General features: G+C 61.6%; 48 protein-coding genes (1 of these 48 running past the window's edge). 38 read left to right on the top strand and 10 right to left on the bottom strand.

What is annotated here, in order from left to right:
• Window positions 1-567: 567 nt before the first annotated feature.
• From AC5XE7_RS02700 to AC5XE7_RS02765, 14 genes are all read left to right on the top strand, one after another.
• Complete coding sequence (locus tag AC5XE7_RS02700) at window positions 568-1,776, top strand: acetyl-CoA C-acetyltransferase (protein ID WP_495364671.1); 1,209 nt, start codon at window positions 568-570, stop codon at window positions 1,774-1,776.
• 2 nt (window positions 1,777-1,778) lie between these two features.
• Entirely contained in the window at window positions 1,779-3,923 is a 2,145-nt protein-coding gene (locus AC5XE7_RS02705) for a 3-hydroxyacyl-CoA dehydrogenase NAD-binding domain-containing protein (RefSeq protein WP_495364672.1), read from the top strand.
• 94 nt (window positions 3,924-4,017) lie between these two features.
• Window positions 4,018-5,232: an ABC transporter substrate-binding protein gene (locus AC5XE7_RS02710; RefSeq protein ID WP_495364673.1), complete on the top strand. Its 1,215-nt coding sequence runs from the start codon at window positions 4,018-4,020 to the stop codon at window positions 5,230-5,232.
• 4 nt (window positions 5,233-5,236) lie between these two features.
• Window positions 5,237-6,136, top strand: coding sequence for a branched-chain amino acid ABC transporter permease (locus AC5XE7_RS02715; RefSeq protein WP_495917626.1), 900 nt, complete (start codon window positions 5,237-5,239; stop codon window positions 6,134-6,136).
• A complete protein-coding gene (locus tag AC5XE7_RS02720) occupies window positions 6,129-7,961 on the top strand; it encodes a branched-chain amino acid ABC transporter ATP-binding protein/permease (RefSeq protein WP_495364675.1) in 1,833 nt (610 codons plus the stop codon). The genes AC5XE7_RS02715 and AC5XE7_RS02720 overlap by 8 nt, the downstream gene beginning before the upstream one ends.
• Complete coding sequence (locus AC5XE7_RS02725; RefSeq protein ID WP_495364676.1) at window positions 7,958-8,683, top strand: ABC transporter ATP-binding protein; 726 nt, start codon at window positions 7,958-7,960, stop codon at window positions 8,681-8,683. Before AC5XE7_RS02720 ends, AC5XE7_RS02725 begins: the two co-directional genes overlap by 4 nt.
• Window positions 8,684-8,859: 176 nt before the next feature.
• Window positions 8,860-10,104 carry a CaiB/BaiF CoA transferase family protein gene (locus AC5XE7_RS02730; RefSeq protein ID WP_495364677.1) on the top strand — a complete coding sequence of 415 codons (1,245 nt, stop codon included), beginning with the start codon at window positions 8,860-8,862 and terminating at the stop codon, window positions 10,102-10,104.
• 11 nt (window positions 10,105-10,115) lie between these two features.
• The gene (locus AC5XE7_RS02735) at window positions 10,116-11,405 is read left to right on the top strand and encodes an acyl-CoA dehydrogenase family protein (RefSeq protein WP_495364678.1); all 1,290 of its coding nucleotides are present in this window, start codon (window positions 10,116-10,118) and stop codon (window positions 11,403-11,405) included.
• On the top strand, window positions 11,405-12,418 hold the full coding sequence (locus tag AC5XE7_RS02740; protein WP_495364679.1) for a phosphotransferase family protein: 1,014 nt from the start codon (window positions 11,405-11,407) through the stop codon (window positions 12,416-12,418). Before AC5XE7_RS02735 ends, AC5XE7_RS02740 begins: the two co-directional genes overlap by 1 nt.
• Window positions 12,418-12,753, top strand: a complete 336-nt coding sequence (locus AC5XE7_RS02745; RefSeq protein WP_495364680.1) for a DUF6285 domain-containing protein — start codon at window positions 12,418-12,420, stop codon at window positions 12,751-12,753. The genes AC5XE7_RS02740 and AC5XE7_RS02745 overlap by 1 nt, the downstream gene beginning before the upstream one ends.
• Window positions 12,750-13,589 (top strand): enoyl-CoA hydratase-related protein, encoded by an 840-nt coding sequence (locus AC5XE7_RS02750; protein ID WP_495364681.1) that lies wholly within the window; start codon window positions 12,750-12,752, stop codon window positions 13,587-13,589. The genes AC5XE7_RS02745 and AC5XE7_RS02750 overlap by 4 nt, the downstream gene beginning before the upstream one ends.
• On the top strand, window positions 13,582-15,420 hold the full coding sequence (locus AC5XE7_RS02755; protein WP_495364682.1) for an acyclic terpene utilization AtuA family protein: 1,839 nt from the start codon (window positions 13,582-13,584) through the stop codon (window positions 15,418-15,420). Before AC5XE7_RS02750 ends, AC5XE7_RS02755 begins: the two co-directional genes overlap by 8 nt.
• Entirely contained in the window at window positions 15,404-16,144 is a 741-nt protein-coding gene (locus tag AC5XE7_RS02760) for an SDR family NAD(P)-dependent oxidoreductase (RefSeq protein WP_495364683.1), read from the top strand. The genes AC5XE7_RS02755 and AC5XE7_RS02760 overlap by 17 nt, the downstream gene beginning before the upstream one ends.
• 72 nt (window positions 16,145-16,216) lie before the next feature.
• Window positions 16,217-16,846: a TetR/AcrR family transcriptional regulator gene (locus AC5XE7_RS02765; protein ID WP_495364684.1), complete on the top strand. Its 630-nt coding sequence runs from the start codon at window positions 16,217-16,219 to the stop codon at window positions 16,844-16,846.
• A 53-nt stretch (window positions 16,847-16,899) separates the two neighbouring features.
• On the opposite strand, the gene AC5XE7_RS02770 is transcribed toward AC5XE7_RS02765, so the two are convergent.
• A complete protein-coding gene (locus tag AC5XE7_RS02770) occupies window positions 16,900-18,027 on the bottom strand; it encodes an acyl-CoA dehydrogenase family protein (protein WP_495364685.1) in 1,128 nt (375 codons plus the stop codon).
• A 243-nt stretch (window positions 18,028-18,270) separates the two neighbouring features.
• Here AC5XE7_RS02770 and AC5XE7_RS02775 point away from each other — a divergent pair, with 243 nt between their 5' ends.
• The 6 genes from AC5XE7_RS02775 to AC5XE7_RS02800 are packed head-to-tail and all read left to right on the top strand — an operon-like array spanning window position 18,271 to window position 23,297.
• A complete protein-coding gene (locus AC5XE7_RS02775; protein WP_495364686.1) occupies window positions 18,271-19,371 on the top strand; it encodes a CaiB/BaiF CoA transferase family protein in 1,101 nt (366 codons plus the stop codon).
• A gap of 16 nt (window positions 19,372-19,387) precedes the next feature.
• On the top strand, window positions 19,388-20,149 hold the full coding sequence (locus AC5XE7_RS02780; protein ID WP_495364687.1) for an SDR family NAD(P)-dependent oxidoreductase: 762 nt from the start codon (window positions 19,388-19,390) through the stop codon (window positions 20,147-20,149).
• A gap of 39 nt (window positions 20,150-20,188) precedes the next feature.
• On the top strand, window positions 20,189-20,989 hold the full coding sequence (locus AC5XE7_RS02785; protein WP_495364688.1) for an ABC transporter ATP-binding protein: 801 nt from the start codon (window positions 20,189-20,191) through the stop codon (window positions 20,987-20,989).
• A complete protein-coding gene (locus tag AC5XE7_RS02790) occupies window positions 20,986-21,777 on the top strand; it encodes an ABC transporter permease (RefSeq protein ID WP_495364689.1) in 792 nt (263 codons plus the stop codon). The genes AC5XE7_RS02785 and AC5XE7_RS02790 overlap by 4 nt, the downstream gene beginning before the upstream one ends.
• The gene (locus tag AC5XE7_RS02795) at window positions 21,777-22,535 is read left to right on the top strand and encodes an ABC transporter permease (RefSeq protein ID WP_495364690.1); all 759 of its coding nucleotides are present in this window, start codon (window positions 21,777-21,779) and stop codon (window positions 22,533-22,535) included. Before AC5XE7_RS02790 ends, AC5XE7_RS02795 begins: the two co-directional genes overlap by 1 nt.
• A 3-nt stretch (window positions 22,536-22,538) precedes the next feature.
• The gene (locus AC5XE7_RS02800) at window positions 22,539-23,297 is read left to right on the top strand and encodes a tyrosine-protein phosphatase (RefSeq protein WP_495364691.1); all 759 of its coding nucleotides are present in this window, start codon (window positions 22,539-22,541) and stop codon (window positions 23,295-23,297) included.
• 59 nt (window positions 23,298-23,356) lie between these two features.
• On the opposite strand, the gene AC5XE7_RS02805 is transcribed toward AC5XE7_RS02800, so the two are convergent.
• Both AC5XE7_RS02805 and AC5XE7_RS02810 read right to left on the bottom strand, forming a co-directional pair.
• On the bottom strand, window positions 23,357-24,343 hold the full coding sequence (locus tag AC5XE7_RS02805) for a sensor domain-containing diguanylate cyclase (protein WP_495364692.1): 987 nt from the start codon (window positions 24,341-24,343) through the stop codon (window positions 23,357-23,359).
• A 292-nt stretch (window positions 24,344-24,635) separates the two neighbouring features.
• Window positions 24,636-25,421, bottom strand: a complete 786-nt coding sequence (locus AC5XE7_RS02810) for a helix-turn-helix transcriptional regulator (RefSeq protein ID WP_495364693.1) — start codon at window positions 25,419-25,421, stop codon at window positions 24,636-24,638.
• A 97-nt stretch (window positions 25,422-25,518) separates the two neighbouring features.
• Here AC5XE7_RS02810 and AC5XE7_RS02815 point away from each other — a divergent pair, with 97 nt between their 5' ends.
• The 4 genes from AC5XE7_RS02815 to AC5XE7_RS02830 all read left to right on the top strand — a co-directional run bounded on the left by AC5XE7_RS02815 (window position 25,519) and on the right by AC5XE7_RS02830 (window position 32,744).
• Window positions 25,519-26,979, top strand: coding sequence for an MFS transporter (locus AC5XE7_RS02815; protein WP_495364694.1), 1,461 nt, complete (start codon window positions 25,519-25,521; stop codon window positions 26,977-26,979).
• A gap of 441 nt (window positions 26,980-27,420) precedes the next feature.
• Window positions 27,421-27,930, top strand: a complete 510-nt coding sequence (locus AC5XE7_RS02820; protein WP_495364695.1) for an RNA polymerase sigma factor — start codon at window positions 27,421-27,423, stop codon at window positions 27,928-27,930.
• 124 nt (window positions 27,931-28,054) lie between these two features.
• The gene (locus tag AC5XE7_RS02825) at window positions 28,055-29,011 is read left to right on the top strand and encodes a FecR family protein (protein WP_495364696.1); all 957 of its coding nucleotides are present in this window, start codon (window positions 28,055-28,057) and stop codon (window positions 29,009-29,011) included.
• 109 nt (window positions 29,012-29,120) lie between these two features.
• On the top strand, window positions 29,121-32,744 hold the full coding sequence (locus AC5XE7_RS02830) for a TonB-dependent receptor domain-containing protein (RefSeq protein ID WP_495364697.1): 3,624 nt from the start codon (window positions 29,121-29,123) through the stop codon (window positions 32,742-32,744).
• 214 nt (window positions 32,745-32,958) lie between these two features.
• On the opposite strand, the gene AC5XE7_RS02835 is transcribed toward AC5XE7_RS02830, so the two are convergent.
• The 4 genes from AC5XE7_RS02835 to AC5XE7_RS02850 all read right to left on the bottom strand — a co-directional run bounded on the left by AC5XE7_RS02835 (window position 32,959) and on the right by AC5XE7_RS02850 (window position 36,787).
• On the bottom strand, window positions 32,959-34,221 hold the full coding sequence (locus AC5XE7_RS02835) for an aminotransferase-like domain-containing protein (protein ID WP_495364698.1): 1,263 nt from the start codon (window positions 34,219-34,221) through the stop codon (window positions 32,959-32,961).
• A 1-nt stretch (window position 34,222) separates the two neighbouring features.
• Window positions 34,223-34,987, bottom strand: a complete 765-nt coding sequence (locus AC5XE7_RS02840) for an amino acid ABC transporter ATP-binding protein (protein WP_495364699.1) — start codon at window positions 34,985-34,987, stop codon at window positions 34,223-34,225.
• A complete protein-coding gene (locus AC5XE7_RS02845) occupies window positions 34,984-35,904 on the bottom strand; it encodes an amino acid ABC transporter permease (RefSeq protein WP_287942766.1) in 921 nt (306 codons plus the stop codon). The genes AC5XE7_RS02840 and AC5XE7_RS02845 overlap by 4 nt, the downstream gene beginning before the upstream one ends.
• 67 nt (window positions 35,905-35,971) lie before the next feature.
• Window positions 35,972-36,787 carry an ABC transporter substrate-binding protein gene (locus tag AC5XE7_RS02850; protein ID WP_287942768.1) on the bottom strand — a complete coding sequence of 272 codons (816 nt, stop codon included), beginning with the start codon at window positions 36,785-36,787 and terminating at the stop codon, window positions 35,972-35,974.
• Between the two features lie 203 nt (window positions 36,788-36,990).
• Between AC5XE7_RS02850 and AC5XE7_RS02855 the strand changes: the two genes are divergently transcribed.
• Window positions 36,991-37,881: a LysR family transcriptional regulator gene (locus tag AC5XE7_RS02855; RefSeq protein ID WP_151654458.1), complete on the top strand. Its 891-nt coding sequence runs from the start codon at window positions 36,991-36,993 to the stop codon at window positions 37,879-37,881.
• 205 nt (window positions 37,882-38,086) lie between these two features.
• On the opposite strand, the gene AC5XE7_RS02860 is transcribed toward AC5XE7_RS02855, so the two are convergent.
• Both AC5XE7_RS02860 and AC5XE7_RS02865 read right to left on the bottom strand, forming a co-directional pair.
• Window positions 38,087-38,584, bottom strand: a complete 498-nt coding sequence (locus tag AC5XE7_RS02860; RefSeq protein WP_495364700.1) for an RES family NAD+ phosphorylase — start codon at window positions 38,582-38,584, stop codon at window positions 38,087-38,089.
• Window positions 38,585-38,591: 7 nt separating this feature from the next.
• On the bottom strand, window positions 38,592-38,942 hold the full coding sequence (locus AC5XE7_RS02865) for an MbcA/ParS/Xre antitoxin family protein (RefSeq protein WP_151654462.1): 351 nt from the start codon (window positions 38,940-38,942) through the stop codon (window positions 38,592-38,594).
• Between the two features lie 297 nt (window positions 38,943-39,239).
• Here AC5XE7_RS02865 and AC5XE7_RS02870 point away from each other — a divergent pair, with 297 nt between their 5' ends.
• The 4 genes from AC5XE7_RS02870 (at window position 39,240) to AC5XE7_RS02885 (ending at window position 45,825) form a co-directional block, all read left to right on the top strand.
• Window positions 39,240-40,592 (top strand): purine-cytosine permease family protein, encoded by a 1,353-nt coding sequence (locus AC5XE7_RS02870; protein WP_495364701.1) that lies wholly within the window; start codon window positions 39,240-39,242, stop codon window positions 40,590-40,592.
• Between the two features lie 202 nt (window positions 40,593-40,794).
• The gene (locus AC5XE7_RS02875) at window positions 40,795-41,754 is read left to right on the top strand and encodes an AraC-like ligand-binding domain-containing protein (RefSeq protein WP_183831986.1); all 960 of its coding nucleotides are present in this window, start codon (window positions 40,795-40,797) and stop codon (window positions 41,752-41,754) included.
• A 76-nt stretch (window positions 41,755-41,830) separates the two neighbouring features.
• A complete protein-coding gene (locus AC5XE7_RS02880) occupies window positions 41,831-43,852 on the top strand; it encodes a hydantoinase/oxoprolinase family protein (protein ID WP_495364702.1) in 2,022 nt (673 codons plus the stop codon).
• Between the two features lie 11 nt (window positions 43,853-43,863).
• Window positions 43,864-45,825, top strand: coding sequence for a hydantoinase B/oxoprolinase family protein (locus AC5XE7_RS02885; RefSeq protein WP_495364703.1), 1,962 nt, complete (start codon window positions 43,864-43,866; stop codon window positions 45,823-45,825).
• A 232-nt stretch (window positions 45,826-46,057) separates the two neighbouring features.
• On the opposite strand, the gene AC5XE7_RS02890 is transcribed toward AC5XE7_RS02885, so the two are convergent.
• The gene (locus AC5XE7_RS02890) at window positions 46,058-46,966 is read right to left on the bottom strand and encodes a LysR family transcriptional regulator (RefSeq protein WP_495364704.1); all 909 of its coding nucleotides are present in this window, start codon (window positions 46,964-46,966) and stop codon (window positions 46,058-46,060) included.
• A 164-nt stretch (window positions 46,967-47,130) separates the two neighbouring features.
• On the opposite strand from AC5XE7_RS02890, the gene AC5XE7_RS02895 reads away from it, so the two are divergent.
• The 9 genes in view from AC5XE7_RS02895 to AC5XE7_RS02935 are tightly spaced (at most 58 nt apart) and all read left to right on the top strand, a layout consistent with a single transcriptional unit that may run on beyond the window.
• On the top strand, window positions 47,131-47,811 hold the full coding sequence (locus AC5XE7_RS02895; protein WP_495364940.1) for a 3-oxoacid CoA-transferase subunit A: 681 nt from the start codon (window positions 47,131-47,133) through the stop codon (window positions 47,809-47,811).
• A 9-nt stretch (window positions 47,812-47,820) separates the two neighbouring features.
• Complete coding sequence (locus AC5XE7_RS02900; protein WP_495364705.1) at window positions 47,821-48,510, top strand: 3-oxoacid CoA-transferase subunit B; 690 nt, start codon at window positions 47,821-47,823, stop codon at window positions 48,508-48,510.
• A 31-nt stretch (window positions 48,511-48,541) separates the two neighbouring features.
• Window positions 48,542-49,537: a dipeptidase gene (locus tag AC5XE7_RS02905; protein ID WP_495364706.1), complete on the top strand. Its 996-nt coding sequence runs from the start codon at window positions 48,542-48,544 to the stop codon at window positions 49,535-49,537.
• 2 nt (window positions 49,538-49,539) lie between these two features.
• Window positions 49,540-52,167: a hypothetical protein gene (locus AC5XE7_RS02910; protein WP_495364707.1), complete on the top strand. Its 2,628-nt coding sequence runs from the start codon at window positions 49,540-49,542 to the stop codon at window positions 52,165-52,167.
• 47 nt (window positions 52,168-52,214) lie between these two features.
• A complete protein-coding gene (locus tag AC5XE7_RS02915) occupies window positions 52,215-53,288 on the top strand; it encodes an ABC transporter substrate-binding protein (protein WP_495364708.1) in 1,074 nt (357 codons plus the stop codon).
• Window positions 53,289-53,292: 4 nt separating this feature from the next.
• Window positions 53,293-54,369, top strand: a complete 1,077-nt coding sequence (locus AC5XE7_RS02920; RefSeq protein WP_495364709.1) for an ABC transporter ATP-binding protein — start codon at window positions 53,293-53,295, stop codon at window positions 54,367-54,369.
• A gap of 58 nt (window positions 54,370-54,427) precedes the next feature.
• Window positions 54,428-56,182: an ABC transporter permease subunit gene (locus tag AC5XE7_RS02925; RefSeq protein ID WP_495364710.1), complete on the top strand. Its 1,755-nt coding sequence runs from the start codon at window positions 54,428-54,430 to the stop codon at window positions 56,180-56,182.
• Window positions 56,183-56,184: 2 nt separating this feature from the next.
• On the top strand, window positions 56,185-57,336 hold the full coding sequence (locus tag AC5XE7_RS02930; protein ID WP_495364711.1) for a thiolase family protein: 1,152 nt from the start codon (window positions 56,185-56,187) through the stop codon (window positions 57,334-57,336).
• Between the two features lie 4 nt (window positions 57,337-57,340).
• Window positions 57,341-57,488: the 5' portion of a Zn-ribbon domain-containing OB-fold protein gene (locus AC5XE7_RS02935; RefSeq protein ID WP_495364712.1), read on the top strand. Its footprint extends 245 nt past the window's final position; only the first 148 of its 393 coding nucleotides appear in the window; the start codon lies at window positions 57,341-57,343; its stop codon lies off the right edge, out of view.

Here is a 57,488-nt window from a genome sequence, read left to right on the forward strand (position 1 = left end):
CCCCGTGCCACAACGGGAAGTACGGCGATATGCGCGCCATCTGGCACTCGCTCAGCAGAAACAAATCACCCATCACGGCCTCCTTCAGCAAAGACCGTGAATCACAGATCAAACCAAATTAATAGGTCCTGAGCCTAGCTCATAGTGGAAGGGGCGATCGTTTCATTCCAGTGCTCTGTCGTTGCGGTGCCACAGAGGGGGTAACCCGTCCGTTCACTTTCCGATGGGCGATCTCCTCCCTGCCGTCAACAACCCCGAGGGTCTGACGGTAAGGTTCGTGCACAAGGACAGTGGCGCGCGCCTGCCTGACCTTTCATTGCGGGAAGCGCCGAAGCCCGCCTTGACCGGGTCCGCCCCGGGCCATCGCGCAGCAGGCACACATTCACATCGCCCGGAGGAAATGGGATCGGCGATCTGAGGCGCTCCATTGGCGGATCAGGTTGGGTTTCCTGCAGGGATAAGGGGCGTCGTCGCAAACTTTTTCATTGACTATACAATCTAACGTTTGTTAGAGAGAGTGTGACGGTAATCTATCAAATGTTCAACATGTGAAAAGTCGGAGCCCGCATGGTCGATTGCTTCATCTACGACCACGTTCGTACGCCGCGAGGCCGAGGGCGACCCGACGGGGCGTTACATGAGGTCGCCCCAATAAATCTGGCCGCGACGGTGCTGGAGGCCGTGCGGGACCGCAATTCTCTCGACACCGCTCTGGTCGACGACGTGATCCTCGGCTGTGTGATGCCGGTCGGCGAACAAGGGTCGTGCGTGGGCAGAATAGCGGCGCTTAACGCGGGTTATGCCGAAACCGCGTCTGGCGTACAGATCAATCGTTACTGCGCTTCCGGACTCGAAGCGGTCAATATGGCCGCAGCCCAGATCATGGCCGGCCAGTCCGACATGTCGATTGGCGGGGGCGTCGAATCCATGTCACGGGTTGCGCTTGGTGCCGATGGCGGTGCCTGGTTCACCGATCCGGGGGTCGCATTCAAGACATATTATACGCCCCAGGGTATCGGTGCCGATCTTATCGCCACCCGGGAAGGTTACAGCCGGGACGATGTGGATGCCTACGCCGTTGAAAGCCAGCGTCGTGCGGCTGAAGCCTGGAGGGAAGGGCGTTTCGCCGCTTCGATCGTACCCGTGCGCGATCAGATTGGCGGCGTCCTGCTCGACCGCGACGAGCATATGCGCCCCGAGACCACGATGCAGGTGCTCGGCGCGTTGAGGCCGGCCTTCGCACGGCTTGGCGCTGAAGCGGGCTATGATGCGGTCGCCATCCAGCGCTATCCGGATGTGGAAACGGTGGAGCATGTCCATCATGGCGGCAATTCGTCAGGAATCGTTGACGGAGCCGGCGTGGTGTTGCTGGGATCGCGCGAAGCAGGTGATGCAGCGGCGATGAAGCCACGGGCGCGCATCCGTGCCTTCGGCTCGATCGGCAGCGAGCCCAGCATCATGTTGACAGGCCCGGAGGCCGTGTCGCGCAAGGTGCTCAGGCGTGCAGGCATGACGCCCGCCGACATTGATCTGTGGGAACTGAACGAGGCCTTCGCCTCGGTGGTTCTTTACTTTCGGGATCGAATGGGCATCGACCCCGCGTGCCTCAATGTCAACGGAGGCGCAATTGCAATGGGGCATCCGCTCGGTGCGACCGGCGCGATGATTCTCGGCACTGTGCTCGACGAGCTGGAGCGCCGCGACCTCAATACTGCTCTCATCACCCTGTGCGTGGGGGCGGGTATGGGCACGGCAACCATTATTGAGAGGGTTTGAGCATGGCGAACCTGACATACGACATCGACGCCGAGGGAATTGCCCTCATCACGTGGGATATGCCGAACCGCAGCATGAACGTGCTCGACTCCGCATCCATTGATGAATTTGCGGAGATCGTGGATCGCGTGCTTTGCGACGATGCGGTCAAGGCGTGCGTTATCACTTCGGCAAAATCCGCTTTCATCGCCGGTGCTGATCTGGCCTGGATGGAACAGCTCGCTGCGGAGGCGAAGGAAGGCACCTACGAGGAGCGCACAGCCCGCATCGTCCGTAGGTCGGGGCGCTTGTCGGCGCTGTTTCGCCGCTATGAGCGGGGAGGCAAGCCCTTCGTAGCGGCGATCAATGGCACGGCTCTCGGCGGTGGGATGGAACTGTGCCTGGCCTGCCATCATCTCATCGTTGCCGACGATCCGCGCATCCGCCTGGGCTTGCCTGAAGCCAATGTAGGACTGCTGCCGGGCGCGGGCGGCACCCAGCGGTTGTCGCGCATCCTGGGGCCGCTCAAGGCGCTGCCTTATCTGCTGGAAGGAAAGCACATCCCGCCACAGCAGGCGCTTGAACTGGGCATCGTGCACGGGATCGTTCCACCGGCACAGCTTGTCGAAGCGGCAAGGAGGTGGGCCCGCTCGGCAACGGCGGAAGACACCATCAAGCCCTGGGATCGAAAAGGGTATCGCGTGCCCGGCGACGATCCACGTACGCTTGAGGGGTCGCTCGCCTTTGCCGCTGCCAATGCGAGGGTGCGCGCAGGCACGTGGGGTAACTATCCCGCTCAGGAGGCCATCCAGCGTGCGGTCTTCGACGGGTTGCTGGTTCCGATTGATACGGCGCTGAAGATCGAGCTTCGTTACTTCGCCCAGCTGGTCGTGGATCCGGTTTCACGCAACCTCATCCGCACCCGTTTTCTGAATGTTCAGAAAGCCGGAAAACTGGCCCGCAGGCCGAAGGTGGAAACAGGGTCGATCACAAAGGTCGGCGTTATCGGAGCCGGAATGATGGGGCGCGGGATCGCGCTCGTCGCCGCACAGGCTGGTCTGGACGTGGTGCTTGTCGATCGTACCGCCGAGACGGCCGAGAAGGGACGCGCGGAAGCAGTGAGGACCGCCACGCGCAGGTCTGCTGCCGCCGCCGTTGAAATTGCAGGCCGGATTTCGGCCGGCGACGACTTCGCCGCGCTTGCCGGGGCACAGCTGGTCATCGAGGCGGTATTCGAAGATCCGGAACTCAAGGCCGATGTGCTGGCGCGTGCCGAGGCCGCCGCTCCCAGAGCGGTCATCGCATCGAACACTTCCAGCCTGCGGATTGCCGGACTGGCAAATTCGGTGGCGAACCCCGCCAACTTCCTCGGCGTCCACTTCTTCTCCCCGGTCGAGCGTATGCAGCTGGTGGAAATTATCCGGGGCTCGCAGACAGGCGATCACGCGCTCGCCCTCGCCATGGACTTCACGGCGCTGCTTCGCAAAACCTCCATCGTGGTCAATGACGGACCGTTTTTCTACACAAGCCGTGTGTTCGCCACCTATACGAATGAAGGCATAAGAATGCTCGCCGAAGGGGTGAGCCCCGCGTTGATCGAGAATGCCGGTCGCGCCATAGGAATGCCGGTTCCGCCCCTCGCGCTCAATGACGAGATCGCGCTGGACCTCGTTTATCGCATCAATCGCGCCCAACCCGATCGTTCGGAGGATTCCGCAGCGAAGGTCATTGCCCGCATGGTGGAAGAATTCGACCGCCCGGGCCGCAAGATGGGGAAAGGATTCTATGAGTACCGTGACGACGGGACCAGGCGCTTGTGGACCGGGCTCGATCAAATTGCCGAACGCAGTCCAGAGCAGCCCTCTTTCGAGGAGGTGAAGGCCAGACTGCTGCTGATCCAGTGTGTGGAGGCTGCACGCTGCATGGAGGAAGGTATCGTGACAGACGCTGCCGATGCCGATGTTGGCTCCCTGCTTGGATGGGGCTTCTCGCCCTGGACGGGCGGACCGCTCAGCCACATCGATACGATGGGCGCGGCGAATTTCGTCGAGCAGTGCGAAACGTTGGCAGCCCGCTACGGCGATCGCTTTGCACCGCCTGCTTCCGTGAAGCAGATGGCTGATGAGGGACGTGAATTTTACATGACGACGGTGGCAGCGGCAGCCTGAGGAGGCGCTGGCTTTCCCGCGGAGGAGACCGGACGGAAGGCATAAAGGCAGGCTCTGTCCCGCTTTGCGGGGTTCTTGGGAGGAGAAACGTATTATGAAGACTTATCATGCCGGAAAAGTTACTCGCCGAACGGTTCTGCGCGGCGCTTCATTGGCCAGCATTACGCTTGCCACACCTCAGATTCTGCGATCGCGACCTGCGATGGCGCAGGAAAAATGGCCCGTCGGTTGGGTCCGGCCGACCACCGGGCCGCTGGCGTCCACCTTCGCTGAATTGTTTGTTCCCAGCGATATCGCTCTGGCGGAAATCAATGCGGCCGGCGGCGTGCTCGGGCGCCAGATCTTACGTATTGAAGAGGATGACCAGGCTTCTCCCGCGGCTCAGCCGGCAATTGTACGTAAACTGTCTGAGGCCGGCGTGAACTGCATCGTCGGGCCCGTAGGCACTTCGCAGACGCTGGCGTCATTGGTTGCATCTACGCAGATGAAGATGATCCAGGCAGGTTACGTCGCGTCTGCGGTGATGGGTGACGCCGCAAAATATCCATATCACTACCATCTCTTCATGACGATCGAGATGGAGGCCGAAGCAGCGGTGGCTTATGCGGTGGACCGGCTCGGCCTGAAAAAGGTGGCAATTCTGTCCGAAAGTTCCGGCTTTGGCGCCGAGATCACCCAGCGTTCCATCGAATATCTCGCGAAGAGAGGACTTGAGCCGTCTGCCGTGCAGGAGGCGCCAGTCACCGCGCCGGATGTAGGCGGTTATTTGCGCAATCTTCGCAATTCCGGGGCAGAGGCGGTGCTGATGTGGTTTGCCTCCAAGCCATTCGCGGCACGCGTTTTCTCGGGCATGGCCGCTATGAACTGGATTCCGGAAGCCGTGGTAGGCCATGGCATCGTGCTTGATCCGGTGACCATGGATAACGCTGATCCGGATCTGCTGCCGCGCATTACCTCGCCCTATTTCCGAAACTTCACCTGGAAGGGCGATGGGGCAGTCCCTGAACGGCAGCTTAAATTCGCCAAGGATATCGCAGCCTCCGGAACGCCCCCCACGCCGAATATCGCCATGGCTCCCTGGTATGATTTCCTCCATCTGGTGCAGCGGGCCGCAGAGGACGCGCAAAGCTTCGATTCAGACGCTCTGAAAGCGGCGCTCGATTCCGTTCGCGACTACGATGGAATACTGGGCTCAATCAGCTTCACCGCCCAAGATCATGTAGGTCTCAGTTCAGATGCCTTCGTGATGGTCACGGCGGAATCGGGGCGCGACGAGCGCGCCATGGGCATCTTCCGAGCGCAGGCATAATGGCATGACACCTTCGCTGATGTCTGTCCTCACAGCGGTGATGGAAGGTCTGACGCTCGGCAGCATTTATGCGCTGGTCGGCGTTACCTTCAACATCCTCTATCGGCCGACGAACGTGTTCAACTTCGCACAGGGTGAACTCGTGATGATCGGCGCCATGCTCGGGGGAACGGTAATGGCCTTTTCGGGGTTGCCATTCCTGATCGCCGCCGTGGTCGTGTTTCTGGGCGTCGGCCTTCTTGCTCTGCTTCAGGAGCGGATTGCGGTGGAGCCGGTATTGAGACGGTCGTCCACGAGCCATCTGTGGCTCATCACCACGCTCGCCTGCTCAATGATCCTCGTGAATCTTGTCATGAAGATCTGGGGAGCGGATCCGCTCAGAGTTGATCCTCCCTGGCCGCTTTCGGTTCGGTCTTTCGAGGTTGCCGGCCTGTTCCGTACGTCGACATACGGCCTTGCCGTGATCGTGTTCGCCGTGGCGCTGGTATGGGGGATCGAGCGGGTCTACCGCACCCGCGCCGGAGCGGCGATACAGGCCGTGGCGGAGGATCGCGACGCCGCGCTCCTGCGGGGCGTGCGGCCCGAGCGGTTGGCCCGTCTTTCCTTCTTTCTGGGTGGGGGGCTGGCAGCGTTGGTAGGCCTGATCTGTGCGCCGATCATGTTCGCGTCGACGCTGATGGGCGCGCTCCTGCTGTTCAAGGGTTTTGCGGCTGCGGCCATTGGCGGCATCGGCAGCAACAAGGGCTGTCTGATCGCGGGTCTGATCCTCGGGGCCGTGGAGGCGCTGGGTGTCTTGTTCCTGTCACCGGGTTATCAGACCGCGGTGGTGTTCCTTGTCTTCCTTGCCGTTCTGATGATCCGACCGCAAGGATTCTTTGGTCAGGCGGAGGCACGCAATGTCTGATACGGTGCTCATTCCCTCCCGCCGCCCAGCCGTTCCCCGCACTCTGTTGTTCCTTGCGGTCTGCGTGCTGCTGATCGCCTTTCCTCTGGCTGTTGACAGCGGCTACCGCGTCTTTCTTGCAACCCAGATCGGCGCTTATCTGCTCGTCGCAATGGGGCTCAACTTTCTGACCGGCTATGGTGGCCAGACCTCCATCGGCCATGGCGCATTGATGGCGATCGGTGCTTATGTCACGGCTATCGCGACGGTGAGTTATGGTTGGGATTTCTGGCCGGCGACTGCGCTCGCCATCGTCATCGTCAGCGTCACGGGTGCGATCATGGCGCTGCCGGCGCTGCGGGTATCGAGCTGGTATCTGGCTTTGCTGACCTTCGGTTTCGCCGGTGTCGTGAATGCGACACTGATCGAATGGAGCGGACTCACCGGCGGCTTTTCCGGCCTCATAGGTGTCCCGATGCCGACATTCTTCGGACGGAACCTCGACCAGACGTCGTTCTTCTGGCTCGTCGCCGGGTTGAATGTCATCGTGTTTGTGATGATCCGCAATCTGGTGCGCTCGCGCTACGGACGCGGCCTCGTCGCTATCCGCGACAATCCGATGGCTGCGGTTGCCAGCGGCGTGCCGAGGGTCAGGCTGACACTGTTCGCTTTCGTCGTCTCCGCGATCCTTGCGGGGCTCGCTGGCGCCATTTTCGCGGCGCAGAAGCAGGTCATCACGCCAGATGATTTCGCAGCAGAGATGTCGATGTTCTTTCTGCTGGTCATCATTATGGGCGGGGCGGGCAGCCTTTGGGGGCCGGTCATCGGCACTATCGTCTTCTTCGTCCTCCCGGAACTGATGACCGGGCTGGCAAGCTGGCGCATGCTGGTTTATGGCGTTGGCCTCCTGGTCCTCATCACCTATGCGCCCCATGGGCTGGAAGGAGCGTTGCGTTCGCTGTGGGCATACGCGCCGGACTGGCTACGCTTGCCGCACCGGCAAAGGACCGGCGAAGCGCTGACGGGCATGCCGGTGCGGGCGGGCGCTTCGCGGCCGCTGACGGTCACCGGCCTGACCAAGAACTTTGGCGGTGTCACGGCGATTGACGCTGTGGACCTGTCCATTGCCGCGGCCAGCTGCCATGCGATCGTCGGGCCGAACGGCTCTGGGAAAACGACGCTGCTTAACCTGATCTCGGGATATTATGCGCCCACCAAAGGCCACGTCCGGCTTGGTGAAGAGGAGATCGGCGGACGTTCGGCCGCTGCACTTTCGCTCATTGGCATCGGACGCACTTTCCAGACGCCGCGTTTGCTGCCGGACATGAGTGTCCTCGATAACGTCCTTCTGGGCTGTTATCCGGCGGAAAAAGCCAGCGCGTTCGGAATCGCGCTCGGTCTTCCGGGCCCGCGCGCCGAAGCGGCGCGCATGGAAGCCGAGGCGCTTGGCATATTGGCCTTTGTTGGCCTGGCGGACAAGGCTGACGATCTGGCTGGGAACGTCCCTCACGGACAGCAGCGCATCGTGGAGATCGCGCGGGCGCTGATGGGCAAACCCGGCCTTCTCCTGCTTGACGAACCTGCAGCCGGCCTTTCCATGGATGAACTCGATCGCCTAGTCGGGCTGATCCGCTCCATACAGGAAAGCGGGATCACCCTCGTCATCGTTGAACATCATCTGGATCTGGTCGGCAGCCTCGCGGACGCGGTCACCGTGATCGACCGCGGCAAGATCCTCGCGCAGGGATCGGCTGAGGACGTGTTTTCGGAGCCAGCGGTGGTCGCGGCCTATATGGGCCGGCGACCGGCAGATGGCCGGGCGTCCGGGAAGGAGATGCAGCCATGAGCGAACTGTTGAAGGTTCAGGGGCTGGCAGCTGGTTACGGCCCGGTCACGGTCTTGTCGGATATGTCGCTGGTGGTGCGGCAAGGCGAGATCGTGGCGCTCGTCGGTGCCAATGGCGCAGGCAAGAGCACCTTGTTGCGAACTGTTTCCGGGCTGCTCCAGCCCGCTGCCGGCTCGATCCTGTTCGATGGTGCGCCGATCGGTGGCCGACGCGCCGACCAGATCGTCGATCTGGGACTTCTGCATGTCGCGGAGGGGCGAAGAATTTTCCGGCGGCAGACGGTCAGGGCCAATCTTGAACTGAGCCTTTACGGAACCCGGTTGCCGCGGGAAGAGGAACAGCGCCGCTTCGATCAGGTCTTTTCGCTGTTCCCGATCCTGGAGGAGAGGCAGGAAACTTGCGCCGGTGTCCTGTCGGGAGGCCAGCAGCAGATGCTGACCATAGCGCAGGCATTGATGCGCGCGCCGCGACTTCTGATGCTTGACGAACCCTCTCTGGGTCTGGCCCCGATCGTGGTCGATCAGGTACTGGACACGGTGGAGACGCTGGCACGCAACGGCATCACCATCCTGCTGGTCGAGCAGATGGTTGAACTCGCGCTTGAGATCGCCGATCGTGCTTACATCATGCAGCATGGGCATATTATCGGCCATGGGCCGGCGGCTGAAATCGCAAACAGCCCACTGCTTAAAAAGGCGTATCTGGGAAGTGCCGCCTCCTGACCCGATCTCGCCCCAATTGCCAAAAGATTTCAATGAGATGATTTGGCGACGGATAGGGCCACAAACAATTAGACTAACAACTGTTTGTTAGTTATGGTGGGCTTCTTGGTTCGCTAATATGTAATTGCCAGCGCCGTGGCAGGCGGACGAGGCTGGAGACACGGGAGGAGCGGCGGATGGAAGGTGCTCTGGCAGGCATAAATGTCCTCGACCTTGCGTCGGTGATCATGGGGCCGCTTGCGTCCCAGCATCTGGGAGATATGGGCGCCGATGTCATCAAGGTGGAAAACCCAGATGGCGATCTGACGCGGTCGATCGGGCCGCGCGCCAGCGAGAAGATGGGAGCTGTTTTCCTCAACATCAACCGCAACAAGCGCAGTGTGGTTCTTGATCTGACACGGCCGGAGGGCGTTGAGGTTCTGGACCGGCTCGTCGCTGGGGCGGATGTCCTCATCCACTCAAACCGTACACGCGCCCTGCGCAAGCTGGGACTGGAGTATGAGCGGCTTGCTGCCATCAATCCGCGCCTGATCTATTGCCATGTGAAGGGGTTTGCGGATGACGGCGCTTATGGCGGGCTGGCGGCCTTTGACGATACCATTCAGGCTCTCTCCGGCCTCGCCATGCTTCAGTCGGCCATTTCGGAAGGCGCAGAGCCGCGCTACATCCCGACTTCCGCGGCGGACAAGGTTTGCGCGGTGCATGCGGCCTTTTCGATCACCGCTGCATTGATGCATCGCGAACGCACGGGCCGGGGCCAGGCCATCTCTCTGCCCATGATGGAGGTTATGTCCGCTTTCACCACCTACGAGCATTTGTGGGGCTACGCCTTCGAACCGCCGCTGGCGAAGATGGGCTATGAAAGCGTGAAGGCGGGAAATCGTCGCCCCTATCGTACCAGGGACGGCTATCTCGCCTTCCTTCCTTACTCTGATGCACATTGGCGAACTTTCTTTACCGCGATCGATGCTCCGGAGATGATGGAGAATCCTCTTTTCGCCACCTTCGATGCGCGAATGAAGCATCCAAAGAATACCTTCGGCATCCTGGCAAAACTGCTGGCGGAGCGGACAAATGCGGAATGGGTGGCGCTCCTCGGTCATCTCGACATCCCGATGGCGGTGGTCAACGATCTGGAAGACCTCGTTGAAGATCCACATCTGAAAAGCGTCGATTTCTGGCAGGAAGCCGAGCACCCCACAGAAGGCACGGTGCGATATGCACGCGTGCCGGTCGATTTCTCCGCTTCCCCCGGATCGGTCCGCCGTCTTGCGCCTCGTCTGGGCGAGCATACGGCCGAGGTCCTGCGCGAGATCGGTCTGTCCGACGCCGAAATCGAAAGATTACAGGCTTCCGGCGTAGCCGGGGTCAGCGCCGGAAGTACATCCAGGCAGACACAGCGCCTGAAAGCGACTTCGTAAACGAGGGCAACATGGATTTTTCGATCCCCCGGCATATTCAGGACAAGCTGGACGAACTGGATTCATTCATCCAGGCCGAGATCAAGCCTCTGGAAGCGGAGAACATCCAGTTCTTCGACTATCGACGTGAAAACGCGCGCACCGACTGGGACAATGACGGCGTTCCCCGCAAAGAGTGGAGCGCGTTGCTCAGAGAGATGAAGCGCCGCGCCGACGCGGCCGGACATCTGCGGTTTTCGCTTCCGCGTGAGCTGGGCGGACAGGACGGCAGCAATCTCGCAATGGCCGTGATCCGCGAGCATATGGCGGCAAAGGGCCTTGGCCTTCATAACGAACTTCAGGACGAAAGCTCGATCGTGGGAAATTTCCCGCTGGTGCACGTGCTGCATGAATACGGCACCCCCGAGCAGAAGCAACTGATCGAAGGTATCATCACCGGGCGCGAATACATGGCGTTCGGTCTGACGGAACCAGAGCATGGTTCCGATGCAACTTGGATGAAGACGACCGCCGTGCGTGATGGAGACGGCTGGATCATCAACGGCGCGAAGCGCTGGAACAGCGCCGTCCACAAAGCGAGCGTCGATCTGGTTTTCGCCCGGACCTCGGGGAAGCCGGGAGACGCGAAAGGGATCACCGGCTTCATCGTGCCGATCGATGCGCCCGGCTTCAGCATCGACTACTACCACTGGACGTTCAACATGCCCTCGGACCATGCCGAGGTTTCGATCAGGAATGTGCGTGTTCCCGATAGCGCCATCCTTCACAGTGAAGGCGAGGGCCTTGTGCTGGCTCAGAGCTTCGTTCATCAGAACCGCATCCGTCAGGCGGCTTCCAGTGTGGGCGCCGCTCGCTACTGCATCACCGAAGCTGTCAACTACGCACGCGCCCGCCATACATTCGGACGTCCGCTGGCGGATTTTCAGGCCATCCAGTTTCCACTCGCGGAGCTTCATGCCGAGATGGAGATGCTCCGGACCTTCGTGTTCCGCGTTGCTCACCAGCTTGATACCCAAGACCATATGGAGATCAGCGATCTGGTCGCTATGGCGAATTATCGCGCCAACAGGTTGGTTTGCCGTGCGGCCGACCAGGCCATGCAGACCCATGGCGGTCTGGGTTATTCGCGCAACAGGCAGTTCGAACATATCTATCGACATCATCGCCGCTACCGCATCACCGAAGGGTCCGATGAAATCCAGATCCGCAAGATTGCGGCTTATCTCTTCGGTTATGCCGGCCCTCGCAGGGGCACGCTGAGCGAGGAGGAGAGGCGCGTGATCCTCGCTACGGGCCGATAATGGAGATCGAGGCCGCAGATCTCTCCGTCCACCTGACCGCCGCGCTTGGGCGCGCGAGCGGCTTTGGCGCGGTGCGGGGACTGAAGCGGCTTTCCGCCGGGGCGACCAAGGCGACGTGGGCCTTCGAGGCCCAGGCGCAGGAGGGATGGACCCCGCTGATACTGCAGATGTCGTCCATGGACCAATCCCGTGACCGCACCGATCCTTCTTCGCGTCTGCCCTGGCTGGCCGGGGGCGATGAATTCCGCGTCATGCGGGCCGCCTGTCACAGCGGCGTCGCCGTGCCGCAAGTGGTTCACCTGCTCTCTCCGGAAGACCGCATGGGCGAAGGCGCAATAACGCTGCACATCGAGGGGGAGACGCTTGCGCGCCGTATTCTCCGGGATCCCGCATTCGCGGCAGCGCGAGCCAGGATGGCGGGCGAAATTGGAGCTATCGCCGCGCGCATTCACCTGATGGAGACCAACGGACTGGAATTCCTCCAGCGCTTCGATGCCGAAACACTGCTCGAAGTCTATTGCGCGGTTCTCGCCAGCATGCCCGACAGTTATCCGGCGCTGGAGTTCGCCTTGCGGTGGGCGGACGAAAACCGGCCCCGACCGTCGCGTCCGGGTGTGGTGCATGGCGATCTGCGTCTGGGCAACGTCATCGTTGACGCGGTCGGGATCCGCGCGCTGCTCGATTGGGAGATCGCCCATATCGGGGATCCCATGGAAGACCTCGGTTATGTCTGCCTGCGCACATGGCGCTTCGGCGCAGCCGGCAAGGTGGCCGGCGTCGGTTCGCGCGAGGAACTCTACGCTGCATACGAGGCTTCGGGAGGCGGGGCTGTCGATCCGGCCGCCGCGCGGTTCTGGGAAGTGATGGCGGGAATCAAGTGGGCGCTGGGCTGCATCCGCCGCGGCGAACAGGCCAGGCGCAACGGATGGCGTCCGATGGAATATGCCGCGATCGGACGCCGGGTGGAGGAACCGCTCCTGGATCTTCTCGACGTCATCGAAGGGAGGGATTGATGTCAGGCCATCATCCGCATGCGGCCGATCTGCTGGAAGCGGTAAAGCTCCATCTCACCGATGAATTGCTGTCGGTGCTGAGCGGCTATCATGCCTATCAGATTCGGGTAGCGGTCAACTTGTTGTCGATCGTCCAGCGCCAAATGGCGCAGAGTTCCGATGAAAATTCTGCCCGGCTGAAGGAACTCGGCTATGCCGACGAACAACAGCTGGCGGCCGCGATACGCGCGGGGAAAGCGGATATCGGTGACCCCGCCCTGCGTGCATATCTGGCAAGCAGCCTGCGCGATGCGCTGGCGGTCAACAACCCGAAATCACGGAAGGAGTCCGCATGAGCACCGTCTCTGACGAACCCCACGTGCTGGAGGACTTGGCAGATGGCGTTCTGACCCTCACGCTTAACCGGCCGTCGCGGTTGAATGCCTACACCGCCCGTATGGGCGAGGAGCTTGGTGCCGCCTTCGCCCGCGCCAATGCGGACGATTGCGTGCGTGTCATCATCGTCACCGGCACCGGCAGGGGGTTTTGCGCGGGCGCCGATATTTCCGGGCTTGGGTCGGACCAGCGCATGATGGGACGCAGCGGAAATGACGGCGGCTTCGCCATCCGCATTCACAGATGCCTGAAACCTTCGATAGCCGCGATCAACGGGACTGCGGTGGGCGTCGGAATCACAATGACGCTGCCGATGGATCTCAGGCTGGCCTCGACCAACGCCAGAATGGGCTTTGTCTTTGGCAGGCGCGGCCTCATTCCCGAGGCTGGAAGCAGCTACTTCTTGCCACGCATCGTTGGCCTGCCGAAGGCGCTGGAATGGGTCTACACCGCCCGTATGATCGAGCCCGCCGAAGCGCATGCGGCCGGCCTCGTTTCCGAGGTCCTCGAGCCAGAGGCGCTGCTGCCGCGCGCGCGGGAGATTGCCCGCGTCATTGCTGAGCAGGCGCCTGTCGCTACCGCGATCACCCGCCAGCTGATGTGGCGGATGGCTGCGGCGGCTGACCCGTTGGAGGCGTTGATGCTCGATGCTCCCATCAACGCTCAATTGGCCCTGAGCCCGGATGGCCAGGAAGGTATCGCGTCTTTTATCGAAAAGCGCCACGCCCGGTTCACCGGCAAACCCAGCACCGACATGCCGACTCTCTATCCCTGGAAGGACCACGAAAATGGCTGAGAAAACCATCCGCATTGGCGGAGCTTCTGCTTACTATGGCGATAGCCCGACGTCGATTGCCCCTTTGCTGAGATCGGGGGTCGATTATCTCGTTTTCGATTATCTGGCTGAAGTCACTATGTCCTTCCTGGCCAGGATGATGAAACGAGATCCAACTTCTGGCTACCTGCCGGATTTCATCGATCCCCATATGCGCACGGCTTTGCGCGAGATCGTCGACCGCAAGGTGAAGATCGTGGTCAATGCCGGCGGCCTTAACCCGCGTGGTGCGGCAGATGCGCTGCGAGAACTTTGCAAGGAACTTGGCGTCGCGCCCAGGATCGCGGTTGTCGAAGGCGACAATCTCAGTGCTCGCGCGGACGAATTTCGCGAGCGCGGTATGGTAGAGATGTTCTCGGGCCAGCCTTTCCCTGAAAAGATCACCAGCATCAACGCCTATCTCGGCGCGTTCCCGATTGCGGCTGCTCTCGAGACCGGCGCCGACATCGTTATTACCGGCCGTGTCGTCGATTCCGCGCTTACGCTGGGCCCGCTTATTCATGAGTTTGGCTGGCAAGCTACCGACTATGATCTGATCGCGGCTGGCACGTTGGCCGGCCACATCAACGAATGTGGCGCGCAGGCGACGGGTGGCATGCACACAGACTGGCGCGACGTGCCGGACTGGTCGAATATCGGCTATCCCATACTCGAATGCAGCGCCGATGGCAGCTTTATCGTCACAAAGCCTGAGGGAACCGGCGGCATGGTCACGGTCGGAACGGTCTCCGAACAAATGCTGTACGAGGTATCCGATCCGCAGAGCTATTTCGTTCCCGATGCCACTTGCGATTTTTCGCAGGTGCGGATCGAACAGCTTGCCAGAGACGTTGTGCAAGTATCCGGCGTGAAAGGCTATGCGCCGCCTTCAACCTACAAGGTATGCGCAACCTATCAGGATGGCTGGCGTGCGGTGGCGATCCTGCCGGTGGTAGGGATCGAGGCCGTTGCGAAGGCTGAACGGCAGGCCACCGCGCTTCTGGAGCGCACACGCCGGATGCTGCGCGACAGCAATCAACCGGAATGGACGCGAAAGCACGTCGAGTTGCTGGGAGCCGAGTCGACATTGGGAGCGCAGGGCCGCCAACGCGATACGCGTGAGGTCGTTTCCAAGATCGTCGTGGATCATCCTGACCGCAACGCCGCGGAAATGTTCGCGCGGGAGCATTTCTCCCATATCGTCTCGATGTCACCTGGCGCCACCGGCTTCTTCGGCTTCAAGCCATCGGTTGCGCCGGTTGTTCGCCTGTTCTCCTTTAAGCTCGACAAATCGGAGGTGCCCGTGACGCTCACGGCCGATGGGGAAAGCCGTAAGGTCGCGTTGCCGGCGGTGGACAGTTTCGATCCCGCGATGGTGGAGCGCGCGCCCCAGCCGGAACCGCTCGGGCCGCAGCCGTCTACCGTTCCACTGATCTGTCTGGCCTGGGGACGCAGTGGTGACAAGGGCGATCTCTTCAATGTCGCGGTCATCGCGCGCAAGGCGGAATATGTCCCTTATATCACCTCGGCGCTTACGCCAGCGGCGGTGGCGAAATGGTTCGCGCATGTGTTTGAGGGAGAGGCAGGAAAGGTGGACCGGTATATGGTTCCCGGCGCCAACGCGATGAACTTTGTTCTCCACAACTCCCTTGGCGGCGGCGGTTCTGCCTCAATGCGGCTTGATCCGCTGGCGAAGGGCATGGCCCAGCAGCTTCTGGAGTTTCCGATACCCGTGCCGGCGGATGTGGCGGCTGAACACGCCGATATGGTGAAGCGCCTCGGCATTGCGGTTCCTTATGCCGGCGTGGCCTGAGCTGCAGGGCAAACGGGCCATCGTGACCGGCGGTGGCTCCGGGCTCGGGCTGGAAATGGCCCGGGCGCTTGCGGCAGCAGGCGCGCGTGTCGCTGTTTGCGGTCGCGGCAGCGCTCCCGGCGATGCGTTCAGGGGGGAGGGGATCGCCTCCTTCGCCTTTGACCTCGGAGATGCCGATGAATTGCGTGACGGTCTGGCAGAAGTGATCGCCACGCTTGGTGGAGTCGACATTCTGATCGGCAATGCCGGCATGCGCGACCGGCGTCCGCTTGCCGAAATAGATGATGACGCCATCAATCGTCTTTTCGACGTCAATCTGGCGGCGAATGTCCGGCTGGCGCGGGGGGTGGCTCCCCTCATGGCGGCGGCTGGCGGGGGCGCGATGGTCTTCGTCACTTCTATCGCAGGGGAGCGGCCCTCGCCGAACAACACCACTTATTGCGCCTCAAAGGGCGGGCTGGCAGCGCTGACACGCGCCCTCGCCAGCGAGCTTGGTCCTTTGAACATTCGTTGCAATGCGATTGCGCCGGGATTTTTCGCAACCGAATTCAACCGGCCGTTATGGGCAGTCGAAGACGACCGAATCACCCGCCGCATTCCCCTGCGACGATGGGGAAAACCGGCTGAAATCGCCGGCGCGGCGCTATTTCTGGCCTCCGATGCGGCATCTTACATCAACGGGCATGTTCTGGTTGTGGACGGAGGCGTCTCAACTTCTTTATGATCGGGTGAAGAGTTGAAGAACACCACTATTTAACATAACTAACGACCATTCAAAATTGAAGTGGATGCGCTCGTGGCAAGAACGACTACCCCGGTCGGGAGGAAGCAGAAGCTCCCGAAGAACGCCGGTGACAAGGAAGAGCTGGGGCGCGCCGATGTTCGGCGCAGGCAGTTGCTGACCGAATCCGCTCGTCTGTTCGCCCGTCAGGGTTTCGATGGCACGTCGATGCGTGACATCGCTTCCGCCTCGGGAGTTATGGCGGGTTCGCTCTACTATCATTTCGCCTCCAAGGACGAGATTTTCGTCGCGGTTCACGGTCGTGGCATGGAGATGATCGAAACGGCTGTGCGTGAAGCTCTCGAAGGCGTGACCGATCCGTGGGAGCGGCTTGAGGCTTGCGCGGTTGCTCATCTGGAATCGCTGATCAACTCGGATTTCCGCGCCCTCATCACGCCGACTTTTCCACGATCGCTGGAGCGGATGTGGCCGACCCTGATAAACCAGCGTGACAGCTATGAAACGCTCGTCAAGCAACTCGTCAAAGATCTCGATTTGCCGGAGAGCATCGATCAGACCGTTTTCCGGCTGCACTTCCTGGGCGCGCTGAACTGGACCCCTACCTGGTTCCGGCCGAATGGGGGCCTGAAACTGGCGAATGTTGCGCGACAGCTCGTCCGTATCATGCGTGGGGCACAGCACTGACGCGGTGATCGCAGAATCGCTCGATGTCCTTCTGAGGACTATTAGCCCGAGCCTCACAGCGTGCGTGCGATGATCTCTTTCATGATCTCGTTTGCTCCGCCGTAAATGCGTTGCGCCCGGGCATTGAGATAGAGCTGCGAGATCGGATATTCGCTCATATATCCATAGCCGCCGAACATTTGCAGGCAGGCATCGATGATTTCGCACTGCTTGTCCGTCACCCACCATTTGGCCATGGCGGCGGTTGCTATGTCGAGGCGATCCGCCTCAAGCTCTACAATACAATGATCCAGTAAAACCCTGGCCAGTTTTGCATCGGTCGCCAGTTCTGCCAGCCTGAAGCGCGTGTTCTGCAGTTCGATGAGCGGTTTGCCGAATGCCTTGCGCTCATGGACATAAGCGCGGGTAATCTCAAGCGCGCGCTCGATGGCGCCCATTCCCTGCAGCGCGATCACCACCCGCTCCTGTGGCAGCATCTGCATGAGTTGTCTGAAGCCCTGGCCTTCCTCATTTCCAAGAAGTGCGTCATGTGGCACGTGGACGTTGTCAAAGAACAACTCGGCGGTGTCCTGGGCTCGCAGGCCGATCTTTTCCAGTTTGCGCCCGCGGCGGAAGCCTGCCGTCTCGGCCGGCACGATGAAGAGAGAAAACCCCTTACGCCCATCCTGACGATCCATTCGGGCCGCCACAACCACGACATCGGCCTGCGAGCCGTTCGAGATGAAGGTCTTGCTGCCGCTGATGCTATAGCCGCCGTCCACCATACGCGCCGTCGTGGTCATCGCCTGTAGGTCGGAGCCGGCCCCGGGTTCGGTCATGGCCACGGCGGCTACGGTCTCACCTGAGCACAGACGCGGCAGCCAATGGACCTTTTGTGCCTCTGTCGCCAGATGCTGAAAATAGGGAATGACGATTCCGCTGTGGATCGTGACGCCGAAGTCGACGAAGTCGGCCCGGCCGAATTCCTCGTAGACTGCAGCCGCATGTGCAAAACCAGCACCGACCCCGCCATATTCCTGCGGCACGCATACGCCCAGCAGTCCAAGTGTGCCGGCCTTGCGCCAGAGATCGCGGTCCACTGTGCCGGCTTCTCGCCACCGGGTTGCGTAAGGGAGCACTTCTGTAGCGAAAAATTGGCGAGTCGCGTGGCGAATGTCCTCGATCTCGGCGTTCCCGGTCATAAAAAGCTCCTTTTCGTTAATCTAACATACGTTTGTTAGTCGTCAATATCTATAATGCAAGCGAAATGGGTCTCTCGAATTTTGGGCACTTTGCATATCCATATAAAAACTAATGAAAACAATTTGTTGGAGTGTTTTGTCTCTCGCGGACCGAGATAAAATTCTACCTATCGCTTGTTTGAAAACAGAATGCGGTGTAAGGCTGAAATCCATGGCGCGTTGATGTGCAGAGAAGGAAGCGCGATGAAGCACGCATTCGTACGGAGCGGCCCGCTGACGGGACTGAAGGTCGTGGAATTTGAAGCGATCGGCCCTGTACCGCTGGCTGCCATGGTGCTTGCCGATATGGGTGCAGATGTGGTTCGCATTTGTCGCGAGAAGGCATCACGTAACGATGTTACCGCCCGCGGCCGGCGCTTCGTCACGCTCGACCTTAAATCCGAATCCGGTCACGCTGCCGCAATCCGGCTTTTGCACCAGGCCGATGTGCTGCTGGAAGGCTATCGCCCCGGCGTCATGGAGCGTCTCGGCCTTGGGCCTGAGGTTCTGCACGACATCAATGCGCGGTTGATTTACGGCCGCATGACGGGCTGGGGGCAGACGGGCCCAATGGCCCATTCAGCGGGGCACGACATAAACTATCTGTCGATCACAGGCGCACTGGGAGCGATACGCGCGCCTGAGGGCAAGCCCATCCCGCCGCTGAACATCGCTGCCGATTATGGCGGCGGGTCCATGTTTCTGGTTGCGGGCGTGCTTGCCGCGCTGATCGAGGCACGGTCCTCCGGTCTGGGGCAGATCGTCGACTGCGCTATGGTCGAGGGCGTGCTGAACATGCTGTCGATGTTCCACGGCATGATGGCCGATGGGCAATGGGATGCGCAGGCGCCGCGAACCAATTTCCTCGACGGTGGCGCACCGTTTTACGATACCTATGAGTGCTCCTGTGGCGGCTATGTCGCGGTTGGCTGTCTGGAGCAGAAATTCTTTGGCCGCATGTGCCTTCTTCTCGGCATGGAGGATCTGGCCGCTTTCCAGGCCGACCGGGCACGCTGGCCTGAGCTTCGGGCGCGACTGGAACAGGCCTTCCGCAGCCGTACCGCCGCCGAATGGACGGAACTGTTCGAAGGAGATGACGCATGCGTCTCGGGCGTCATTTCGATGGCCGAAGCAGCGCATCATCCACACCTCGTAGCGCGCGGAGCTTTCACTGCCCGGGACGGGCTGTGGCAGGCGACGCCGGCGCCGAGATTCTCAAGGACGCCCTCTGTTGCAGGACGAATGAACGGTACCAGCGTCAGCGCTGCGGAAGTGGAGCAATCGTGGAGCACGAGGACGGTTTGATTACGGGAGGATTACGATGAATCTGGAAGGAATTTCCGCGCTCGTCACTGGAGGTGGTTCGGGACTGGGCGGAGCGACGGTTGCGGGGCTGGTCAGAGCCGGTGCGAAAGTCACTGCCATGGATCTGAACGCGCAGGCACTGGAGGAGGTGCGTCAGACGACGGGCTGCCACACCGTGGAAGGCGACGTTGCCGACGAAACAGCTGCGAGCAAGGCGATCGACGCGGCAGAGGCCACGCATGGGACGGTTCGCATTCTCATCAATTGTGCCGGGATCGGCAATGCGGCCCGCACTGTGGGACGTGATGGGGTCTTTCCCCTGTCGCTTTTCGACCGGATCGTGCGGGTCAACCTCATCGGCACCTTTAATATGATGCGGCTTGTCGCCGAGCGGCTGGTCAAGGCTGAACCCACGCAGACCGGAGAGCGCGGCGTGTTCGTCAACACTGCAAGTGTCGCCGCTTTCGAGGGGCAGATCGGTCAGGCCGGTTATGCGGCATCGAAGGCCGGCGTCGCCGGGATGACATTACCCGTGGCGCGCGATCTTGCGCAGTTCGGCATTCGCGTCTGTACCATTGCGCCAGGCCTGTTTCTGACCCCCATGCTTATGGGGTTGCCCCAGGAGGCTCGCGACAGTCTGGGGTCGCAGGTTCCGTTTCCCTCGCGTCTCGGAGAGCCACAGGAATACGCCAAACTGGCGTTGCACATCATCGACAATCAAATGCTCAACGGTGAAACGATCCGGCTTGACGGAGCCATCCGGATGGGACCGAGATGAGCCGCTGACGTCAAGGCCGATCAGGGAGGAGCATTGATCATGCTGCAAAGCGCCGTGCAGACCGACAGACCTTCAACCCCGGCCCTCGAAATGCGCGGGATGGAACTTGTCTACAAGACAAGTCGCGGACCCGTCCAGGCTTTGCGCGACCTCCACGCCTCGGTGGGGCAGGGTGAGTTTATCTCTGTCCTTGGTCCTTCGGGATGTGGGAAGTCAACTCTGCTGAAGCTCGCTTCCGGGTTGCTGACACCCAGCGCCGGCACGATTAACCTGGGCGGGACACCGGTGAAGGGTCCCCGCCGCGAAGTAGGCGTGGTTTTCCAGCAGGCGACGCTGTTGCCATGGAAATCGGTGATCGAAAATGTTCTCGTGCCCATCCGCGCCATGCGCATGGATGTTCGTGCGGCACGCAGTCGGGCCATGGACCTGCTCGCCATGGTCAAGCTCGAAGCTTTCGCCAATCACTATCCTCATGAATTGTCAGGCGGCATGCAGCAGCGCGTCGGCATCGCGCGGGGCCTCATCCACGATCCCGAACTGCTGCTGATGGACGAGCCGTTCGCAGCGCTTGATGCCATGACACGCGAGACGATGATGATCGAACTTCAGCGTATCTGGGCGGAGACCAGAAAGTCGGTTCTGTTCATCACCCACTCGATCCCGGAGGCGGTTTTCCTGTCGGATCGAGTTCTTGTGTTGTCGGGACGACCGGGTACCGTCCTACGCGACATCAAGGTCGACCTGCCGCGCCCGCGCAGTATCGAAACGATGATGGATCCGGGTTTCGTAAACCTGGCCAATGAACTGCGTCAGGTCTTCCAGGAGATGGAGGCGGCATGATGCCCACTCGTGTCATCATGCTGTTTGCGCCGCTGTTTACATTGGTTCTGGTGCTGGCCCTCTGGCTTTACGCCGCCACGCTGGGCGGTGTTTCGGTGACGCTCCTGCCGCACCCGGCCGATGCTTTCAACACGCTATGGGGTGGGCTCGCTGGCGGAAAAATGTTGCCGCATCTCTGGGCAACTCTGCGGTCCGCGCTTCTCGGCCTTGCGCTCGGCACACTGGCCGGCGTTTCTCTGGCCGCTGTGATGGCGATTATCCGCTCCGCCGAGCGCTCTTTCATGATCTATCTGGTTGCTTTCCAGTCCATTCCCAAGGCGGCGCTGGCTCCGCTCATCTTCCTGTGGTTCGGTTTTGGCATGATGAGCACGGTGCTGCTTGCAGCGCTGTCGTGCCTCTATCCGATCTTCGCCAACGCCTTCGCCGGTTTTCGCTCCGCCGACCAGAACCTCCACAACCTTTATCGTGTCTGCGGTGCCAGCCGATGGGATATTTTCTGGGCGGTGCAGGTTCCGGCCGCTCTGGGACCTATTATGGTCGGGTTGGAAGTTTCAGTCATCTTCGCCCTTCTCGCCACGGTTGTGATGGAATTCGTCGCGGGAACGGTGGGATTGGGAACGCTGATCCAGAGCGCGGCAAGCACCTATGACACTCCGACTGTTTTTGCCGCCATTGCCTTGCTGGCCGCAATCGGTGTCAGTTCCTCCGCGCTGGTGCGCTTCATACGCCGCCGTATCATTTTCTGGGAAAATGCCGGCTCTGCTGGCGGTGTCGAGGGCGGGCTTTGATGAACGAGTTCGGGAAAACCGTCGTAAGCAGCACATTGGCGGGGCTGGGTTTGCTCCTGATCTGGTGGTTGGCGACAGGCTGGGGCGGCGTTCCCAAAACGGTAATGCCCAGTCCCGGAGACTATCTGGACGCGATGCGCCGCGGGTTCGTCGAAGGGCAGCTCCTGCCGCATGTTGTCTTCACTGGCCAGGCTTCCCTGCTAGGCCTCGTTATCGGGGTTGCTCTCGGCATTGCCGCAGGCTCATGCGTCGCGTTGATCCGGCCGCTGGGACCGTTCATCACTCCTCTGGTGATCGCCATGCAATCGGTCCCAAAGGTCGCTGTTGCGCCTCTGCTGGTTGCCTATCTTGGCTTTGGCATGGGCTCGAAGGTGTTCACTTCCGCGCTGTTGTGCTTCTTTCCGCTCTTCGTGGGGGCGATGACAGGTTTGCGTGAGGCTGACAGACAACTGATCGATCTCTTCCGTGGCTTTCGTGCCTCACGGCTACATATATTGCGCCATGTCCTGATTCCGGCGGCCGCACCCTATCTTTTTGCTGCGCTCCAGATCTCTATCGCGCTCAGCCTCATCGGGTGCGTGGTGTCGGAATTCGTCGCATCCTCCCGCGGGCTCGGCTATGTGATCAAGGCGCGGGCGGCCGAGCTCGACGTGGCGATGATGTTTGCGGCTCTGACCGCGCTTGCGCTGATGGGGGTCGCCGCGACAATGATTTTGCGATTCCTCCAGCGTCGTATCGTATTCTGGCAGGCGACCTGAGATATGGAGCGGCATTGGCAGGCAGAGGGCGCGTGGAATATTCGGGATCTTGGCGGCTACCCTGTGCCCGATGGGCGGCACACGCAGTGGGGGCGCTTGCTCCGCAGCGACGGTCTGCACCGGCTCTCCGGCCCGACAGTCACCGAACTTGTGGGCAAGGGCGTTAAAACCGTCATCGACCTGCGGGGCGCACACGAGACCGAACTGCACGTCAATCCCTTCCGGGATTGCGCTGAGGTCGATTACCGGAACATTCCGCTCTTCGATGGTCTGTCGCCCGTCGATCTGCTGTCCGAAACGGCGATGGCCGGCTATTCTCTGGCTGAACGCTATGTCGAGGCATTGACGACATGCCGGAGTTCGTTCGCCACTGTTTTCGCGACAATGGCGAATGCGCGTGATGGGCTCGTGATGTTCCACTGTACCGCCGGCAAAGACCGGACCGGACTGGTGGCAGCGTTGACTCTCGCCATCGCCGGGGTGCCGCAGGAACATATCATCAGCGATTATCTTCTCACGGCGACGATCGCAGCTCCGCTTCTGAAGCGGCTGCGTGAAAACGCTTTGCAACGCGGTGCGATGCCGGCATCGGTCAAAGCCGTTCTGGCCGTCGATCCAAAAGCCATAGCGGCGGCTCTCCAATATCTGGCTGCGCATGGCGGTGCTTATGGCTATCTGCGCGAGTGCGCCGTCGATGATGCTAGGCTCCAGGCGATCCGCCGGCGCCTGCTATGCAATCCCGCTTCGTCTGATTTCGACTGAGGTTTGTGGGGGATGCATCCACATGTCAGGCGGTCCGGATAAAAATCGCCTGCTTTTGCTTATCGCATGAGTGGTGCATTCTCGGGTGAGAATGTCGTGCCGATCTCATCGGGCCAAACTCTGACACTGTTTCGGCCGGCGCCTTTTGCATCGTAAAGGGCGAGATCGGCTGCCTGCAACAGATCTTCGCGAAAGTCATTCAGATCGATGTCGCGCCCGATCTTCGCGGTGCCGGCAATGCCGATGCTCACTGTCAGGTGCTGGCAATGAAGGGTTTCATGCATGATGGCGTGCGATGAAATCGCCTGCTGAATGTTGGCGCAGACATGCCGTGCACCCGCCACATCAGTGTCGGGCAAGATGACGATGAATTCCTCTCCACCGTAACGCGCAACGTAATCACCCGGCCGGCGGACGGATCGCTGTAGGACAGCGCCAACCTGTATCAGAGCGCTGTCGCCTGCCAGATGCCCGAACTGATCATTGAAATGTTTGAAATAATCAATGTCGATCAAGGCCAGTGAAAGCGGTGTTTCCTCGCGGCGGCAGCGCCGCATTTCGGTGCAGATGAAGCGGTTCATTCCCCGGCGATTTGCAAGCCCCGTCAACGAATCCGTTTCGGCTATATGCTGCAATCGGGCGTTGAAGGAGAGAAGCTTTTCATTCTGCCCTGACAGATCGGTGATTTTCTTCTGAAAAGGAGAGATGTCGGTCAGAGTAACGAAGCTGGCGATGACCGATGTGTCAGCATGTCTGAGCGGATGAATAGTAACGAGAAAGATCTGGCCATTGATGACAAATTCATCCGTAGCCGTGGCTTCTCCATTGTCAAAAGCCGTGTAATCGGAATCGGCTTTTGCGATCACCTTATCGGGAACAATACCAGCCATGCATCGCCCGATAAGATGGTCCGGGCTAGCACCAAACAATCCGGCATAGCTCTCGCTGACCGACAGGTAATGATGCTGCCTGTCCACCAGACAGGCCGGAACAGGCAAAGACCGGATTATGATCTTTTGCTCTTCCAGCGTGATGTGATCTGCCATCCTCCCCCCGAATTTTTATTTTCAAGTCTTCTCGGATCTGATCAGTCACAACGGAATTGAGGCTGAATACAACCCCGCAATTGGTACTGCAACCACCAAATATAGCCATGAATTTGCGGTGCGCTTTCACAAACATCCTCGCTGAATCCTGCTCATCGGGGAGTGCGATCATTTTTTTGCAGAAGCCCGGCACCATCCCGATTGGCCGGAAGCTGAACGAAACGCCGGTCAGACACGCACCGCGGCGAGAGCTCCGCGCAGGGGCAGGCACCCGTCCTTGCCGGCAGCGTGGTCAGCGTTTTTGCGCGTAGACGACGAGGCGCAGATGCTGTCCGCCATCAACGGTAAGCGATGTGTGCTCAAACTCTATGGGCTTCCCCCCGACACGGATCACCCGGGTGCCGGTGCAAGGCGCATGGACGTCCTGACTGCGCCACCAGCTTTTGAACGCGCGCGAAACCGCCTCCAGTTCCGCCACCAGCCTGCTGGCATCGGCATCTTCCCGTGCGGCGGCGAAATCACGGCGGAAGCTCGCCAGCATCGCCGGCGCCTGTTCTTCCCAGTCAACGATGGCATCGCGTAGCGCGGGATCGGTAAAAAGCAGCCGTAGCATGTTTCGCTGGCCGGGTTCATGGCCATTGAACCCGAACAGCGAGTCGGCTGGATCGTTGAAAGCCAGCACGTCCCAGCGCAAGTTAATGATATAGGCGGCGTGGGGAGCAAGGTCTTCCACCAATCGGGCGGCGAGTGCCGGCACGATGCAGAACGTCTTGCCGGGTTCTGCCGGCGGACGCTCGTGGGCGAGCAGAAACAGATGCCTTCGTTCGGCGGCATCGAGTTTGAGCACGCGGGCAAGATTGTCGAGGAAATCGGCAGAAACCCCAATCTCGCGGCCTTGCTCAAGCCATGTGTACCAGGTCAGTCCGACCCCTGCGAGGGCGGCAACTTCCTCCCTCCGCAGCCCGGGTGTTCGCCGACGCTTGCCGGATGGAAGGCCAACGTCTTCCGGTAACAGCCGCTCCCGGCGCGTACGCAGGAAATTGGCAAGCTCTGGTCGGGTTCGCTCAAGGGTGCGCATCGGTTCGCCCATTACAAAAAGCAACAGCATAAGCAGTTAAATTGTAAAAGGATAATGTCCGTGGAATCGCTGGTGCGTCAACACACGAGGACGCCAGATGAGTTCCGAGGCCTGCACCACCGAACACCTTTCCCACATTCCTCCCGAAGCTGTCCGGCGGCCGCCATGGCCTGGCCTGTTCATTCTGCTGCTGGCCGGGTTCGTGACGATTTTCGATCTTTTCGTGGTCAATGTCGCGATCCCTTCCATGCAGGCCGAACTCGGGGCTAGCCTGTCGCAGATCGGGTTCATCGTGGCGGGTTACGAACTGGCCTTCGGCGTCCTGCTGGTTACAGGCGGGCGGCTTGGCGATCTCCATGGGCGGCGGAGGCTGTTCATTCTCGGCATGGCCGGGTTCACAGTCGCATCGCTTTTTTGCGGGATTGCTCCAACCGTGGAAATCCTGATCGGCGCGCGCGTATTGCAGGGGTTGGCGGCGGCGTTGCTCTTCCCGCAGGTTTATGCCTCGATCCGGGTGAATTTTTCCGGCGAGGACAGCCGCCGCGCCTTCGGCTTTCTCGGCATGACGCTCGGGCTTGCCGCCATTGCTGGACAAATCGTCGGTGGCTTTCTGGTTGAAGCCAACATCCTCGATCTTGGATGGCGCACGATCTTCCTCATCAACGTGCCTGTCGGAATATTCGCAATCCTGATGGCGCGGTTCATACCGGAGACGCGCTCGCCTGAACGTCCGGTGCTCGACTGGCCGGGTGTGGCGTTGGTTACCCTCGGGCTGACGATGCTTCTCGTGCCGCTGGTCGAGGCTCCGACACATGGCTGGCAGCTCTGGAGTTTCCTGTCGCTTGCCGGGGCTGCACTCCTGCTCACCACCTTCTATCGCCATCAGGAACGTCGCCGCAAAGCCGGCCATCAGCCTCTCGTCGACATGGCGCTGATGCGTCAGCCGCGCTTTGCCCAGGGCGGACTGTTGGTGCTCCTGATCTATTCGACGGCCTCATCATTCTTTCTCTGTTTCGCGCTTCTGGTGCAGACGGGCTTTGGCCTCAGTCCCTTCGATGCAGGCAGCGCTTTCGTGCCGTGCTCCATCGCTTTCGTCATCCTCTCGCTCAGCGCTCCGCGCCTTGTCGCACGTTTCGGCACGCCTGCCATTGCTCTGGGCGCGCTGGTATATGCGGCCTCACTCGGAGTGCTGATAGGGCAGGTGTGGATTGCCGGGGCCGATCTTGTGGTGGCGCATCTTATTCCGGTGCTGGTCGTCATCGGCGGAGCGCAGGCGATGATCATGACGCCTCTGCTCAACCTCGTGCTCGGCTTCGTGGAGGAAGGTCAGGCCGGAATGGCGTCGGGCGTCATCTCCACCCTCCAGCAGGTCGGTGCGGCGCTCGGCGTGGCCCTGGTCGGCATTCTGTTCGGTGCAGCGCTCGGGGAGGGCGCCGAGTTACAGGCCGCGCGCTACGCCTCGGCCTTCGTCTCCGGCATGAGCTACAATGTTGCGGCGGCCATCCTGGCAGCGATCCTGCTGGCACGACTGGCAGTTTATGGAAGCCGAAAAAGCTGAGGGTGGTGTGTGTGGCCGCCTCCTTGCCGGAAGGTGCGCAGCCGCAGCCCGTGCAACGGGCTGAAGACGCTCTCTTTGCAGCGACTCCTTTTCTGGAAGAGTATCGCGTCATGTCAGCCCGTCCTGTTCCGCCATCGTCGGTGGCATCTGTTGAACAGGCCATCTCAACCTCAGCAGATGGAAGTCTCTAACCAGCCGCTTGTCTGCGCATGCCAAAATCCGACCGTCGCGATGGAGAGGCTGCATGGACTGGCCCGCCAAAGACCGGAATCCGCTCAAGTCCGCATCCATGGACCGGATCTGTCCTGACGTTGAGATTCATACCGATTGTGGTCCATTCCTAAACATGATTAAGAAACACAACTTTTATCATCCGATCCGCTTCTGAAAGCGGGGAACCAGTCGGTGTCTCATGCCTGGCCTTTTGAAAGAAGCAGACGAATGACCGGCTGGAGCCAGCGTCTGGCGCGTCTTTTCGAGCAACATCGGCAAAAGCTGGAATCTCTGGTGACGCGATCCACTGGTGATCGGGAAGTGGCGTCCGATATCGTGCAGGATGTATTTTCACGAGTGCTGAACGGCGATCAGGAAAGAACTCACGAAGAAAGCGTCAGGATCCTGTATGTGTCGGCCCGAAATGCGACGATCGACCATGTGAGGACGCAGAAGCGCCGACAGGAACTCCTTCGACGCATAATGCCGGAGCAACTTGCCTGCGATGTTCCGACACCGGATTCGATAGTTGCGGGCCGTCAGGCGCTTCTGGAGCTTGATCAGAAGCTCATGGAGCTGGGACGCATGACACGGGATATTTTCCTGTTGCGCCGGGTTCACGGCATGTCGAATGCCGACATCGGCAAACGATACGGCATTTCCGTGAGCTCGGTCGAAAAGCATGTTGCCCGCGCCATGCGCCATTGTCAGAAGGCGCTGTCCGACCGACCTGGCTGAGGCGAATGGTTTTTCATCTGTGAGGATTTTTTCCTCGGACGTTATCAGATTAAAAGGCTCGTTTATCCATTGGCCAGCTGGGATGAGCCGGGGGACGATAAGAGAGGTCGAGCCAGGGGGATGAATGCCGCCAAGCCGTAATACGACTGAGGAACAAAGGGATATCGCTGCACTGTGGCTGGCGAAGCAGACCGGCGGGTCGCTCACGCCTGATGAGCGTCGCGAACTGGAGCACTGGCTGAATGTCGATCCCGCCAACCGGTTGGCCTGGGATGAAATGCGGGTGCTTTGGGCGCGCCTGGAGAAACCAGCGCAACAGGTCGCGACCTCCTCACCTCCGCGCGGCGTGCTGGCCCGACAAATGATGTCGCCTAAGGCATGGCTGACGGCGACCTGTGCAGGCGCGGTCGCCGTGTTCGCGGTCTGGGTGGTCAATCCCCATTTTCTGGAAGATCTGCAGGCCGATGTCGTGTCGGGACACGCTTATGTGATGCCGGTGAGGCTCCCGGACGGCTCCGTGGCAAGGGTAGGGGCCGATACGGCGATTGCCTTCGACTTCGATACCACGCGCCGGCATGTGCGCCTGCTGCGCGGAGAGGCTTTCTTCGAGGTCACGCCAGGCAGCACGCCGGCCTTCACTGTCGATGTCGATGGCGACCAGATACGGGTGGTCGGGACGGGTTTCAATGTCGACCGCAGGGCCGGCCGGACGACGGTGGCGGTCGAGCACGGCGAGGTCGTGGTGAAGGGCGCCCATGACCGGACGTCCCGACATCTGACGCCGGGCCAACAGATAGCGGTCACCTCCGGGGCCGGAGGCACAGTGGAACAAGCCGACCTCGACGCCTCACTCGCCTGGTTGTCGGGGCGGCTGGTCGTTCGTCAGGTACCGGTTTCCGATGTCATTGCCGCGCTCGGCCGGCACACCTCACAGCGGCTTCTCGTGAGAGGAAGCGTTTCCGGCAGGCGGATTTCCGGCACGTTTTCGCTGGACGATATAGACGGGTCGCTCGACACGATCGCGGCTGCGGTGGATGCGACCGTCGTCCGCGCGCTGCCTCTCGTAACCCTCATGTTTTAAAGTCGTGCTTTTTTCTCAGGATTTTTTCACCCGACCATGAGGTCTTGCCTCCGTCATTCGTTTTAAGGGTAGGGGATGACGGATGTCCCCGCTCGCTCGGGGAGTCGTGATGTCGGGGTCGAACCACAAGAATCGTATCAGGAATGTCGCTGCGCTCCTGCTTTGCAGCACCGCAGCACTGGCGGCAATGCCGGGCTGCCCGGGGCTCGCCCATGCTCAGGCCTCGTCGAGTGAACAAGCCTATCAGTTCGACATCCCGGCAAAGCCGCTGGCTTCGGCTCTGGCCGATGTGGGGAAGGTTTCCGGCTGGCGTATCGCTTATGCCTTCGACCTGTCCGGCACCAGTGTCCCGCTCAGCGGCAGCATGACGCCGCAACAGGCGGTGTCGCGCCTGCTTGCCGGAACGGATGTGAGTTATCGTGTTTCGGGTCCCCGCTCGATCGTCTTGCAGGATCGCGTCTTAGCTGCCCACGCAACACCCGCCGCCGGCACTCCGCCACCAGACGGCTCGACAGTGCTCAACACCATCAACATACAGGGCGGCGGTGCGAGCACGGTCTACACGCCGTTCGAGACGGCTGCCGCAGCGAGCCACATTCCGGCCGAGCGCATCGAACGCTTCCGGGGATCGAGCCCGGCCGACATATTTCGTGGCACGCCGGGAGTGCTGTCAGGCGAGGCGCGCAACGGCGCTGGTTCCGTCGACGTCAACATTCGCGGCATGCAGGGGATGGGGCGTGTTCAGGTCAGCGTGGACGGCGCCGAGAACGCGCTTCAGATCAGCCAGGGCTATCAGGGCATTTCCAATCGCACCTTCCTTGACCCCGACCTGATCGCCGGCGTGGATGTCATCAGGGGCGCGGACGTTTCATCGCGCGGCATCGCCGGCAGCGTGGCTTTGCGCACTTTGACTGCCGACGACATCGTCAGGCCCGGCGACACCTGGGGGGTACGCGTCAAAGGCGGTTTCGGCACCAACACATCGAAGCCGGAGCAGGGGGCGGTTGGCGGCTATGCGTGGCCCATCGTTCCCTGGCTGGAGCCGAAGGTGCCTGTCGCCTCCGGTCAGGGTCTGGATCGTCCGGGACTTTTGCAGCCCAGCAGCGGCTCAGGCAGCGTCGTGGCCGCAACAAAGGATGAGAACTATGACCTGCTGGCCGGATATGCATATCGAAAGCAGGGCAATTATCATGCGGGCAGGAACGGGCCGGCAGCCTCGCCGGTCAATCTCGGGCCCCGGCCATACTGCTATTCTGGCGGCATCTGTGATGATCGCTCCTGGGAGAATTACTATCAGAATGAAGGAATAACCAACTATCGGCCCGGCGAGGAAGTGCTGAACACGCAGCTCGAAACGCAGTCGTGGCTGGCCAAAGCCACGTTGCATCTGGAGAACGAGCAAACGCTGCATCTTGGCTATACAGGTTTCCGCAGCGAGGGCGGAGACCTGCTGGCATCCCTGTTAAGCACCGAACGTATCCAGCCTGTGCAACAGCGCCTGACCACGGGGGTGGGGCTCGATACCGGCACATTGCGGTATCGCTGGCAGCCGGCGGACAACGATCTCATCGACCTGACGGTGAATGGCTGGGTGTCGCATCTGCGGCAGCGCTACGCACCGCGGGACCAGGGCAAAAACAAACCGGAAGATCTGGGCCTGCCAACCGACTTCCGCGCAGGCTCCGACTCGCTTCTGTGGGGCGGGGATGTCGCCAACACGTCGCGTTTCGATCTTGCCGGATATGGCTCGCTCGATCTTTCATACGGTCTTTCCTACACCGCCGAGGACACCAGCCCGACAAAACATGCTCTCGTGATGGTTCCCGGGCAAGGCAGCCGCGGGTCGGTCATCCGCGACGCCGCAAGGCAGGAGGCCGGAGCATATGCCCGCCTCGCTTACAAACCGCTCGACTGGCTGACGGTGAATGCCGGAATGCGCTATTCGCACTACTGGTCGGATGATCGCAAGGTTCCCATCATCGATTACGGTGCATCGCGCAAACGCAACGATGGTGGCTTCACCCCATCTGTCGGCCTGACGCTTGAGCCTCTCCGCGGCGTCCAGCTTTATGCGAATTATGCCAGCGCGATGCGCATGCCGAGCATCGTGGAGGCAGGCGGAACTTTCGTTGTGCCCACGGGAAATCTCAGCCCCGAGCGCAACAATAGCTGGGACGTTGGCGCGAACTTTACAACGGACGGCCTTCTGTCCTCCGGCGACAGCGCCATGCTCAAGCTTGGCTATTTCAACTGGGATGTGAAGGATTACATTTCGCGCGAATACGGCACGCTTGGCGGCACGCAAAATGTCGGCATGTATGTCCACAACATCGATCGGGCGAAATTTTCCGGCATCGAACTGACCGGCCGGTACGAGAACGGCGGCTTCACGGCAGAACTGAACGCAAACTATTATCTCGGTGTCGATTTCTGCTATGCGGCCGGAACCTGTGCCAATGCCACGCTCTATGGCGACTATGCCACCAATCAGGTCCCACCGGAATATTCCGTCGACCTGTCGCTGTCGCAGAAACTCTTCGATGACCGCCTGACGCTTGGCGGCCGCATGCTCCACGTCGGCCCCCGCGCTGCCGGCCATGGGCAGGTCACCACCACCGGGGCGATGCAGTTCATTTCGCTGGTGTCGTGGAAGCCATACACGCTGGTTGACGTATTCGCCGAATACAAGGTCACGGACAGTCTCACGGCAACTGTCCGTGTCGAGAACCTGACCGATCAGTATTATGTCGATCCCCTGAGCCTTGTCCGCCAACCTGGCCCGGGGCGAACATTCTATGCGGGCCTGACGGGTACCTTTGGCGGAAACCAGACCCTTCCGCATTTCTCAGCGCCCTTCATCCGGGACCTCAAGGGCGGCAAGGTGGACTGGACCGGCGCCTATGCCGGGTTCCATTTTGGCACCGGTGTTGGCCGCACATGGGGGAACACGACCTCGCTCGACGGCACGGCAACAGACGTAGCGGCAACGGAATCCGCCGATCTGAACCTCAACGGCATGAATTTTGGCGTGCAGGCCGGCTACAACTGGCAGTTTGGCAACGGGCTGGTTCTGGGTGCGGAGGCGGGCTGGACGAAAAGCTATCTCAATGGAGCGCAGGGGGCGGCAACGACGGAAAGCTGGACAAGCTCCGTTGGACTGCCCGGAGAAGGGCTTCAGGCGAATACCCACTACGATATCGACTGGACTGCCGCCTTGCGCGGTCGCGTCGGCTATGCGTTTGACAACAGGTGGATGCTCTACGGATCGGGCGGTGTCGCCTTTGCAAAGGAAACCCAGTGGCGGGATCAGTTTGCCATCCAGGAAGTCATGCAGGACACGACGGATGTGGTCTTCGTGGAGAAGGATTCGGCCACGCGCATCGGATATACGTTCGGTGGCGGTGCGGAATATGCGCTCAACGAGCGATGGTCCATCAATGCAGATTATTCATACAGCGGCTTTTCGCGAAAGGGCTTCAGGTTCGACAAGGCGCGTGCTGGCGTGACCCGGGACTACGTGACACAGGAAGTGATCGGCAAGGAGTGGAGGGAAAACCCGAACCGCGAGATATTCGGCGATGCGATGTGTGACATGATCCCGGGCTTCTGCGATCCTTTTGAGGCGGATGTCTACGGACCGGTTCACCATCAGGGCAGCCCCACAACGGGCCGCCGCGCGTCGAACGCGCTCGACTTCCACACCTTCAGGATCGGCCTGAATTACAGGTTTTGATCGCGAACCAGGGCCTGGCGCTCTCCTCGTCTGTGGGGAGCGTCACGAGCCTGTCTGGGATCATTGTCCAGCAAAATTCTTGACCAAAAGGGACTTGAGGCACATCGCCCTGCAGTTCTTCGGCCATCGGCTTCCGAGCTATTTGCTGCATGACAGCATGATGGAGGCAGACGGCGGAACGGGAGCGCTTGTCGTTCCGCCGTCTGCGCCCGCATCAAAAGGTCTGGAGTTTTAGCGATGCGTCGGCGAGAGCCTCCAGTTCCGAACTGTCGACCTCTCCTTTGCGAAGCGACGCGAATGCCTCTCCCAGAGCCGCGACGCCCTGCCGGATGCGTTCCGGCTCCTCGTAGGAATAGCAAAGGCGCAGCGCATTTCTGGAAGGCTCCAGCGGATAGGACAGGCGACCCGAATAGGTTTTCACGCCCTTTTTTATCGCAAGACCGGCCAGCATGTCGGCATCAATGTCGTCCGGCAGTTCCACCCAAAGGAAGTATCCACCCTGTGGAACATGGACGCTCGCTTCGGGCAGATGGCGGCGCAGTTCGTCTACCATCATGTCCCGATGAATGCGCAACTGGCGAATGATCGCGGTAATGTGGTGCGCCACCTGATTTCCGGCGAGGAGTTCGAGAAAAATGCGCTGATTGAAAGGACTGGTGCCGCCATCGGCCTTGTGCGCGGCCATACGCTCTATGATCGACGCGGAAGCAATGACCCAGCCGATGCGCATGCCTGGCGCCAGTATTTTCGAAGCCGTACCCAGCGCAATCACCACGCCGGACTCATCGAGGCTTTTCATGGGGGGCACCGCCTCGCCCTCGAAGCGGATACGCCGATAGGGGTCGTCCTCGACGATCACGAAGCCGAAACGCCGGGCGAGACGGATCAACTCGTGCCGCCTCTCCAGGCTTGTGGTGATGCCGGTCGGGTTGTGAAAATCAGGAACGTCAAACAGCAGCTTGGGCAGTTTAGCCCCCACGCTCTGAGCGGCCGCGAGCCTTTGTTCAAGCACATCCGCCTGCATTCCCTGCTCGTCCTGCGGGACGGCCCAGAGATCAGCCTCATGCGTGCGCAGGATGCTGAGCGCGGTCATATAGGTTGGCGCGGTGACGATGACGGTGTCACCCGGTTCGATGAAAACCCGGCAGGCAAGATCAAGCCCATGCTTGGCGCCGTTGACGACCATCACATTGTCGCGCGCGCAGACGATGCCGTCGGCGGCAACATAGTCGACGATCTGGTCGCGAAGCTCTTCCAGACCAAGGACGTCGGAATATTGCATCGTTTCCGTTCGGTGCGCCGCCGCTGCCTTGCCCGCCTCGATGCTGATATCAGGCAGGCAGCGTGGAAAGGCATAGCCTCCCGACAATTCGACAAGATCATTTGCTGCGGCATGGCTGGCATGGCTGGCATTCAGCGCGCGCGCGGCAAACCGATATGAGGGATTGTTTGGTGTCTCGATATTATGGTTTGCCATCTCACATAACTCTGCTCAGGAATGCACGGGTGCGTTCTTCTTTCGGATCGGTGAGGATGGAACGCGCGGCACCGCTCTCGACGATTTCGCCGTCGACCATAAAATGCACGGTATCGGCGACCTCACGGGCGAACCCGATCTCGTGGGTGACGAGGATCATCGTCATCCCTTCTTCGGCCAGCGTTTTCATCACCGCCAGCACCTCGCCGACCAGTTCCGGATCAAGCGCCGATGTCGGTTCATCGAACAGCATCAGGCGTGGCTTCATCGCCAGTGCCCTAACGATGGCAACACGCTGCTGCTGGCCGCCGGAAAGCTGCGCCGGATATTCGTTTTCCTTGGCGGACAACCCCACCCGGGCCAGCAATGCACGCGCATTCGCGGTCGCTTCCTTGCGGGAAGCGACACGCAGGATCACCGGCGCTTCGATAATGTTTTCCAGCACCGTCATATGCGGAAAAAGGTTGAAGCGCTGGAAAACCATGCCGATATGGGCACGCTGGCGTGCAAGCGCGGTTTCATCCAGTTCGTGGAACCGGCCGTTGCGTTCCTCGTAACCCATTGGCTGGCCGTCGACATAGATCATGCCGCGGCTCTGGGTTTCGAGCCGGTTTATGCAGCGCAGGGCGGTGGATTTTCCGGCTCCGGAAGGACCGATGATACACGCCACTTCGCCGTCCAGAACATCAAAGCTGACATTCCTGAGCACATTGACCGTGCCAAAAGACTTGGAAACGTTTTTGACCTCGACGACAATCTTTTTCATGGCGTTCCGGCTTTCCTGTTCCTGCTGCGCCCGAGCATGATGGCGAAGAAATCCCTGAGCGATTGCAGGGCCTGAGGCTCCTGCGTTTCAGCAAAACCACGCGAATAGCGGCGCTCGATATAGAACTGGATGATGCTGAACACCGTGGTCAGCAGCAGGTACCAGAGGCTCGCAACGACCAGCAGTTCGAGGATGCGGAAATTCTCGTTGTAGATCCGGGTGGCCTGGGTCAGCAGATCGCCCGCCGCGATCACCGAGATCAGCGATGACGTCTTGAGCAGCGAAATGAACTGGTTTCCGGTCGGCGGGATGATGATGCGAAGCGCCTGCGGAAGCACGATGCGCGACAGAACCCTGCCCGGCGGCATGCCGAGCGCCTTTGCGGCTTCGCGCTGGCCGCGATCGACACTCAATATGCCGGCCCGCACGATCTCGGACATGTAGGCGCCTTCGTTGAGGCCCAGTCCCAGCAGTGCCGTAAGGGTTGCCGTCATCAGCGCATTGGTTGAGATGTCGAACATCACCGGGCCGCCGGGAATGCCCAGCGATATGCTTGGGAAGATAATGCCGATATTGAACCAGAAGATCAGCTGCACGAGAACAGGCGTTCCCCGGAAGAACCAGATGAACGCGCCGGCCGTGCTGCGCATGACGGGATTGTCGGACACACGCATCACCGCAAGCATGATGCCCAACACCAGCCCGATCAGCATGGAACCGCATGTGATGTACAACGTGATCCAGACACCCGTGAGAATGCGTGGATCAAACATGTAGGCCGGCACCGTCGAAAAGTGGAATATCTCGTTGCGCGCCACCTGCCAGACCAGCAGGACTACCAGCAGTGCGATGAGCAGGCTGAACACCCACCGCCCCGGGTGGCGTCGGGGGACGATCTCGTAGTCATCCTTTATCATTGTCGCTATTTGCTCCGGAGAAATAGGGCGTGACCCGGAAGGCACCGGGCCACGTTTCAGGTGTAGGTCAGCGGGCTGCCGCGTTGACGGTTGCCTTGCCGATCGCGATCTGGCTCACGTCGTATTTTTCGAGAATGCGCCCATATTCGCCGCTGGCGATGATGGCATCGAGACCGCGCATCAGCGCCTGAGCCAGCGCTTCGCGGTTCTTTGCGATCGCCATGCCATAAGGGGCAGCGGAGAACTGCTCGCCGACAAGATCAAGAACGCCGTCGGATTGCTGCACCTTGTAGGCTGACAGCGGATAGTCATGGATGATCACGTCCGCACGGCCGCCGCGCAGCTGAAGCATGGACTGGGTGGCTTCAGGAAATTCGTTGACCGTGACGGCAGGCCGTCCTTCAGCAACACATTTCTCCGACTGTCGTTTCGCATAGGTTGTGGCAAGATCACCGGTCTGCGAAGCAACGATCAGGCCGCAGATATCATCAATACCCTTCACGCCCTTTGGATTGCCTTTGGCGACGATAATGCCTGAACCGACATCGGCGTAATTGACGAAATCGACGACCTGCTGGCGTTCCACGGTGTCGGTGATGCCGGTCATACCGACATCGAAGCGGCCAGCGCTGATGCCCGGAATAATGCCATCGAACTTGATGTTGACCCACTCGACCCTGAGCCCAAGTTCCTTCGCAATCGCTTCGATGATCTCGGCGTCGATACCGACATAGGCACCGCTGCTGTCAACCGAGACGATCGGCGGGAAGGAAGCGGTCGCCGCGACTGTAATGGCGCCTTCCCTGATCAGGCCGAGATCCTGATCCTGCGCGGAAGCAGTCGTAACTGCGCCGAGGGATACGGTGAAAACCACCGCCGCCATGGCAGAAATTCCGCGGCAAAAAGTGCGTGTTTTGTTCCTGATTGACATAAGCTTCCCCTTTTCCAATTCGAGTTTCTTATACAGGTAAAGCTGACGAACTTCCCTGTTTATAAGGATGGGCCTATGTTTCATTCAGTATCCGCGAACTGTCCAATCCTATTATTGGTATGAAATATAAGGTTCGCTTATAGAAGGGAGGCCACATGAATCTGAAGCAGCTTGAGGCGTTCAGGGCCGTCATGATCGCGGGCAGCATGGTTGGCGGGGCCAGACTTCTGCGCATCTCCCAGCCTGCTGTCAGCCAGATGATCCGCCTCTTCGAGAAGCAGGCGGGGATTCAGCTTTTCCGCCGCCACAACGGCAAGATTTCAGCCACTCCCGAGGCGGACATTCTTTTTGCCGAGACCGAACGCGTCTATTCGGGGGTCAAGATGCTTGAGCGGCTGACCGAGGGCCTGCGCCACAACACCTACGGGACATTGCGCATCGCCGGCTTCCCGGCAATCAGCCGGCAGGTTCTGCCGAGGATCATCTCGCAGTATTGCCGAGAGCGGCCGGAAGTGAATGTCACACTGGATTCCATCCAGTCGCGCAATATCGCGGATCTCATCGCGCGGCGCGAGGTCGATCTTGCCCTGTCGGTCCTGCCCAGTGATCGCGACGAGGTGGAGGGACGCATCGTCGGCACCCTGAGGGCGGTCTGCATTCTGCCGCACACTCATCGCCTGCGCGATCGCGACGTTATTCACGCCAAAGACCTTGAGGGGGAGGCGTTCATCTCCCTTGGCGGGACAGATCCCTCCCGCATGATGATTGATGAGGTTTTCGAGACGCTCGGCGTCAACCGCCGGCTTCATGTTCAGACGACACAGTCCGACATTGCCTGCGGCTTCGTCGCTGAGGGAACAGGTATATCCATCATCGATGAACTGACGATGTCCTGGTACGGTGCCGAGCGGATCATCGCACGTCCCTTCGAGCCGGGCGTATCCTTCCGGGTCTGGCTTCTCCAATTGCGCACCAGCCGGCAATCACGGCTGGTGAAAAGCTTCTCGGAACTGCTTCGCGACCAGATCCCCGGCTTCCTTGGATGACAGGAAGCCGGCATGCGGGGGAGGGAAAGCGTAGCGAGAAGGTCCGGTCCCTGCACGGCAACCCCCTGTACCGCAACGCGCACGCTTTCATTGAGCCCGGACCAAAACATCATGCTCTTCAGGCCAGCCGCCCTGATTGTGCAGTTGCGTTGCGGATCGCCGGCTCCGTGCCGTCAGCATCTTTAAATTCGAACCCGAAATGGCCCTATCGCGACAGCCGGCCTTCGTCGTCGATCAGGGTGAGCCGGCAGGGTGCGGCGTCGCCCCAGCGCCAGAGGACCAGATTGAGGTCGTCATCGCTCGCCCCATGGGCGAAGCTGCGCACCAGCAATCCGTGGTAGCCGGCGGCCAGAAGCCTTGCGGCGAAGGCCTGCGTCGGGGCTTCGCCGGTGGCTTTCATCTGGTCGCGCCAGGTGGCGTCGGCAAGGGCTTGCGGGGTCATGTCTTCGGCCCGCAGGGCGGTGGCGTCCCGGCTGTCGAAGACATTCCCGATGTCCGCCTCATAGGCGACGAGGGTGGTCGGTTGCAGCGAGCCGACCTGATTGGCCTCGCGCAAGGCCGTCATGATCGACAGAGACGCATAGAGGGCGGGCGTTCCCTTGCGGTTGAAACGGCCGCCATAAAGCTCGGCGCCGCGGCCCGACAACGGCTCGCGCGCATAGATCGGGTTCAGCGCCCGGTAGAGTGATCCGCGATACTCCATCTGCGTTTCAAGCGTGCACGCCGGCGTCGACCGCGTCGATATAGTCGAGCACTTCGTCGGCCCGGCCGTCGCGCACAAGCTGCATGGCCGTGAGGCCGGAGAAGCCCGGCAGCGGTTCCGACCGGTACCACGCATAGGCCATGAGCGCCGAGCCGAACCGGGGCTCGACCTTGTTGACGATCTCGGTCATCTCGCGCAGGCGCCGCTGCGTCTTGTCCGAACGAATGCGGTCCTTGCGCTGGATCGCATCCTTGCCGAGCCCCGCCGTGCGCGCGATCTCCTCGCTCGTCGTGCGCAAGGCGCTGGCGATCTTGCGTGGCGAGAACAGTCCGTCATCGGCATACTGAGCCAGACCCATCTGCTTGCCTCCATTCGGGAATGCCAATTATTATGACGCAACATAGCGTCAGAATTTCCGGATTTCAATGGTTCGTGGCGGACGGCTTCGGCAACCCGCATATGCGCTGTCGTGCAAACAATCGTTCCCTGCCGGCAAAGACAAGCTTTTACGCAGGGCCTAGCTTTCCGGCTGCACGGTGCAAAAGACACCGGCAGTCCGCTCCGCAAGAAAGAGCGGGCCGTGTCAACGAGGCTCGGGAACGTCTCGGAAGCGCACATATCGCGACGAGGCTTCGCGCTGCGAGGGGAAAAACCCATGTCCGGAAAGATTTCGATGGAAGAGGTCGATACGCTCGACTTCTCGACGACGGCTGTGCCGCCGAATGCACGCATGCCGAAATTCGGCCTGACCATGGCCTGGTGGGCCGTGTGCAGCGCCCTGTTCTATATTGTCGTCGGCGCGGCGCTCGCGCTTGGCTTCGGCAGCAAAAATGCCATCATCGGCATGGTGCTGTCGGTGATCGCCTATTCCGCGGTCAACGCGGTGCTGAGCCGCTATGCGATCAGGACCGGCCTGTCGGTCGCCCTGTTCTCGCGCGTGCTGTTCGGCAATGTCGGCGCGGGCATCGCCACGCTCATCTTCTGCGCCACGGCCATCTATTATGCGGTGTTCGAGGGCTCGGTGATCGCGGTCGGCATCAACACGGTGTTTCCGTCCGTCGCCTATCCGGTGGCGGCGCTGATCGTGGTGCTCTACAGCGTGCCGCTGATCTTCGGCAGCATCCAGAGCTGGCTCGACAAGTTCAACGGCGTGCTGCTGCCCTTCTACATTCTTGGCCTGATCTTGGCGGTGGCGCTCGCCATCGGCGAATATGGCTACAGCGACAAATGGCTCAATCTCGGCCCGGAGGGCGGCGCGCCCGCTTCCGGCTGGTGGTCCTGCTTCGTCGCCTATATGGGCGTGTGGGTGCTGATGATGTTCACCTTCGACTATGCCCGTTTCGGCCGGCAGGAGGATGCGGACTATCACGCTTACTTCAACTTCGGCACGCCCTTCTACCTGATGGTCTTCGTGGTGAGCGGGCTGTTCGGCATGTTCATGGTCGCCACGGTGCCCGATGTCGGCGCGACGGAGGTTTCGGTGCTGCTGGCGCTTCTCAAGCTGATGGGCATCTGGGGGCTGGCGTTCGTGTGGATCACCCAGACCCGCATCAACACCGCCAATTATTATCTGGCGGCGGTGAACATGGAGGCGCTGGTCGCGGCCTTCGGCAAAATGCCCTTCGGCCGGATCGGCTGGGCGATTGCCGTCGGCGCCATCGTCTATGTGCTGATGCTGGCCGACGTCTTCGCCTATCTGCTTCAGGCGCTGGCCTATCAGGGCATATTCGTCGTCGCATGGGTGGCGGTCGCCATGGCCCATATTCTCAGCGATCGCTACGACCGGCTTTCCGGCGGTACGGTGGAATACCGATCCGAACAGGTGCCGGCCTTCAATCCGCTTGGCCTCACCGCATGGTTCGGCGCGGCCGCCATCGGCATCCTGCTCCACGTCCCGGGCGGAAGCTATGCGGATTTTTCCGCTCCGGCCACGGCTGTCGTCGCTTTCGCAATCTACGCGGCGGGTCTGCGCAGCGCCAGGCGATCCTGGTTCTTTGCGGCAGGATGACAACGCCCCGCACCTGCCGGTTCAGGCCGGCGGGTGCGCCCGGACACAAGACAGGGTGCACACAGATGCAAGACTCGGCAGCATGGCGAAACTAGCGTATTCCTATGACGAGACTATTGCAGGAGACGATAGCTCGGGGTTCCGGGGAAATGTGTTCGACGGCGGCGCGATATTGCGCCTGACCACGGAATGGGAGGTTCGAATGGACATCAGATATTCCACCGCCGATGCCAGTCCTGCCGCGCGCAAGCGTTACTGGAACGAAGCCGTATCGCAGACCTATTTCTCGCTCGACCTGACCTTCAGGAACGAGCCCCGCTTCGACGGCTCCCTCAATAACTGGAACCTCGGCACGCTGTCGCTGTCGCGGCTGGCATCGGACGGCTTGCTCTATCGCCGCCACAAGCACCATCTGCTGCACGAGCGCGACGAAAGCTACCTGATCACCGTGCCGGAACGCGCCGACGTGCATTTCCTGCAGGATGGCCGCGAGGCGCATTGCAAGCCCGGCCAGATACTGGTCGAGCGCAGCCATCTTCCCTATGATTTCTCCTATGCCGAGGCCAATGCGCTGTGGGTGCTGAAGGTGCCGGGCAGCGTGCTGCGCTCGCGCGTCGTGCTGCCGGAGCGGCTGGCGTCCCTGAGCTTCGACGCGACCTGCGGGGCGGGCGCATTGTTCGTCGACATGATGCGTCTGGTCGCCGCGCGGCTGGAGGAGATGGACGATCAGGCGCGCACCATGTCCGGCCGCCATCTGGTCGACATGCTCGCCATGGCGGTTTCCGCCGACGAAAAGATGCTCAACGCCAATGCGTCCTCCGTGCAGATGGCGCATCTGTATCGCGTGGAGAACTTCATCCGTCTCAATCTGGCGTCCCCCTCGCTCAGCCCTCAAACCATTGCCGACGCCTGTGGCATTTCCGTGCGCTATCTGCACCAGCTTTTCACCGGCTTTGGCCGCTCGGTGAGCGAATGGGTGAAGTTGCAGCGGCTTTTGATGTGCAGGCAGATGCTGTGCGATCCCGCCTGCCGGAAGAAGGTTTCGGAGATCGCCTATGAATGGGGCTTCAGCGATCAGGCCCAGTTCAGCCGGCTCTATCGCGCCGAGTTCGGTGAAACGCCAAGCGGGACGAGAGAGCGAAGCCGCATGACATCGCCCTGACTGACAGCGCCGGCATAACCAGCTGAGAGCGCTGCCGGCGCGCCCTTCCCATTACATTGCCAAAAAGGAGAACACGATGCCCAGCTTGCGTGTGGCGGTCGACGTCGGAGGTACGTTCACCGATGTCTGTATCATGGACGAGAAATCCGGAAGCATCCGGATCGAGAAGACCGCCTCGACCCCCGACCCGATCGACGGCATCCTCGGCGGCGTGGCCAAGGCGGGCGTCGACATGGCCGATGTGGCGCTGTTCTCGCACGGCACCACGGTCGCCACCAACGCGCTGATCACCCGCCGCCTGCCGCGCGCGGCGATGGTCTGCACCGAAGGCTTTCGCGACGTCATCGAAATCCGCCGCGCCAACAAGGAAGACCTTTGGGACACCTACAAGGACGTGGTGCCGCCCTACATTCCGCGCCGCGACCGGCTGACGGTGCCCGAACGCGTCGATGCCGCCGGCAAGGTGGTCAGGCCGCTCGATGAGGCGGCGGCCCGCGAAGTCGCCCGCATCCTGAAGCGCCGCAACGTTGCCGCCGTGGCGGTGTGCTTCATGAACGCCTTCGTCAACGGCGCCAATGAAAAGCGCATGAAGGAAATCCTGCAGGAGGCGATGCCGGACGTTCCCGTGTCGACCTCTTCGGAAGTGCTGCCGGAAATCTTCGAGCACGAGCGCTTTTCCACCACCGTCGCCAATGCCGTCCTGACCCCTGTGGTGGTGGACTACACCAGACGGCTCGGCCAGCGCCTGCAGGAGGACGGCTACACCCGCGACCTGCTTCTGCTGCACACCGGCGGCGGCGTGATGACGCCGAAGAGCGTCGAGGATTTCGCCGCCCGCCTCGCCGGGTCGGGCATTGCGGCAGGGGCCATCGCCAGCCGCCAGATCGCCATGCTGTGCGGCTTCCGCAACTCCATCGGCCTCGACATGGGCGGCACCTCCACCGACGTGTCGCTGGCCTATGACGGGCAGTCGCGCGTCACCAAGGACTGGTTCATCGAATATGGCTATCCGATCCGCTTTTCCTCGATCGAGGTGCTGACCATCGGCGCCGGCGGCGGCTCGCTGGCCTGGCGCGACGAGGCCGGTTCGCTGCGCAACGGCCCGCAATCAGCGGGCGCCAATCCGGGACCGGCCTGCTACGGCCACGGCAACAGGCAGCCGACCAACACCGATGCCAATGTGGTGCTCGGCCGTCTCGGCACCAGCCTTGCCGGCGGCAAGATCACGCTCGATCCGGCACTGGCCGCGCAGGCGGTGACGGAAGGCGTCGCCGAACCGTTCGGCCTGTCCATTCATGCGGCCGCCGACGCCGTCATCAAGGTCGCCAACGCCAACATGTCGGATGCCGTTCGGCTGATCTCGATCAGCCGCGGCTACGATCCGCGTGACTTCGCGCTGGTCGCCTTCGGCGGGGCCGGTGCGCTGCATGGCGCCGCGATTGCGAAGGAACTGTCGATCCCCGCCGTAATCGTGCCGCCCAATCCCGGCGTCACCTCGGCGCTCGGCTGCCTGCTCGTCGACATGCAGCACGACTTCTCCGAAAGCTACATCAAGGCGGCTTCCGAAGCGGATGCCGCGACCATCGAGGCCGATTTCGCCCGCATGGAAAAGGATGCGGTGGACCGGCTGGTGCATGAGGGCGTCGAGCCCTGCGACATCGTGCTCCAGCGCAGCGTCGACATGATGTATCAGGGCCAGTGGCGTTCGCTGGCGGTGAATGCGCCGACCCCTGTCACCAGCATCGCCGATCTGGTCGAGGCGTTCCATCGCGAGCACAAGCGCGAATACAATTTCCGCCGCGACGAAACCCCGGTCAGCCTCTATCGCCTCAACCTGAAGGCCACCGGCATCGTGCCGAAGGCCGAACTGCCGAAGCATGAGCCGACCGGCGTCGTGCCCGCGCCGCTTCATCGCCGCCCGGTCTGGTTCGGGCCGGACGAGCCGCACGATACGCCGGTCTACGACCGCGACGACCTGCCGGCGGGCTTCAGCTTCGAGGGACCGGCCATCGTCGAGCAGCTCGACTCCACCGTGGTGGTGCCGCCCGGCACCAAGGCGGAAGTCGATCAGTATCTCAACATCATCATCCGCGTCTGAGAGGAACCAAGATGCTGACCAAGCCAACTCTCGATCCCGTCACCTTCGAGGTGCTGAAGAACTCCTTCATCACCTCCGTCGACCAGATGGCGGAGCAGATCCTGCGCACCTGCTATTCCTTCGTCATCTACAACCGCGACTTCTCCAGCGCGCTGCATGACGCGGAAGGCAACTGCGTGGCGCAGGGCAACCAGGACATCGCCGTGCATGTCGGCACGCTCCACTTCACCTGCAAGGAGGTGATTCGCGCCTTTGCCGGCGACATGCATCCGGGCGACGTCTACGCCATCAACGACCCCTATGCCGGCGGCACCCACTTCAACGACGTGCGCCTGATCCGGCCGATCTTCCACGACGGCGAAGTGATCGCCTTCTCGCAGTCGAACGGTCACTGGTCCGATCTCGGCGGTTCGGTTCCGGGCTCCTTCGACGTCAGCGCCACCGACATGTTCAGGGAAGGCATGCGCATCACCCCGGTGCGCCTGTTCGCCGGGGGCCGCTTCTGCGAGGACGTCGCCCGGATGATCGCTTCCAACACCCGCGACCCGGCCTCGATCATCGGCGATATCCACGCGCAGGCACAGGCCACGCAGGTGTGCGAGCGCGAAATCCTGCGCCTTGTCGCCAAATATGGCGTCGACACCATAAAGCTCGGCATGGCCGCCGTGCAGGATTATGTCGAGCGCGCCATGCGCCAGCGCATCGAAGCCCTGCCGGACGGCGAGTGGGAAACACAGGACTTCATCGATCAGGACCCGGCCGGCGAAGAGGGGCTGATCCCGATCAGGGTGAAGCTGACGATCAAAGGCGACCGCGTCAGCTACGACTTCAGCGGCTCTCACGCCACCATCGGCTCGATCTACAATTCCGCCTTCGGCTCCACCTTCTCCGCCGTGGCGGCGGGCATGAAGACCTTCTTCCCCGACCTGCCGCTCAACAGCGGCTTCTACCGCCTGTTCGACATCACGGCTCCCGAAGGCTCCATCGTCGATGCCAGATGGCCGGTGGCGGTAACGGGCTTCCTGATGCCGTTCGAGAAGATCATGAACGCCATCTACGAGATGTGGTCCAGGATCCTGCCCGAACGCGCCATCGCCTGCGCCTTCAACCTCGAATATCTGCTGACCGGCGGCCGCGACGCGCGCAGCCCCGAAAAGCCGATCTTCATGTTCTACGACTGGCTGCCGGGCGGCTGGGGCGGGCGCAATGGCCGCGACGGCTGCAACGTCACCACCGCCTGCTTCGGCACCGGGCTGATGGCGCAGCCGGTGGAGGGCCAGGAGCGCGCCAACCCGATGATGACCACGCGCTTCGAGGTGCTGACGGATTCCGCCGGCCCCGGCAAATGGCGCGGCGGTGCGGGCGTGCAGAAAACCTCCGTCATGCTGGAGGCCGAGAACACGGTGATCTCCTACATCTGCGACCGCGAGCGCGCCGTGGTGTGGGGCATCGAAGGCGGCCTGCCATCCATGCCGCATGGGCTGACGCTGCGCCGTCACGGCTCGGACAAGCCCGAATGGCTGGGCTCGGTGTTCTCCAACGTCGTCATCGGGCAGAACGACGAGTTCGGCCGCCCGACCGCCGGCGGCGGCGGCTTCGGCGATCCGCTTGAGCGCGACCCCGAGCGCGTGTTGCAGGACGTCATCGACGATTATGTCTCGGTGGAGCGCGCCGCGCTGGACTACGGCGTGGTCATCACCCCGGTCGATCCCGAAATCTGCGAATACGAGATCGATGCGGAGGCGACGAAGAAAGAGCGCGAGCGCATCCGGGCGGAACGCAACGGCTGGATCGCAACCCCGCCTGAAGAGGTGGCGGCCCTGTTCCAGGCCGGAAAGATCAATGCGCTCGATGCGGTGCGGCGCTATGCGGTGATCCTCGCCTGGGACAAGGGCACGCTTCTGCCGAAATCCACGGAGCAGTTCCGCGAGATGTACCACAAGCGCACCGCTTCCTGCTGGGCGGCAGCCTGAAACAGCCGATGTCGATCCGCCGGACTTTATGGTCCGGCGGCAGGTTTTACGGGCCGCAGGGATGCCGCCCGCCGCCTCGGGGACGCCGCTCCGGAGTTTCCCCGACCTGCGCCAGCAGATCAGGTCTGCATGCTCCCGTCCTGCATGATGGAAACATGTTTCCCTGCGATGAAGCTGTCCTCGCGGAGGAGGAAGCCAGTCCCGTCACCGGCGTCTGGCGTCTATCCGATGCTTAGCGAAGGTTGGTTTCCGAGACATATTTCTCCAGCAGCGCCTTCAGGGTTATGGCGGCGGCGGGCAGGGCTGTGTCGCGTTTGCTGATCAGGAAAACGTCACGGCCGATGCGGTGCCCCTCGATTTCCCTGAAGCCGATGGAATCCTTGCGCACGAGTTCCGCCACGAGCCGCGGCACGATCGATATGCCCATGCCCTCGCATATCATGCCTTCGATCGCCTGCCAGTCCGAGAGTTCGTAGCTGGCCTGCTGCATGGCGGCTTTCAGTTCGGGATCGCGGTCGATGATCTGGCGCATGCCGCCGCCCTCCGCCCAGGCAATGATGGATTGCCCGCGCACTTGTGAAGGCGATACCGGGCCCCGTTCAGCCATGATGGCCATGTCGTTGCGGCCGATCATCACCAGCGGGTCGTGCATCAGTTCCTGATGCGTGAAAATCCCTTCCTGCTCGCGGGTCGACACGATGCCCAGATCGGCATCGCCGATTTCCACGCGCTTGCGCACTTCGCTCGACAGGCCGGACAGGACGCGGACCTTCAGGTCCGGGCGCGTGCGTGACACTTCTTTCAGGAGGCTCGGAAAGAAGACGGGAATGATGGAGGTGACGGAGACGGCAATCGTCACCTGCCGTCCGCGATCCTTCAATCCCCGGCGCAGCTCTCCGATGGTCCGGTCGAAATCTGACAGCACGCGGTCGGCGATCGCCGCGACCCACTCGCCCTCCTTCGTCAGGCTGACCCGACGCGTCGTCCGGTCCAGAAGGGTGGCGCCGAGTCCATCCTCGAACCGCTTTATGGCAATGGAAAGAGCAGGCTGCGAGATCGACAGCTGCTCGGAAGCAATGCGGAAATTGCGGCAGATCGCGATTTTCTGGAACACCCGCAACTGCCTGATGGTCACGTCCATACCCGCTTTCCTCCACTCGCATGGGCCCCAAAGGTGCCGCTCATTGATAAACAAACATTGTTAAAACTGAAATTCAACAAATTGGACAAATGGATTTGCACGCCTCAGTCTGAGGTCATCAGCCGCCACTTCCGGCCGGCTGGCAAACATTGAACGAAAGCATGATCGACAAATTTCACACTTCCGCCGCTGCTGCGCTCGGCCATGTCGAGGACGGTTCGACCGTGCTGATCGGCGGTTTCGGCGCCGTCGGCCAGCCACTGGCCCTCATCGACGGCCTTATCGAAAACGGCGCCCGCGACCTCACTATCGTGGCCAACAATGCCGGCGTCGGACGAGAGGGGCTGGCGCGGCTGCTGGAGCTGCGCAGGGTCCGCAAGGTTATCTGCAGCTTTCCGCGCAGTTCAGATCCGGTGGTGTTCGAAGAACTCTACAATGCCGGTCTGCTGGAGCTGGAGATCGTCCCTCAGGGCACTCTTGCGGAGCGGATGCGTGCAGCGGGCGCCGGAATACCGGCCTTCTTTACGCCGACGGCAGTGGGCACCGCCCTTGCCGGGGGCAAGGAGACGCGCACCATCGATGGACGCGAGCATGTGCTGGAATATGCCCTGAAGGCCGACATCGCACTGGTCGAAGCCTGGCAGGCGGACCGCTGGGGAAACCTGACCTACCGCCGCAGCGGTCGCAACTTCAACCCGGTCATGGCCACCGCCGCCGAAAGGACGATCGTCCAGACGCAGCACATGGTCGGGCTTGGTGCTCTCGACCCTGAAGCCATCGTCACACCGGGGGTGTTCGTCGACGCCGTGATCCACGTTCCCTACGGCGATCCGCCGACCTTTTGAGACAGCATCATGACCCTGCACACACACATTCAGTCCCTGGCCCGCTCCGCCATCGCAGCCCGTATCGCATGCGACATCGAGGAGGGGTGGTGCGTCAATCTGGGCATCGGCATTCCAACTCTCGTCGCCAACGTTCTGCCGCAGGATCGCGAAATCGTCCTGCACAGCGAAAACGGCATCCTTGGCATGGGACCGGCCCCTGCGCAGGACAGCATCGATCCGTGGCTGGTCAATGCCGGCAAGGAATTCGTGACGCTGCTGGACGGCGGGGCGTTCATCAGTCAGTCCGACAGTTTTGTCGTGGTTCGTGGCGGCCATCTGGACCTGTGCGTTCTGGGGGCCTTCGAAGTGGCTGCCAATGGCGACATCGCAAACTGGACGACATCGCTTGCCAGTTCCGCGCCGGCTGTTGGCGGTGCCATGGATCTTGCCGCGGGAGCGCGACGGATCTGGGTTGCGATGGAGCACCTCACCCGCAAGGGCACGAGCCGGCTTACGCGCGCCTGCTCGATGCCGATCACGGCGGCGGGCGTCGTTTCGCGCATCTACACCAGCCATGCCCTGCTGGAGCCATGCGGCGATCATTTCCAGGTCATCGAGAGCTTGCCGGGCCTGTCGTGCGAAGCCTTGCAGGCCATAACGGACGCGCCCCTTGTCTTCGGGGAGGCATGGCGCGGCGCGACCTACGGCGACAAGTGAAACAGGGACCCCTTGAGGGGAGGAGAAACGGATGATCATCGACGCCTTGCAATGCGGCACCTTCACGCCCGAGGTTCTTCGCGATCTTCGCGATGGGGGACTGGGCTGCGTCACCGTGACCTGCGGGTTCTGGGAGGGAACGCTGGAGTCGCTCGACTCCCTTGGCCGCTGGCGCGACCTCATGCATGAAAGCGCAGATGTGGCGCTTGTCGCCACGCGCGCGGAAGACCTAATCGCGGCGCAGGAGAGCAACCGCATCGCCGTGGTGCTCGGATTTCAGAATTCCAACCTTCTGGAAGGGCGCATCCGGCTGGTCGATCTGTTTGCCGATCTTGGCGTGCGCCAGATTCAGCTGACCTACAACAACCAGAACGAACTCGGTGCCAGCTGCTACGAGGAGCACGATTCCGGTCTCGCCCGTTTCGGCCGGGAGGTGGTGCGCGAAATGAACCGCTGCGGCATCCTCATCGACCTGTCGCATGTCGGCAACCGCACCAGCCTTGAGGCCATCGAACATTCGATGAAGCCGGTGGCGGTAAGCCACGCCAACCCTCATTCGCTGTTTCCCCATGTGCGCAACAAGACGGATGATGTCCTGAAGGCGCTTGCCGAAAATGGCGGCGTCATCGGTCTGGCCACATACCGCAACATCACCGGCGATTATTATTGCAGCACGGTCGAGGCATGGACCGAGATGGTGGCGCGAACCGTCGACATCGTGGGAATCGATCACGTCGGCATCGGCACCGACCGCAGTTACGGCTCCGGCCCGGAGTTCCTCGACTGGATGCGCCGGGGCAGATGGACGCGCGGTGTCAATTATGGGGCCGGATCGGCGCAGAAGCCCGGGAATGTCGACGACCCCGAGTGGTTCCTCGAAAGCCGCGACTTCAAAAAGATCCGGCCAGCGCTTAAAGCCCGTGGTTTCTCTCAGGAGGAAGCGGACAAGATCCTGTCCGGCAACTGGATGCGGGTTTACCGCGAAACCTTCGTGCGTGACGCCACGATCCCCGTGGCCGGACGCTGACCATGGATGAAAGGCCGGCAGCCATGAATTCACGTCACGACATCACCCCGCACGGCAGGTTGCGCCCTGCGGCACTGGTGATGTCGCCGGCCCGCGCCGCTGCCGCCTTTCCTTCGCGCCTGAGCTTCGGGCGCACCGCAGTCGAACGCCTGCTGAATTCGGAATGCTCGTTTGAACGAGTGCGGATCGACCTCGATGCAGAGGGCGTCGGCAGCTGCCTCTACCGTCTGGTGGTCGATGGCCAGCGGTTCCATTTTCTGGTGGTCTCCGAAAATTTCGATCCTTCCGCCAAGACCGATCACAGTGCCGGCCGCAACTGGGATGCTTCCGCGGTTCTGTGCGAGGGCGACTGGTCGCCGGCCCGCGAGCAGATGCTGTTGGGTGAAACACCCAAACAAAGGCATGGCCGCTTCGACTATGACACGTTGTGCACGCTGCGCGGCAACCGCAGCGCAAGGCTGTTCAGCCACATTGTGGAGAGCCTTGCGCAGGGCTCTCAGCCTTCGGCAGCGCTGATTTCAGACGTCGGCTATGCGTTGCGCACCACCGGCGTCATCGCGAACGGGGCGCTTGGCATGCGCCCCTTCGCCGGACTGGAGGCTGGCCATCCCTTCGCCCGGCCTTATGAAGTGCAGATGGTCTCCTCGCTGCTCTTGCGGGAATATACATTCGATCTTCTGGAAACCATGGCACGGCATCGCAATCCGCAGGCTGTGTCGCTGGCACCGGCACTGAAGCGCTTCATCGGCGTGGGCAATGCCGCCGGCGCGGGGCTTGTGCCCTTCATCGTCAACAACCCCGTGGTCATCGACCGTTGGTGCCGCAGCTTCGAGGAAGCGCTGGCTCTGGCGCGTGACCGGCTGGCGGCGGAACCTCTTCTGTTGCGCACATTCGTCGCCCCTTTGCTCGACAAGGCGATCGCCTGGTTCAGCGCGGATCAGCGCAGCGGCAACGGCATCTATTGCCCGTCTTCGCAGACGGCCCGGGAGCTGGCGGGTCTGCGCGGGCTGATCAGGGATGCCGGCTCCGTCGCCGGGCTTCCGGATGCCCTCGACACTGCGCTCGCGGCCTGCAACGCCGAAACTGCCGAGGTTTTCCATGCCATCGCCATCGAGCTTCTGTCCGGGAGCGAGGCCGCACGCTTCAGCGATGACCTGATCTGCCTTGCGGAACCTCATGTCAGACCGGCCCAGCCCATCGCGGAACTGCGCAGGGCGATCGAAACCGCATATGACTGGGCGCTGGAGATCGATTTCAGCGATCCCGACGCCAGTCATTATGCGTGGTACCGGTCGGTTGCCGCGCCGCTCGATCCCCGCCGCACGGTTCGCGCCACCGCTCCGTGGCCCGAAGTGGAATCGCGCATGGACATCGCCTGGAAAGTCCGCCGGCTCTACAACGCGACGGCGGGCTACGTGGGCGCGATGGCCGCCGATCTCGTGAGCGACCATCCGCAATTGCGCGACATTGCGGCCCGTGTGCAGAGTTGCGCGGAACTGGACTATGCCGAGTTTCGTGACAACCTCATCGACCGGCGCTTTCGCCCTTTCGCCGCGATGCGCCTCAGCCTTGCCTTCTACGGCATGGAGAAACTCGACCCCAGCCTGCCGAAATCGGCCCGTGGCGCTTTCCTTCAGGGCGCACCGACCATGGCGGAAATCGCGGCGCGCACCCATGCCGGCGACTGGCCGTTTCCACTGGCTCCCGAAGATGACGGTGCAGCCCCGGTTCCGGTTGGGGCACCGGCGCTCCGCCGGCCCGCTTCCGAAGCAGACGGGACAGCCGGGGCTCCAGCACCCGTTTCGACGCAAACCGAAATGCTCCTGTGCTCGCCCCGCGAGCTGCACAGGCTTTTGTCGAAGGCACTGCTTGCCACAGGCTATTTTCTTGGACAGTCCGAGCGCCTCGCCAGCGCTGTCCTGTTCAGCGAAACGCTGCACGGCAACGCCATCGATGCCTGCATCAGCGACATGCGGCGCGCGCGTCCGGTTCAGGCCGCAGGTCTGCGTTTCATCAGAAACGGCTGCAGCCATGACCTGACCGGCATTTCGCTCGCCGGGCCGGCTCTCGACGCTGCTCACCTGACCATGGCAAGGGCCGCGGCCTTGTCGGGAACCTGCTCGCTGACTTTGCGGGGCGCATCGGGGGCAGCCATGCTGGATCACCTGACGCTGGATGCAGTGCGAAAGGGTCATGTGACCATACATGCCTGGACCCATGATGACAGCGGTTGCGGCGCCGGGCGCCATGGGCTGACTATCGCCGGCCCTGACGGTGATGGGGAGGCGTGGCTTCTTGGCTGCGGAACACAATCGGCTGAAGAAGCAAATCGGATATTCACCAAAGCTGCCGAATGCATACCGGGCATGGCTGCGTTGTCATGTGCTTCGGCGAACCCAAGATTTCAGGTGACATCCCTGATTTCATCCGGTCTCAACCTGCGCCCGGCACTTGTTTCAGCGCTGGGCGACATCGCTTCGCCGCGGTTTTTCGGCGCGGAACAACTGGCCGCTCTGCGTTTCGCAGCACAACGCCATGGGATGCGGATCAGCCGCTCCGCATTTCAGGCGCTCGAACAGACCGGCCTCGGCCTGCTCGTCGATGACGGCGATAAAGAGAACGAAGACTGACAAGAACAAGCCGGTGCTTTCCGGTCAACAGGGAGGAGAACCAAGTCATGACTTTCGGGAAATTGCAGACGATCGATGTCAGCCGCCGAAACCTTCTGAAGGGCGGGGTGATGGGGCTTGGCTATGCCGCACTGGGTGCGCCCGGCGTGGCGCGGGCAGCGGAAAGCATCGTGGTGGCCCATCCCGGCGGACCCTATGAGCAGGCCTTCAAGGTGGCGTTCGCTGATCCCTTCTCGAAGGAAACCGGCATCGCCGTCAATCTGGTCGTTCACCCCTATCTGCCCGGAATGCAGGTCGTCTCCCAGATCAGGGCCGGCACCTATCAGTGGGACGTGGTGTCGCTGAGCGAGCAGGACGCCATCCTGCTCCACGACCTCGACATGGTCGAGCCGCTCGACTATTCCGGCCCCGATGTCGGCCAGCTCATCCCCTCTGCCACCCGCATGCCGGGCTGGATGGTGATCGACATCTACAGTCAGGCCTTTGCCTACCGCACCGATACGTTCCCGAACGAAGCGCCGTCTTCATGGGCGGATTTCTGGAACGTGGAAAAATTCCCCGGCCGTCGCGGTCTCGTGCGCGAGGCGGAGGTCATGGAGCAGGCGCTGCTTGCCGACGGTGTGCTGCCGGCGGACCTTTTCCCGCTCGACATGGACCGCGCCCTGCGCAAGCTCGACGAGATCAAGCCCCACATCACCACATGGTGGACCAGCGGCGCGCAGACCTCGCAGTTCCTCGTAACCGGCGAGCTTGATCTGTGCAGCTGCTACAACGGCCGCGCTCAGGTGGCCATCGACGAAGGAGCGCCTGTCCGGATCGTCTGGAATCAGGCGAGCCTCATCGAGCATGGCTGGTCGGTGCCGAAGGGCGGGCCGAAGACCGAACTTGCCAGACAGTTCGTCAAATTCTGCGCCAGGGCCGACCGTCAGGCCGCCTATACCGACTATCTGCCTTATGGCCCGACCAACCCGAAATCCTATGATTTCATCTCGCCGGAGATCGCGGCGAAGCTGCCGACCGAACCCGGCCGCGTCGATCTCACCTACAAGGGAGACGCCGCATGGTGGGCCGCAAACAAAGAAGAGGCGCACGAGCGGTTTGAAGCCTGGCTGATGGGATGACATCGTGACCCTTGAAACAGCCAAACTGAAAATCGAGTCTGTCACCAGGAAGTTCGGCAACTTCGTGGCGCTGCACCCGACCAGTCTCGAAGTCCGGGAAGGGGAGTGCGTCACCCTTCTCGGCCCTTCCGGCTCGGGCAAGACCACGCTGCTGATGATGGTGGCGGGGCTTTCCATGCCCGATGGCGGGCAGATCTGGATCGGCGGTAAGAATGCCACGCAGATGCCGCCGCACCTGCGCGATATCGGCATGATGTTCCAGAGCTATGCTCTGTTTCCTCATATGAGCGTATTCGAGAACATCGCTTTCCCGCTGCGCATGCGAAAGATGTCGCAAAGACAGATCCGCGAGGATGTGAGCCGCGTTCTCGACCTGATACGCCTTCCGCATGTCGCAGACCGGTTGCCCGGCCAGCTCTCCGGTGGCCAGCAGCAGCGCATCGCGCTGGCGCGGGCGATCGTCTACCGACCGTCCATCGTGTTGATGGACGAGCCGCTGGGCGCACTGGACAAGAAACTGCGCCAGCAGATGCAGTTTGAAATCAAGCGCATCCATCGCGAAACGGGGATCACCCTGCTTTGGGTCACGCATGATCAGGAGGAGGCCCTCCTGCTGTCCGACCGCATCTGCCTGATGAGCGAGGGCCGTATCGCCCAGATCGGCACGCCGGAGGAAATCTATGCGCGCCCTTCCAGCGAGTTCGTCGCCGACTTTATCGGTGAATCGAACTTCCTGAAGGCGAGGGTGACCAGATCCGATGCCTCCGCTCTGACCGTCGATCTTCTGGGCATGAGCTTGTCCTTTCCGGCGCAGGCGGCGGCACGTGCGCAGGAAACCGCTACCCTGGCATTGCGGCCCGAAGACGTCATCGTCGGCCATCAGAAGGAGGCGGCTGTCGGCAGTCTTCCGGCCATTGTCAGCGAAGTGGTCTTCCTTGGAGAGGCGGTGAAATACTTCCTGCGCCTCGCGGACGGCCAGACGCTCACGGCCAAGATGCTGCGCCGCCAGCATGACGCCGCGGTCGGGGCCGGCAGTTCCGTCACCATTCACTGGCCGGCGGACGCCTGCATTCCGCTCTGATTTCCAAAAGCAGCAAAGTGTCGTCAGCAATGAAACCTGCCGCGGGAAGGCCCGGATCATGACCCATCTCAGAAGGTTTCTCCACCACTACCCCCTGTGGCCGGCTCTGATCATTCTGGCCGTCTTCTTCGGCTACCCGGTCTTGGAGCTTCTTTCGGTCAGCCTTACCAACCTGAAGGGGGCCTTCACCTTTGAAAATTACGAGAAGGTTCTGGCCAGCGCCGTCTACATGAAGGCTCTGAAGACCACGCTCGTCATATCAGGCCTGGTTTCGGTCTTCTCCGTCGTCCTCGCCTATCCGATCGCCTATCTGATGGCCACGACGAGCGTTTCCAGCCGCCAGATCCTGATGCTTCTGGTGCTGCTGCCGTTCTGGAGCGGCTTTCTGGTGAAGACCTTCGCCGCGCTCATCATTTTCGGCTTTCAGGGCCCGGTGAACCAGCTTCTGGTCAGCCTTGGACTGGTCGAGCGCCCCGTCGAGATGATCAACAACATGACGGCCGTTGTCGTCAGTATGACCCATTCCCTAATGCCGCTCGCGGTGCTGACCATGTTCGCGGTGATGGAGAATATCGACCGGCGGCTGGTGCAGGCCGGAGCGACGCTCGGTGGCAGCGCAGCACAGACGTTCTGGCGCATCTATTTTCCGCTGTCGCTCAATGGTGTTCTCGCCGCCGCCGTACTGGTGTTCATCAGTTCGCTCGGTTTCTTCATCACCCCCGCCATCCTCGGCAGCCCGAACGAGACCATGATCGCGCAGGTCATCATGCGGCTGGTGCTTGAAATGTCGAACTGGAGCGTCGGTGGCGCACTGGCCGTGATCCTGTTCCTGTCCGCGCTGGCGATCTTTCTCGTCTTCCAGCTTGTCTTCGGGTCCGTCGCGATGGGCGGGGAGGGCACGCGCGGCGACAAGGCCGGCGACGGCCTCCTGTCGAGGGCCGGCAGAAGCCTGCTGGCGGGAGCAGCCAATCTGACGGACGCCGTGGCGAAGCTCATTCCACGCGGGCTTCGGGGCAGCCGCATGACCCTGCGGTTCATCGGCCTTGCCGGCATCGTGTTTCTGGCGGCGCCGGCCCTCATCGTCATTCCCGTATCCTTCAACGACAGCCAGTTCCTGCAATTCCCGCCAACCAGCTTTTCCACGCGCTGGTATACGGAATTCTTCGGGTCCGAAATCTGGATGACGGCGACCGTCCGCTCGCTTCTGGTGGCGCTGGCGACGGCCCTCATTGCCGTGGTGGCGGGAACTGCGGCTGCATTCGTCCTCGTGCGCGAACAGGTCCCGGGCAAGGGCCTGCTGATCGGTTTCATCATGGCGCCGCTCATCCTGCCGCGCATGGCCGTGGCTGTCGCCCTGTTCTTCTTCCTTGCAAGGCTGGGCCTTGCCTCGACGCCTTTAGCGCTCGTCATCGGCCACAGCATTCTGGCAATTCCTTATGTGGTCGTCGCCGTTTCCGCGGTGCTGAAACGCTACGACCGACGGCTCGATCAGGCGGCAAGTAGCCTCGGCGCCAGTCCGGCAAGAGTGTACCGGCACATTACCCTGCCGCTGATCCGCCCCGGCCTTTTCGCCGCCGGCCTGTTCGCCTTCATCACCTCTTTCGATGATCTCAACATCGCATTGTTCGTAAGCGGCGGCCTGCAGAACACTCTTCCGAACCAGATGTGGTCGAGCATGTATCTGGCCGCCAGCCCGATCCTCGGGGCTGCGTCCACCGTCATCCTTGTCACATTGTCCGCCGTTCTCATCACTGCCGAACTGCTGAGACGTGCAAGCGAACGCAAACTCAACCTGTCCGGACCGGAGAGTTGACCATGGGCATTCGTGACACTGCCTGCATCGTGGGCATCCATGAGCACCCCACCCGCCACGCGCCCGACATATCCGTGGCCCGCCTGCACGCGGAGGTGGCCGCCAAAGCCCTTGAGGATGCGGGCCTGAGTTTTTCCGATGTGGATGGCTATTTCTGCGCTTCGGATGCGCCGGGCGGCGCCCTCGCCATGGCCGAATACATGAACCTGGAGCTTTCCCATGCCGATTCCAGCGAGGGTGGCGGCGCCTCCTACATTGCCCATCTCGGCCACGCAGCCGCAGCCATCGCCGCGGGAAAATGCAACGTCGCGCTGGTGACGCTGGCCGGGCGCCCGCGCTCGGAAAGCGATGGCCGCTCGGAACATCTGTCCGCGCCGGCCCTGCAGTTCGAGCATCCTTTCAATCCCACGGTTCTGTCGCTCTATGGCCTTGCCGCCGCACGGCACATGCATGATTTCGGGACCACCAGCGAACAGCTGGCCTGGGTGAAAGTGGCCGCATCTCATCACGCGCAGCACAATCCGAATGCCATGCTGCGCAAACCGGTCACCGTTGAAGATGTCGTCAACTCGCCGCTGGTGGCGGGTCCGCTGCATCGGCTGGATTGCTGCGTGATCAGTGATGGCGGCGGGGCGCTCGTCCTGACCAGGCCCGAGATCGCCAGATCGCTTGCCCGGCCGCTCATTACGCTGAGAGGGCATGGCGAGGCCATTCGCTACCACCCGCCGCTGGGCTATGACCTCACTTCCACCGCTGCGGCGGAAGCGGGCCAGAGGGCGTTCGCGACGGCAGCCGTCACACCCGCCGACATCGATTATGCCTCCATCTATGACAGCTTCACCATCACCGTGCTGCTGCAACTGGAAGACCTCGGCTTTTGCCCGAAAGGGCAGGGCGGGCGCATGGTTGCGGATGGCGGGCTGATAGCAGGCTCCGGCAGGCTGCCGGTCAATACCGACGGCGGCGGGCTGTGCAGCAACCATCCCGCTTTCCGGGGCGGCATGACCAAGGTGATCGAGGCCGTCAGGCAATTGCGCGGAGAGGCGGCACCGCAGGTGCAGGTGCCGGACTGCAAACTCGCGCTGGTGAGCGGCATTGGCGGCTATCTCGGCTCGCGCCATGCCAGCAGCGTTGCCATACTGGAGCGGAGGTGATCCGATGAGCAAGACCGAACATTCCGCGCTCATTGCGCGCACGCCCGAAACCCTGCCGTTCTGGAAAGCGGCTGCCGAAAACCGGCTGGTCCTGCCCTTTTGCGAGGATTGCGGCCGGCACCATTGGTATCCCCGCGCCATCTGCCCGCACT

This window comes from Aquamicrobium sp. YD-1-mutant5 (assembly GCF_059509755.1).

What these genes read in the sequence shown, in the direction of transcription:
- AC5XE7_RS02700 (WP_495364671.1), top strand. Translation starts at nt 568, where the DNA reads ATGGTCGATTGCTTCATCTACGACCACGTTCGTACGCCGCGAGGCCGA.
- AC5XE7_RS02885 (WP_495364703.1), top strand. Translation starts at nt 43,864, where the DNA reads ATGCTGACCAAGCCAACTCTCGATCCCGTCACCTTCGAGGTGCTGAAG.
- AC5XE7_RS02760 (WP_495364683.1), top strand. Translation starts at nt 15,404, where the DNA reads ATGCCGGCGTGGCCTGAGCTGCAGGGCAAACGGGCCATCGTGACCGGC.
- AC5XE7_RS02820 (WP_495364695.1), top strand. Translation starts at nt 27,421, where the DNA reads ATGACCGGCTGGAGCCAGCGTCTGGCGCGTCTTTTCGAGCAACATCGG.
- AC5XE7_RS02785 (WP_495364688.1), top strand. Translation starts at nt 20,189, where the DNA reads ATGCTGCAAAGCGCCGTGCAGACCGACAGACCTTCAACCCCGGCCCTC.
- AC5XE7_RS02775 (WP_495364686.1), top strand. Translation starts at nt 18,271, where the DNA reads ATGAAGCACGCATTCGTACGGAGCGGCCCGCTGACGGGACTGAAGGTC.
- AC5XE7_RS02930 (WP_495364711.1), top strand. Translation starts at nt 56,185, where the DNA reads ATGGGCATTCGTGACACTGCCTGCATCGTGGGCATCCATGAGCACCCC.
- AC5XE7_RS02840 (WP_495364699.1), bottom strand. Translation starts at nt 34,987, where the DNA reads ATGAAAAAGATTGTCGTCGAGGTCAAAAACGTTTCCAAGTCTTTTGGC.
- AC5XE7_RS02790 (WP_495364689.1), top strand. Translation starts at nt 20,986, where the DNA reads ATGATGCCCACTCGTGTCATCATGCTGTTTGCGCCGCTGTTTACATTG.
- AC5XE7_RS02800 (WP_495364691.1), top strand. Translation starts at nt 22,539, where the DNA reads ATGGAGCGGCATTGGCAGGCAGAGGGCGCGTGGAATATTCGGGATCTT.
- AC5XE7_RS02900 (WP_495364705.1), top strand. Translation starts at nt 47,821, where the DNA reads ATGACCCTGCACACACACATTCAGTCCCTGGCCCGCTCCGCCATCGCA.
- AC5XE7_RS02905 (WP_495364706.1), top strand. Translation starts at nt 48,542, where the DNA reads ATGATCATCGACGCCTTGCAATGCGGCACCTTCACGCCCGAGGTTCTT.
- AC5XE7_RS02865 (WP_151654462.1), bottom strand. Translation starts at nt 38,942, where the DNA reads ATGGGTCTGGCTCAGTATGCCGATGACGGACTGTTCTCGCCACGCAAG.
- AC5XE7_RS02860 (WP_495364700.1), bottom strand. Translation starts at nt 38,584, where the DNA reads ATGGAGTATCGCGGATCACTCTACCGGGCGCTGAACCCGATCTATGCG.
- AC5XE7_RS02730 (WP_495364677.1), top strand. Translation starts at nt 8,860, where the DNA reads ATGGAAGGTGCTCTGGCAGGCATAAATGTCCTCGACCTTGCGTCGGTG.
- AC5XE7_RS02855 (WP_151654458.1), top strand. Translation starts at nt 36,991, where the DNA reads ATGAATCTGAAGCAGCTTGAGGCGTTCAGGGCCGTCATGATCGCGGGC.
- AC5XE7_RS02845 (WP_287942766.1), bottom strand. Translation starts at nt 35,904, where the DNA reads ATGATAAAGGATGACTACGAGATCGTCCCCCGACGCCACCCGGGGCGG.
- AC5XE7_RS02750 (WP_495364681.1), top strand. Translation starts at nt 12,750, where the DNA reads ATGAGCACCGTCTCTGACGAACCCCACGTGCTGGAGGACTTGGCAGAT.
- AC5XE7_RS02770 (WP_495364685.1), bottom strand. Translation starts at nt 18,027, where the DNA reads ATGACCGGGAACGCCGAGATCGAGGACATTCGCCACGCGACTCGCCAA.
- AC5XE7_RS02705 (WP_495364672.1), top strand. Translation starts at nt 1,779, where the DNA reads ATGGCGAACCTGACATACGACATCGACGCCGAGGGAATTGCCCTCATC.
- AC5XE7_RS02835 (WP_495364698.1), bottom strand. Translation starts at nt 34,221, where the DNA reads ATGGCAAACCATAATATCGAGACACCAAACAATCCCTCATATCGGTTT.
- AC5XE7_RS02915 (WP_495364708.1), top strand. Translation starts at nt 52,215, where the DNA reads ATGACTTTCGGGAAATTGCAGACGATCGATGTCAGCCGCCGAAACCTT.
- AC5XE7_RS02910 (WP_495364707.1), top strand. Translation starts at nt 49,540, where the DNA reads ATGGATGAAAGGCCGGCAGCCATGAATTCACGTCACGACATCACCCCG.
- AC5XE7_RS02925 (WP_495364710.1), top strand. Translation starts at nt 54,428, where the DNA reads ATGACCCATCTCAGAAGGTTTCTCCACCACTACCCCCTGTGGCCGGCT.
- AC5XE7_RS02805 (WP_495364692.1), bottom strand. Translation starts at nt 24,343, where the DNA reads ATGGCAGATCACATCACGCTGGAAGAGCAAAAGATCATAATCCGGTCT.
- AC5XE7_RS02715 (WP_495917626.1), top strand. Translation starts at nt 5,237, where the DNA reads ATGACACCTTCGCTGATGTCTGTCCTCACAGCGGTGATGGAAGGTCTG.
- AC5XE7_RS02745 (WP_495364680.1), top strand. Translation starts at nt 12,418, where the DNA reads ATGTCAGGCCATCATCCGCATGCGGCCGATCTGCTGGAAGCGGTAAAG.
- AC5XE7_RS02780 (WP_495364687.1), top strand. Translation starts at nt 19,388, where the DNA reads ATGAATCTGGAAGGAATTTCCGCGCTCGTCACTGGAGGTGGTTCGGGA.
- AC5XE7_RS02725 (WP_495364676.1), top strand. Translation starts at nt 7,958, where the DNA reads ATGAGCGAACTGTTGAAGGTTCAGGGGCTGGCAGCTGGTTACGGCCCG.
- AC5XE7_RS02795 (WP_495364690.1), top strand. Translation starts at nt 21,777, where the DNA reads ATGAACGAGTTCGGGAAAACCGTCGTAAGCAGCACATTGGCGGGGCTG.
- AC5XE7_RS02735 (WP_495364678.1), top strand. Translation starts at nt 10,116, where the DNA reads ATGGATTTTTCGATCCCCCGGCATATTCAGGACAAGCTGGACGAACTG.
- AC5XE7_RS02870 (WP_495364701.1), top strand. Translation starts at nt 39,240, where the DNA reads ATGTCCGGAAAGATTTCGATGGAAGAGGTCGATACGCTCGACTTCTCG.
- AC5XE7_RS02810 (WP_495364693.1), bottom strand. Translation starts at nt 25,421, where the DNA reads ATGCGCACCCTTGAGCGAACCCGACCAGAGCTTGCCAATTTCCTGCGT.
- AC5XE7_RS02710 (WP_495364673.1), top strand. Translation starts at nt 4,018, where the DNA reads ATGAAGACTTATCATGCCGGAAAAGTTACTCGCCGAACGGTTCTGCGC.
- AC5XE7_RS02755 (WP_495364682.1), top strand. Translation starts at nt 13,582, where the DNA reads ATGGCTGAGAAAACCATCCGCATTGGCGGAGCTTCTGCTTACTATGGC.
- AC5XE7_RS02815 (WP_495364694.1), top strand. Translation starts at nt 25,519, where the DNA reads ATGAGTTCCGAGGCCTGCACCACCGAACACCTTTCCCACATTCCTCCC.
- AC5XE7_RS02825 (WP_495364696.1), top strand. Translation starts at nt 28,055, where the DNA reads ATGCCGCCAAGCCGTAATACGACTGAGGAACAAAGGGATATCGCTGCA.
- AC5XE7_RS02875 (WP_183831986.1), top strand. Translation starts at nt 40,795, where the DNA reads ATGGACATCAGATATTCCACCGCCGATGCCAGTCCTGCCGCGCGCAAG.
- AC5XE7_RS02880 (WP_495364702.1), top strand. Translation starts at nt 41,831, where the DNA reads ATGCCCAGCTTGCGTGTGGCGGTCGACGTCGGAGGTACGTTCACCGAT.
- AC5XE7_RS02740 (WP_495364679.1), top strand. Translation starts at nt 11,405, where the DNA reads ATGGAGATCGAGGCCGCAGATCTCTCCGTCCACCTGACCGCCGCGCTT.
- AC5XE7_RS02890 (WP_495364704.1), bottom strand. Translation starts at nt 46,966, where the DNA reads ATGGACGTGACCATCAGGCAGTTGCGGGTGTTCCAGAAAATCGCGATC.
- AC5XE7_RS02850 (WP_287942768.1), bottom strand. Translation starts at nt 36,787, where the DNA reads ATGGCGGCGGTGGTTTTCACCGTATCCCTCGGCGCAGTTACGACTGCT.
- AC5XE7_RS02830 (WP_495364697.1), top strand. Translation starts at nt 29,121, where the DNA reads ATGTCGGGGTCGAACCACAAGAATCGTATCAGGAATGTCGCTGCGCTC.
- AC5XE7_RS02720 (WP_495364675.1), top strand. Translation starts at nt 6,129, where the DNA reads ATGTCTGATACGGTGCTCATTCCCTCCCGCCGCCCAGCCGTTCCCCGC.